Source organism: Salmonella sp. SG203, from assembly GCF_013350575.1.
Classification (GTDB): Bacteria; Pseudomonadota; Gammaproteobacteria; order Enterobacterales; family Enterobacteriaceae; genus Salmonella; species Salmonella enterica.
Window position 1 is genome coordinate 1 of the sequence record NZ_SNMT01000024.1, and the last position, 57,671, is coordinate 57,671.

Annotated in this window: 60 protein-coding genes and 4 pseudogenes (1 of these 64 running past the window's edge); 45 read left to right on the forward strand and 19 right to left on the reverse strand. The window is 50.2% G+C overall.

Features of this window, described 5'->3' with window-relative positions; translation table 11 throughout:
* Positions 1-6: 6 nt before the first annotated feature.
* From HV477_RS22975 to parM, 8 genes and pseudogenes are all read right to left on the reverse strand, one after another.
* Positions 7-708 (reverse strand): DNA methylase, encoded by a 702-nt coding sequence (locus tag HV477_RS22975; RefSeq protein WP_154715035.1) that lies wholly within the window; start codon positions 706-708, stop codon positions 7-9.
* A gap of 66 nt (positions 709-774) precedes the next feature.
* Positions 775-1,042: pseudogene (locus tag HV477_RS28560) on the reverse strand (hypothetical protein).
* Between the two features lie 38 nt (positions 1,043-1,080).
* Complete coding sequence (locus tag HV477_RS22980; protein ID WP_217483087.1) at positions 1,081-1,368, reverse strand: hypothetical protein; 288 nt, start codon at positions 1,366-1,368, stop codon at positions 1,081-1,083.
* A gap of 64 nt (positions 1,369-1,432) precedes the next feature.
* Positions 1,433-1,672: pseudogene (locus HV477_RS22985) on the reverse strand (hypothetical protein); the annotation flags it as partial.
* Between the two features lie 31 nt (positions 1,673-1,703).
* A complete protein-coding gene (locus HV477_RS22990) occupies positions 1,704-2,636 on the reverse strand; it encodes a DUF1281 domain-containing protein (RefSeq protein ID WP_080102280.1) in 933 nt (310 codons plus the stop codon).
* 399 nt (positions 2,637-3,035) lie between these two features.
* Positions 3,036-3,377, reverse strand: a complete 342-nt coding sequence (locus HV477_RS22995; protein ID WP_154715036.1) for a hypothetical protein — start codon at positions 3,375-3,377, stop codon at positions 3,036-3,038.
* An 85-nt stretch (positions 3,378-3,462) separates the two neighbouring features.
* On the reverse strand, positions 3,463-4,107 hold the full coding sequence (locus tag HV477_RS23000) for a plasmid partitioning/stability family protein (RefSeq protein ID WP_154715037.1): 645 nt from the start codon (positions 4,105-4,107) through the stop codon (positions 3,463-3,465).
* 2 nt (positions 4,108-4,109) lie between these two features.
* Positions 4,110-5,078 carry a plasmid segregation protein ParM domain-containing protein gene (parM, locus tag HV477_RS23005; protein ID WP_170914567.1) on the reverse strand — a complete coding sequence of 323 codons (969 nt, stop codon included), beginning with the start codon at positions 5,076-5,078 and terminating at the stop codon, positions 4,110-4,112.
* 302 nt (positions 5,079-5,380) lie between these two features.
* Here parM and umuD point away from each other — a divergent pair, with 302 nt between their 5' ends.
* Both umuD and HV477_RS23015 read left to right on the forward strand, forming a co-directional pair.
* On the forward strand, positions 5,381-5,809 hold the full coding sequence (gene umuD, locus HV477_RS23010; RefSeq protein ID WP_115400668.1) for a translesion error-prone DNA polymerase V autoproteolytic subunit: 429 nt from the start codon (positions 5,381-5,383) through the stop codon (positions 5,807-5,809).
* Entirely contained in the window at positions 5,809-7,080 is a 1,272-nt protein-coding gene (locus HV477_RS23015) for a Y-family DNA polymerase (protein WP_154715038.1), read from the forward strand. The genes umuD and HV477_RS23015 overlap by 1 nt, the downstream gene beginning before the upstream one ends.
* Before the next feature lie 214 nt (positions 7,081-7,294).
* Here the strand turns inward: HV477_RS23015 and HV477_RS23020 are convergent, their stop codons facing one another.
* Both HV477_RS23020 and HV477_RS23025 read right to left on the reverse strand, forming a co-directional pair.
* Positions 7,295-7,633 carry a hypothetical protein gene (locus HV477_RS23020; RefSeq protein WP_024262131.1) on the reverse strand — a complete coding sequence of 113 codons (339 nt, stop codon included), beginning with the start codon at positions 7,631-7,633 and terminating at the stop codon, positions 7,295-7,297.
* 91 nt (positions 7,634-7,724) lie between these two features.
* Complete coding sequence (locus HV477_RS23025; protein WP_000511281.1) at positions 7,725-8,366, reverse strand: ParA family protein; 642 nt, start codon at positions 8,364-8,366, stop codon at positions 7,725-7,727.
* A gap of 516 nt (positions 8,367-8,882) precedes the next feature.
* On the opposite strand from HV477_RS23025, the gene HV477_RS23030 reads away from it, so the two are divergent.
* Positions 8,883-9,767 carry a RepB family plasmid replication initiator protein gene (locus HV477_RS23030; protein WP_154715039.1) on the forward strand — a complete coding sequence of 295 codons (885 nt, stop codon included), beginning with the start codon at positions 8,883-8,885 and terminating at the stop codon, positions 9,765-9,767.
* 227 nt (positions 9,768-9,994) lie between these two features.
* On the opposite strand, the gene HV477_RS23035 is transcribed toward HV477_RS23030, so the two are convergent.
* The 6 genes and pseudogenes from HV477_RS23035 to ccdA all read right to left on the reverse strand — a co-directional run bounded on the left by HV477_RS23035 (position 9,995) and on the right by ccdA (position 12,774).
* The gene (locus HV477_RS23035) at positions 9,995-10,777 is read right to left on the reverse strand and encodes a site-specific integrase (protein WP_000082171.1); all 783 of its coding nucleotides are present in this window, start codon (positions 10,775-10,777) and stop codon (positions 9,995-9,997) included.
* A gap of 34 nt (positions 10,778-10,811) precedes the next feature.
* A complete protein-coding gene (locus tag HV477_RS29080) occupies positions 10,812-11,324 on the reverse strand; it encodes a cytoplasmic protein (protein WP_375372882.1) in 513 nt (170 codons plus the stop codon).
* Between the two features lie 174 nt (positions 11,325-11,498).
* Positions 11,499-11,960: pseudogene (locus HV477_RS29085) on the reverse strand (exonuclease domain-containing protein); the annotation flags it as partial.
* Positions 11,957-12,247 carry a cytoplasmic protein gene (locus tag HV477_RS23045; protein WP_080102270.1) on the reverse strand — a complete coding sequence of 97 codons (291 nt, stop codon included), beginning with the start codon at positions 12,245-12,247 and terminating at the stop codon, positions 11,957-11,959. The gene HV477_RS23045 and the pseudogene HV477_RS29085, both read right to left, overlap by 4 nt.
* Before the next feature lies 1 nt (position 12,248).
* A complete protein-coding gene (gene ccdB / locus HV477_RS23050) occupies positions 12,249-12,554 on the reverse strand; it encodes a type II toxin-antitoxin system toxin CcdB (protein WP_154715041.1) in 306 nt (101 codons plus the stop codon).
* 1 nt (position 12,555) lies between these two features.
* The gene (gene ccdA / locus HV477_RS23055) at positions 12,556-12,774 is read right to left on the reverse strand and encodes a type II toxin-antitoxin system antitoxin CcdA (RefSeq protein WP_080102268.1); all 219 of its coding nucleotides are present in this window, start codon (positions 12,772-12,774) and stop codon (positions 12,556-12,558) included.
* 594 nt (positions 12,775-13,368) lie between these two features.
* On the opposite strand from ccdA, the gene HV477_RS23060 reads away from it, so the two are divergent.
* Genes HV477_RS23060 through HV477_RS23070 form a run of 3 tightly spaced genes read left to right on the forward strand, consistent with a single transcriptional unit; the run spans position 13,369 to position 14,753 of the window.
* A complete protein-coding gene (locus HV477_RS23060) occupies positions 13,369-13,626 on the forward strand; it encodes a hypothetical protein (protein WP_154715042.1) in 258 nt (85 codons plus the stop codon).
* Positions 13,626-14,582: a hypothetical protein gene (locus tag HV477_RS23065; protein ID WP_154715043.1), complete on the forward strand. Its 957-nt coding sequence runs from the start codon at positions 13,626-13,628 to the stop codon at positions 14,580-14,582. The genes HV477_RS23060 and HV477_RS23065 overlap by 1 nt, the downstream gene beginning before the upstream one ends.
* Positions 14,583-14,615: 33 nt before the next feature.
* Positions 14,616-14,753 carry a hypothetical protein gene (locus tag HV477_RS23070; protein WP_154715044.1) on the forward strand — a complete coding sequence of 46 codons (138 nt, stop codon included), beginning with the start codon at positions 14,616-14,618 and terminating at the stop codon, positions 14,751-14,753.
* A 194-nt stretch (positions 14,754-14,947) separates the two neighbouring features.
* Here HV477_RS23070 and HV477_RS23075 read toward each other — a convergent pair whose 3' ends face one another.
* The 3 genes from HV477_RS23075 to repA all read right to left on the reverse strand — a co-directional run bounded on the left by HV477_RS23075 (position 14,948) and on the right by repA (position 18,958).
* Positions 14,948-16,300: a hypothetical protein gene (locus HV477_RS23075; RefSeq protein ID WP_154715045.1), complete on the reverse strand. Its 1,353-nt coding sequence runs from the start codon at positions 16,298-16,300 to the stop codon at positions 14,948-14,950.
* A gap of 325 nt (positions 16,301-16,625) precedes the next feature.
* Positions 16,626-17,162 carry a ProQ/FINO family protein gene (locus tag HV477_RS23080; protein ID WP_080102288.1) on the reverse strand — a complete coding sequence of 179 codons (537 nt, stop codon included), beginning with the start codon at positions 17,160-17,162 and terminating at the stop codon, positions 16,626-16,628.
* A gap of 764 nt (positions 17,163-17,926) precedes the next feature.
* Positions 17,927-18,958: a plasmid replication initiator RepA gene (gene repA, locus HV477_RS23085; RefSeq protein ID WP_114047679.1), complete on the reverse strand. Its 1,032-nt coding sequence runs from the start codon at positions 18,956-18,958 to the stop codon at positions 17,927-17,929.
* A 1,171-nt stretch (positions 18,959-20,129) separates the two neighbouring features.
* Between repA and HV477_RS23090 the strand changes: the two genes are divergently transcribed.
* The 39 genes and pseudogenes from HV477_RS23090 to HV477_RS23270 form a co-directional block, all read left to right on the forward strand.
* Positions 20,130-20,408, forward strand: a complete 279-nt coding sequence (locus HV477_RS23090) for a LuxR C-terminal-related transcriptional regulator (protein ID WP_080102259.1) — start codon at positions 20,130-20,132, stop codon at positions 20,406-20,408.
* Positions 20,409-20,851: 443 nt separating this feature from the next.
* A complete protein-coding gene (locus tag HV477_RS23095; RefSeq protein WP_080102257.1) occupies positions 20,852-21,376 on the forward strand; it encodes a transcription termination/antitermination NusG family protein in 525 nt (174 codons plus the stop codon).
* A 280-nt stretch (positions 21,377-21,656) separates the two neighbouring features.
* The gene (locus HV477_RS23100) at positions 21,657-22,358 is read left to right on the forward strand and encodes a DUF2913 family protein (RefSeq protein WP_114047676.1); all 702 of its coding nucleotides are present in this window, start codon (positions 21,657-21,659) and stop codon (positions 22,356-22,358) included.
* Between the two features lie 36 nt (positions 22,359-22,394).
* Positions 22,395-22,973 (forward strand): hypothetical protein, encoded by a 579-nt coding sequence (locus tag HV477_RS23105; RefSeq protein WP_154715047.1) that lies wholly within the window; start codon positions 22,395-22,397, stop codon positions 22,971-22,973.
* A 70-nt stretch (positions 22,974-23,043) separates the two neighbouring features.
* Positions 23,044-23,316, forward strand: coding sequence for a PilI type IV pilus biogenesis protein (locus HV477_RS23110; RefSeq protein ID WP_114047674.1), 273 nt, complete (start codon positions 23,044-23,046; stop codon positions 23,314-23,316).
* Positions 23,317-23,374: 58 nt separating this feature from the next.
* Positions 23,375-24,442 (forward strand): TcpQ domain-containing protein, encoded by a 1,068-nt coding sequence (locus HV477_RS23115; protein ID WP_154715048.1) that lies wholly within the window; start codon positions 23,375-23,377, stop codon positions 24,440-24,442.
* Positions 24,442-24,879, forward strand: coding sequence for a type IV pilus biogenesis protein PilM (pilM, locus tag HV477_RS23120; RefSeq protein WP_154715049.1), 438 nt, complete (start codon positions 24,442-24,444; stop codon positions 24,877-24,879). Before HV477_RS23115 ends, pilM begins: the two co-directional genes overlap by 1 nt.
* Positions 24,880-24,892: 13 nt before the next feature.
* Complete coding sequence (locus HV477_RS23125) at positions 24,893-26,575, forward strand: PilN family type IVB pilus formation outer membrane protein (RefSeq protein WP_154715050.1); 1,683 nt, start codon at positions 24,893-24,895, stop codon at positions 26,573-26,575.
* Complete coding sequence (pilO2, locus tag HV477_RS23130; RefSeq protein WP_154715051.1) at positions 26,568-27,869, forward strand: type 4b pilus protein PilO2; 1,302 nt, start codon at positions 26,568-26,570, stop codon at positions 27,867-27,869. The genes HV477_RS23125 and pilO2 overlap by 8 nt, the downstream gene beginning before the upstream one ends.
* Positions 27,856-28,308, forward strand: a complete 453-nt coding sequence (pilP, locus tag HV477_RS23135) for a type IV pilus biogenesis protein PilP (RefSeq protein ID WP_154715052.1) — start codon at positions 27,856-27,858, stop codon at positions 28,306-28,308. Before pilO2 ends, pilP begins: the two co-directional genes overlap by 14 nt.
* Positions 28,309-28,318: 10 nt before the next feature.
* Positions 28,319-29,872, forward strand: coding sequence for a GspE/PulE family protein (locus HV477_RS23140; RefSeq protein WP_080102248.1), 1,554 nt, complete (start codon positions 28,319-28,321; stop codon positions 29,870-29,872).
* A 12-nt stretch (positions 29,873-29,884) separates the two neighbouring features.
* Complete coding sequence (locus HV477_RS23145; protein ID WP_114047669.1) at positions 29,885-30,982, forward strand: type II secretion system F family protein; 1,098 nt, start codon at positions 29,885-29,887, stop codon at positions 30,980-30,982.
* Between the two features lie 17 nt (positions 30,983-30,999).
* Entirely contained in the window at positions 31,000-31,617 is a 618-nt protein-coding gene (locus HV477_RS23150; protein WP_080102244.1) for a type 4 pilus major pilin, read from the forward strand.
* 9 nt (positions 31,618-31,626) lie between these two features.
* The gene (locus HV477_RS23155; protein ID WP_154715053.1) at positions 31,627-32,187 is read left to right on the forward strand and encodes a lytic transglycosylase domain-containing protein; all 561 of its coding nucleotides are present in this window, start codon (positions 31,627-31,629) and stop codon (positions 32,185-32,187) included.
* On the forward strand, positions 32,172-32,828 hold the full coding sequence (locus HV477_RS23160) for an A24 family peptidase (protein WP_114047666.1): 657 nt from the start codon (positions 32,172-32,174) through the stop codon (positions 32,826-32,828). The genes HV477_RS23155 and HV477_RS23160 overlap by 16 nt, the downstream gene beginning before the upstream one ends.
* Entirely contained in the window at positions 32,828-34,156 is a 1,329-nt protein-coding gene (gene pilV, locus HV477_RS23165; RefSeq protein WP_080102286.1) for a shufflon system plasmid conjugative transfer pilus tip adhesin PilV, read from the forward strand. Before HV477_RS23160 ends, pilV begins: the two co-directional genes overlap by 1 nt.
* 159 nt (positions 34,157-34,315) lie before the next feature.
* A pseudogene (locus HV477_RS28925) lies at positions 34,316-34,408 on the forward strand (shufflon-specific DNA recombinase); the annotation flags it as partial.
* Positions 34,409-34,558: 150 nt separating this feature from the next.
* Positions 34,559-35,383, forward strand: coding sequence for a conjugal transfer protein TraE (locus HV477_RS23170; protein ID WP_154715054.1), 825 nt, complete (start codon positions 34,559-34,561; stop codon positions 35,381-35,383).
* Between the two features lie 86 nt (positions 35,384-35,469).
* Complete coding sequence (locus HV477_RS23175; RefSeq protein ID WP_154715055.1) at positions 35,470-36,672, forward strand: conjugal transfer protein TraF; 1,203 nt, start codon at positions 35,470-35,472, stop codon at positions 36,670-36,672.
* 520 nt (positions 36,673-37,192) lie between these two features.
* Positions 37,193-37,648 carry a DotD/TraH family lipoprotein gene (locus tag HV477_RS23180; protein WP_114047663.1) on the forward strand — a complete coding sequence of 152 codons (456 nt, stop codon included), beginning with the start codon at positions 37,193-37,195 and terminating at the stop codon, positions 37,646-37,648.
* A complete protein-coding gene (locus tag HV477_RS23185) occupies positions 37,645-38,478 on the forward strand; it encodes a type IV secretory system conjugative DNA transfer family protein (RefSeq protein WP_080102237.1) in 834 nt (277 codons plus the stop codon). The genes HV477_RS23180 and HV477_RS23185 overlap by 4 nt, the downstream gene beginning before the upstream one ends.
* Before the next feature lie 143 nt (positions 38,479-38,621).
* Positions 38,622-39,770: a plasmid transfer ATPase TraJ gene (gene traJ / locus HV477_RS23190; protein WP_114047662.1), complete on the forward strand. Its 1,149-nt coding sequence runs from the start codon at positions 38,622-38,624 to the stop codon at positions 39,768-39,770.
* On the forward strand, positions 39,767-40,057 hold the full coding sequence (locus tag HV477_RS28580) for a hypothetical protein (RefSeq protein ID WP_001838506.1): 291 nt from the start codon (positions 39,767-39,769) through the stop codon (positions 40,055-40,057). Before traJ ends, HV477_RS28580 begins: the two co-directional genes overlap by 4 nt.
* Positions 40,058-40,071: 14 nt before the next feature.
* Positions 40,072-40,629, forward strand: coding sequence for a phospholipase D family protein (locus HV477_RS23195; protein WP_154715056.1), 558 nt, complete (start codon positions 40,072-40,074; stop codon positions 40,627-40,629).
* Between the two features lie 279 nt (positions 40,630-40,908).
* On the forward strand, positions 40,909-44,460 hold the full coding sequence (locus tag HV477_RS23200) for an LPD7 domain-containing protein (RefSeq protein ID WP_154715057.1): 3,552 nt from the start codon (positions 40,909-40,911) through the stop codon (positions 44,458-44,460).
* Between the two features lie 17 nt (positions 44,461-44,477).
* Positions 44,478-44,828: a conjugal transfer protein gene (locus tag HV477_RS23205; protein WP_080102233.1), complete on the forward strand. Its 351-nt coding sequence runs from the start codon at positions 44,478-44,480 to the stop codon at positions 44,826-44,828.
* 74 nt (positions 44,829-44,902) lie between these two features.
* On the forward strand, positions 44,903-45,526 hold the full coding sequence (locus tag HV477_RS23210) for a DotI/IcmL family type IV secretion protein (RefSeq protein ID WP_253743170.1): 624 nt from the start codon (positions 44,903-44,905) through the stop codon (positions 45,524-45,526).
* 15 nt (positions 45,527-45,541) lie between these two features.
* Positions 45,542-46,525 (forward strand): DotH/IcmK family type IV secretion protein, encoded by a 984-nt coding sequence (locus HV477_RS23215; RefSeq protein ID WP_154715058.1) that lies wholly within the window; start codon positions 45,542-45,544, stop codon positions 46,523-46,525.
* A gap of 2 nt (positions 46,526-46,527) precedes the next feature.
* Positions 46,528-47,829 (forward strand): conjugal transfer protein TraO, encoded by a 1,302-nt coding sequence (traO, locus tag HV477_RS23220; protein ID WP_154715059.1) that lies wholly within the window; start codon positions 46,528-46,530, stop codon positions 47,827-47,829.
* Positions 47,826-48,539: a conjugal transfer protein TraP gene (gene traP, locus HV477_RS23225; protein ID WP_080102230.1), complete on the forward strand. Its 714-nt coding sequence runs from the start codon at positions 47,826-47,828 to the stop codon at positions 48,537-48,539. Before traO ends, traP begins: the two co-directional genes overlap by 4 nt.
* Positions 48,539-49,066, forward strand: a complete 528-nt coding sequence (traQ, locus tag HV477_RS23230; protein ID WP_080102229.1) for a conjugal transfer protein TraQ — start codon at positions 48,539-48,541, stop codon at positions 49,064-49,066. The genes traP and traQ overlap by 1 nt, the downstream gene beginning before the upstream one ends.
* Positions 49,067-49,108: 42 nt before the next feature.
* Positions 49,109-49,513 carry a DUF6750 family protein gene (locus tag HV477_RS23235; RefSeq protein WP_080102228.1) on the forward strand — a complete coding sequence of 135 codons (405 nt, stop codon included), beginning with the start codon at positions 49,109-49,111 and terminating at the stop codon, positions 49,511-49,513.
* 68 nt (positions 49,514-49,581) lie between these two features.
* On the forward strand, positions 49,582-49,770 hold the full coding sequence (locus HV477_RS23240; protein WP_000556965.1) for a hypothetical protein: 189 nt from the start codon (positions 49,582-49,584) through the stop codon (positions 49,768-49,770).
* Positions 49,754-50,554: a conjugal transfer protein TraT gene (locus HV477_RS23245; RefSeq protein ID WP_080102227.1), complete on the forward strand. Its 801-nt coding sequence runs from the start codon at positions 49,754-49,756 to the stop codon at positions 50,552-50,554. The genes HV477_RS23240 and HV477_RS23245 overlap by 17 nt, the downstream gene beginning before the upstream one ends.
* 97 nt (positions 50,555-50,651) lie before the next feature.
* On the forward strand, positions 50,652-53,696 hold the full coding sequence (locus HV477_RS23250; RefSeq protein ID WP_154715060.1) for an ATP-binding protein: 3,045 nt from the start codon (positions 50,652-50,654) through the stop codon (positions 53,694-53,696).
* A gap of 146 nt (positions 53,697-53,842) precedes the next feature.
* Positions 53,843-54,325, forward strand: a complete 483-nt coding sequence (locus HV477_RS23255) for a conjugal transfer protein TraV (protein WP_301337428.1) — start codon at positions 53,843-53,845, stop codon at positions 54,323-54,325.
* Positions 54,283-55,485 (forward strand): conjugal transfer protein TraW, encoded by a 1,203-nt coding sequence (traW, locus tag HV477_RS23260; RefSeq protein ID WP_154715062.1) that lies wholly within the window; start codon positions 54,283-54,285, stop codon positions 55,483-55,485. The genes HV477_RS23255 and traW overlap by 43 nt, the downstream gene beginning before the upstream one ends.
* A gap of 240 nt (positions 55,486-55,725) precedes the next feature.
* Positions 55,726-56,310 (forward strand): conjugal transfer protein TraX, encoded by a 585-nt coding sequence (gene traX, locus HV477_RS23265; RefSeq protein ID WP_154715064.1) that lies wholly within the window; start codon positions 55,726-55,728, stop codon positions 56,308-56,310.
* A gap of 98 nt (positions 56,311-56,408) precedes the next feature.
* A protein-coding gene (locus HV477_RS23270; RefSeq protein ID WP_154715065.1) for a DotA/TraY family protein crosses the window boundary here: on the forward strand, positions 56,409-57,671 show its 5' portion. It continues 909 nt past the right edge of the window; the window shows 1,263 of its 2,172 coding nt (coding positions 1-1,263); its start codon is at positions 56,409-56,411; its stop codon lies off the right edge, out of view.

Below are 57,671 nucleotides of genomic sequence, written 5' to 3' on the forward strand. Positions count from 1 at the left end.
AATTCATCAGGCGGCCTCCGGATAAAAGACGTCGTTGGCGGCCGGGCGCTGCATGGCACGCTGAACGGCGGCCAGTCGTTGCTGCCCTGCCCTGTGGTACTGCTCCATCAGCTCGATACCGATATATCTGCGCCCCGCCTGTAACGCGGCAACACAGGTGGAAGCGGAACCGGCAAAGGGGTCCAGGATAATCGCCCCCGGGGCGCTGAATGACTCAATCAGGGGTTGCAGCGCCTCTACAGGTTTCTGTGTGGGATGCAGCGGATTGCCGGTATAAGGAAACGGCAGCACGTCCGGTAACGGTTTTTCCGGCGGCACAGGCCGGCCTTTTGCCAGTACATACGCGCCCTCATGACAGTAGTTCACGAATCCGCGCCGCGCCTTTGCGCTACGGCGGTTTGAGGCGTAGGATTTGGTAAACACAATCTGGCCCACGGCATAAAACCCCGCCGCTTTCCACGCGGCCATGAATCTGTCAACGCGGTTCCAGCCGTAAAAGCTCACCATCAGCGCGTCCTTTTTCAGCACGCGCCACATTTCATGGGTGGCTGGTTGCAGCCATTCGTCGGTCACATCTCCGGCAATCTGGCGGCCCCCCCGGTCCTTAAATCCCACAAGGTACGGCGGGTCGGTGACAATCAGGTCAATGGAACGGTCGGGGAAACCGCGCATCACATCAATACAGTCCCCAAGAATGAATCTGGACATAACAGCACTCCTCAGAAAGCGCAGGAGGTATCACCGCGATACCGTTCCCCGCTGCCTGTGGGCTGTTCACCGCGTCCGGTAACGGGTCAGGCCGACCGTGGAATATCGCAGCCGTTGTCTTTTTAACGGCGAGAATATGCCGCGAAAGCGGCTTGAAGGGCGTTCATCAGAAGGCGAGTGGCGGGTGCATAATCGCGACAGCGCCCGCCGGGAGCAGAAACGCCGCCCGTCCCGTGCCCGGCCGGACGCGGGATACTGACCACAGGCAGCGTTGCTCCCGCGCCGCGCCAGCAGGCGTACATAAAAAAAGGAGCGCAGCGACATCATTATTTATTCAGGAAGTACCGGGCAGACATTCTGCCCGGCAGGTTGTCAGCGGGTGATATCCCGCCAGTCATTCCCCCACTCGTCGCGCAGTACCGGCGCATCCGTTGAGCCGGTCACTGTCCACGCATCGGGGAACTTCAGACCGCGCAGGATGCTGTTTTCCAGGTCATCGAGCAGAATGATGCTGTTGAACCAGACCACGCCACCAGGATACACCCATTGATGCCGGTCATCCTCGCGTTGCAGCGATGGCCACCAGGTACGCCCCATTTCCAGAACGCCTGCTTCGGCATGCGCCAGGTCAGTCGCGGAAACCAGGTAATGCACCAACATTTCAGTGCCATCGATGTCGACACTTAACCCGACAAGCCAGGTATCATTAATGTCAGAGTCTGTATTATTCACCGCGTTTCACCTCATCAATTGCCCATTGCAGGTGGCTCCAGTTGAACCCGTCATTCGCATCATGCGCGTCCTGTGCCAGCTCCATCGCCGCATCGATATCGTCTTCCGGGAGCGAACTGTCCAGCGCCAGAAAGTCACTGGCCAGCCAGAACGTACCGCAGCACAGCGCATCATCAGGAAACCGGGAAAGACGTTCCTTAAAAGCCTTAACAGTCATGCGTTTCATCGTGATATCCGGGCGGCCAGCGCCGCCCGCCTCCTTTTCAGCCGCCAAAGTGCGCCACGTTGTTGATAATCCATTCCGGGCCGGTTACATCCGGGACGCTGTCCTCATCGTCCGGGTCATCGTCGCTCCACTCCAGCTCGTCAGTGATGCACACGTCTGTTTCGCCGTTGACGTACCGGGCATAACCGCAGTAATTACATCCCTGCTCCGCAAACCAGTGTTCCACCTCACAGCCATAGCGCCTGCTGAGTTCAGTCACAACCTCTTCGCTGACAGGGCTCCAGGGAGTATCAAAATCAATCACGATAAAGTCACTGCCCTGAGAACAAATATTCAGTTCATACCCCACCGGCCACTTTGTTCCGTATTGCGACAGGTACCAGTTATACGCAGAAGGAATGCCATCCAGCAGTTTTCCGTTGAAGCCGTTAATTTCCACATCAAGTCGGGACGGCAGAACCAGAAGCAGGTCAAACGGATTCGTTCGCGCAGGTAACGGGTTATCACACAGTTGCGTCCACCATACGGCCACGTCTTTCCTGTTCCACAGTCCGCACCAGTCATGCCATTTGTCTGCATAAAGACGCGAAATCTCATTTCTGGTACTGTCGGACAACGTTTCCCACCGACGACCGCCGATACCGCTTTGCAGCCAGATTTCATGAAGTACCTGACTGTTTTTCTCATCCAGAAGCACCCCATCCTGCAGCAGGGTCAGCCAGCGAGTGAACGCCAGGTTTTCCGGCGATAAAGCACCACATCCTGCTGCAGTCAGTGCAGGATAAGGTATGAACTGAATTTCCTCTGTCACTTGCAGAAGCCCGACACATCCGGCCACGAACAACTGAATCCCCTCGTCAGTCGCCCGTCGATAAAACGGTGTCACAGCACCGTCAGCCAGCGCCTTAATCGCAGCTGTTTGCTCAGGTGCAGCAGAAAAACGCATCCGGTTACAACACCAGTTTGGCATGGTCACTTTCCTCTCAGATGCGGCCTCCATCAGGCCGTGCCGCATCTGTAACCGGGCATTCGGGCATCACGATGCAGGTGCGGTTCCGGAAGCCGCAGCACGTTTCGACGTTCAGGAAGAATGACGAAACGTGACCGGATGAGGAGACCGGCGACAGCTTCACACTTGCATCGGATGCAGCCCGGTTAACGTGCCGGCACGGCCTGGGTACTCAGGCATTCTGCCCACAGTTCCGGGCGAGCAGTAACCTGTCACGACGTATAAGAGAACGGTATCGGGCGAGACCGGGACGGGAGTACACCAGGAAGAGTGGCGGTCAGCATCAGAAAATCACTGCGACCAGGCGGGGATGAAACCGGAATTTTCGGGATAAAGGGAAAGTGCAGGACAGGTCCCCTGTCAGAAATCGTTAAAGTTTTTATCCAGTAACCCAATTTTTTTCATGTATTTAAATACTGACGCAGGCCTGCGCTGGTGATCCTCAGCAAACTGATCCACGTCGAGCATGCCCGCCTCTGCCAGCGCGATGAGATGCTGCTTTTCCTCTTCCTCCCACCGGGTCCCGTGGCGTGGATACGCATCTTTATAGCCTGTCCCCGGAGAAGAACGCCGGGTTAACACTTCCCGGATTTCAGTCAGCGTCTTATTTTCGAAATCCTCAACAATATTCAGTGCCTGTAGCTCCCGGGCCAGTTTGAGGAATTGTCGGATTTGCTTACCATACTCCCTGAGATCGGTCATCAGAATGCCTCCGTTAATCCCTGCATATCGGGAAATTCACTTTTTTCCACATCACCGTCCTGGTGATTTTCACAGACATACGCCATTAAAATAATTTTTTCATATTCGCCCGCGCGACGCTGATTTCAGGAGCGGACTCCGGCCCGGCACTTTTTACCTCTCCGGGCTGGGGCATACTCAGCCCCCTCTCCTTAAACAATCCCGTAGCCAGGTGCTGCAGGGCATCCAGGGTGGCTGGAGGCTCCGGCATGCTGGCGAGCAACCGGGGAAATCGTTGATCGAGCTCATGAAGTACACAACCTGCGATCATCAGACTGCGCAGAAGTGTCATACGTTGCCGGTCAGAAGCATCATCCAGCAGCGGGAGTACCAGACTGGCGCACACATCATCCTCCAGTTGCAGTATCAACCGACGGCGCTGAGACGTGCCGGTATATCTGCCCGGAATCCATGGATACACCTGTCCCCCGCCTGAAACCTCAGTCTCTCCGGTTCCCCGCAGTAATGCCAGGATACCGGCAAACTGCAATGGCGTGATTGTGCCTGCAAACATGGCGCCCAGCATTGGCGGCAGACGGACGTCAATCCGGTAAAGAACAGATCCAGCCACGGACGCGACGCGAATAAACTCTCCACGTAATGGGCGGGACACCGACTCAATGGTGGCCAGGGCACGCATATCCGTATGATCATCATGATTCAGGTAGAGAAAGAAATTTCCGGCAGACACAATCAGTCCTCGTGTTTGAAGAGCGCTATCTCCCGCGCCAGTGCCAGCTGAGGATCTTTGATAACCTCAATCCGGTCGGCGGCAAGCGGCCAGGCGCGACGAACGCTTTCTTCGATGAGCGGAGCTCCACCGCCCGTAAGCAGAACACGGTTCACGTTACGGAAGCGTGTAAGCTCGCTCACCACTCTGGCTCCCAGCGCTCCGATGGCCTCTTCTATTTTGTCAGTGACATATCCAATTCTGGTCGAATCATTAATGATGCTGTGAAGAAATGCACGATCTTTTCGTTCCCGAATGACCCTGTCAGCAATCAGCGGGCTGGTTTCACTTTCCGCAGCACGCAGGGCCCCCTGCGCGGCCTGAGTGACAACAGATACGCCAATAGTCGGGTTCCCATGGATGGCGCTGATATCTTCAAACTGTCCCACGATCACCCCCGCATCCAGCGTTGTTCCTCCGAGGTCAATGATCAACGTTGATTCCCCCGGGCCGGGCTTAATTTCAGCCAGACGGGAGAACGCCGCCGGCAGTGACTCAGGCATAACACTGACGTCTTTGATTGTAAACGTGGCTCCCTTGTTGAGAGAAATATCGCGCATCAGGTTAGCCTTTTTACGACTGATATTTTCCTCATTTTTCTGGCAGTCCTGGTCGTAATACTCACTCAGTGGCAGCGTTACGGTCAGCGATACCTCCTGCGGGCTCAGGCCACAGTTAAGCAACGCGTGATGTACCGCCAGTAAATTGAGATCGCCGTACTGGTATTCCACGTTTGTGGTGGATACCGCTTCCCGGCTGACCGCATCCCAGGTGTATTTCAGGCCGGAGACCATGTAATTGAATACCGGACCGCCGAAATCCACTTTCCAGCCGTGGCGAAACGAGTTAGGTGAGACGGACGTCTTCAGAACATCGTTTTCAAACCAGGCAAGCTTAACGTTAGTGGAACCATCGTCACAGAAAATGTTAATCATTTTGATTTCCTTAAAATCACCACATTGGTCATATAATAAAGTAGCGAACCTCAAAAAGCAACATAAAAACATCATTTTGGGTATTTATAAGAATTCAAAAAAGATATTTAGATGATTATTTACTTTTTAAATCATCAAAATGACACTTTTAGTAGTTCAATTAACTGTGTGCTACAGCCAGTGTGAATTTTTCCTGAGTCAGGACAGAAGGTTATATGCAATCTGAAAGATTCATGTTGAAACCCGGGGAAAACACGCAATAATACTGTATATAAAAACAGTAAAAATAAGGAGTGCATATGCTTCGTCTTTATTCGGCGGCATCAACCGCTGAGCCTTTTTCCGCCCCACTGTTTCTGGAGCGGTGCCAGGCAGGTTTTCCTTCGCCGGCAGCGGACTACACAGAATCTGAACTGGATCTGAACGAGTATTGTATTCAGCGTCGCAGTTCAACTTACTTTGTCAGAGCCATCGGCAACTCTATGCGGGATATGGGTCTGCACAGCGGCGATCTGCTGATTGTGGACAAGGCAGAACGTCCTCAGCACGGCGACATCGTGATCGCGGAAATTGACGGAGAGTTCACGGTCAAAAAGCTGCTGCTGACGCCACGACCGGGATTACAGGCGATGAACCCGGCCTACCCCACCCTTTGGCCAGATCCCGATAACCTGCAGATATTTGGGGTCGTTACGGCATTCGTACATAAGACACGGGGACGGGACTGATGTACGCCCTGGCTGACGTCAACAGCTTCTACGCGAGCTGCGAGAAAGTATTTCGTCCCGATTTGCGAAACAAACCGGTTGTCGTTCTCTCCAATAATGATGGTTGTGTAATCGCCCGCAGCCCCGAAGCAAAACGGTTGGGCATAAAAATGGGGGTACCGTGGTTCCAGCTGAAGATGGCACAATTCCCGGAGCCGGTCATCGCGTTCTCCAGCAATTACGCACTTTACGCGAGTCTCAGCAACAGAGTGATGGTTCATTTAGAGGAAATGGCGCCACGGGTGGAACTGTATTCTATTGATGAAATGTTTCTGGACGTACGTGGCATTGACAGTTGCATTGACTTTGAAGACTTTGGCCGACAGTTGCGTGAACACGTCCGGAACGGGACCGGCCTGACTATTGGCGTGGGCATGGGGCCAACCAAAACGCTGGCAAAAAGCGCGCAGTGGGCATCGAAGGAATGGCCACAATTTGGTGGCGTACTGGCATTAACAACGGGTAACCCCCGACGCACGGGAAAACTGCTCTCGCTCCAGCCGGTGGAGGAAATCTGGGGAGTTGGTCGCAGGATATCCAGGAAACTGAGCACAATGGGTATAACCACTGCACTGCAGCTGGCCCGCGCGAATCCGGCCTTCATCCGGAAAAATTTTAATGTTGTGCTGAAGAGAACGGTCCGCGAACTCAATGGTGAAAGCTGTATATCACTGGAAGAAGCCCCCTCACCAAAACAGCAGATAATCTGCAGCCGGAGTTTTGGTGAACGTGTCACAACTTACGAAGCGCTACGTCAGGCCATCTGCCAGCATGCAGAGCGAGCGGCCGAGAAACTACGTGGTGAACGCCAGTTCTGCCGGCATATTGCTGTTTTCGTTAAAACATCACCTTTTGCCGTCAACGAGGCGTATTACGGCAATGCGGCCAGCGAAAAGCTACTCCTGCCTACCCGAGACACCCGGGACATTATCAGGGCCGCAGTAAAGGCCCTGGACAGTATCTGGCTCGATGGTCATCGATATGCAAAGGCTGGCGTAATGTTGAATGATTTCACGCCCAGCGGCGTGTCTCAGTTGAATCTGTTTGATGAAGATCAGCCCCGTGCCCATAGCGACGAACTGATGAAGGTTCTGGATAGGATCAATCATTCCGGGAAGGGAAAAATCTGGTTTGCAGGGCGGGGAATAGCCCCTGAATGGCAGATGAAGCGAGATATGCTCTCGCCGGCGTACACTACAAGATGGAGTGATATCCCTGTTGCACTATTGTGAGATAGTATCCCAAAGGAACCCATCAGCAATCCTTTGGATATCTGTAAAGCCCCCCTTAGACATCCATCAGATATCTAACAAATATCTAATAGACATTTGTTACACTTGCACTAACTCTTGCTGATTATCCGGGTATACCCAGAATATCCTGAGGGGATATAATGACCCTACCTTTGATATCCTGAGTATACACCACAGATATCCAAAAGATATCTCAACTCCCAATAGCACCATCTCTCTCAAGCTTTTCTCGGATAGCTTCAATAATATATGAGCTAAAATCGAGAGACGTCTTACAGGTGGCTTTTAGCTCGTCATGAGCCTCAAAATATGTAACAGGAATGGCCTTGAGATTTTTAGCCTTAGTTCTCACAGGTTCAGGACGTTCTGTAACCTGGATCGGCTTTTCAGACCCCTTAGCTTCATTGCTAATTTCGTCACTACCGTGAGCTGCATCATTTTTCGCAGCAATTTGTGTGGACGTTTGCAGCCGAGCTGAGCCCACTAAATTTTTGAGTTTCTCAGTCTGTTCGTTAATCTTATTTTTGCTCATGATATACATCTCAGATGTTCTGAAGGCACACAAAGAATGCCTATTAAATATTCAAGTAATATCCGGAGGATACCTTAAGAGTATCCTAATGTTAACGTTTATTTGCCATCAATTGCTTAATCTCATTAACTAAAGCTATGACTTCTTTGCCACCCTGTGTGGTGCGTCCATGCAAGGTTTCAGTTATCCCCATTCCACTTTCAATAACGTCTTCAAACTCAGCACGAGCAGATATCCGGCTGTCCATTAACTTCAGGTGCTTGAAGGTAGGGAGTAATGCCTCAAGTTTCGGGAAGTTTTTCTTGTTTGGGTTAACTTTGCACAGGTAAAGATGTGCTGTGATATTTGTTTCCATGATTGAACTGATTTCAGCGAGAACAGCATCAAAGTGCATAAGCCCAATCCGTTCTGTAAGAGAGTCCTTAGATGGAACGATGACACAATCAGCGAACGCTACTGCGGTACGAGTTAGATCAGAGTCGAACCCCCCACAATCTATAAACAGGTCTTTATCGCTATTTTTATAAGGCGTCATTATTTCAATCAGCTCTTCGACAGTATTCGGTACCTTTACAGAAACCTGTTTACTATCTGGACGTAACCCCAGGATGATTGAAAGCCCAGTGTGTGTGTCAAGATCCACAGCATCTGTTTTCATTTCACCAATCAGGTTAACTGAAGATGTAGTTTTACCTGCACCGCCTTTCGGGTGAGCATTAGCAATTATACCCATAATATATCCCTTCTATCCTCATTTGATACCCATCAAGCACCCCTTAGGCATACATGGGGTATCCAATGGATGTTTAGTAAGTACCTTTTTAAACTAAAAACTTACACATAGTCAATAAATTTAGGTACTCTAAAAACATCCCATATATATCTTATAGATATCCCATGGGGATACGAAATGGTAAGTATCAAAAAATTGCACTCTGTTGGAACAATGAATTTAAACCCTGTTATGCCGTCATCTTTCTGTTCAACTTATCCACATATACACTGATATATCAATTACTTAGATCAGTAATAAGTTCAACAAAGGAAAAGAAAAGATCACAGCGTCTGTATCTGTCTGAAAACAAAGCAATAAAATACCTTTCTGGCGGTCACTTTCATAAGAAAAGCGGTTATATTCATAATTAAAGCGTTTACTTTCATAATAAAGGCGGTTATTTTCATAATCCTTGGGCGGTCACTTTCATAAAAAGAGTACCTTCAAACCAACTCATGTGGATAACCCTAAAAATTGAATAAAATCAATGAGGATATTAGTCCGTTTGCCATTATCAAAAAGGACTCAGGCACAGCTTACGAACTGGTTCCCAACAGTAGTAAAACGGTACAACCAGTAGCTCTACTCAGGCTGAGTGTCTTTACGCCAGTATCACCGCGTGAGAAAGGTAAACGCGATTTTCAGATAGATGCGTCAGAAGAGCTTTCAAGCCTGGAAGTAGCTCGTCAGGAAGGCTATACAAACATCAAAATTCAAGGTGCTAAGCTGGGGATGTCCACTGATTTCAAAACGTGGATCGGCATAATATCTGCTTTCTCAAAATACGGGTACGAGAGCGAGAAGATTACGCTTCCTTTTTCAGAGTTCGCGAGAATGTGTGGATTAAAGCCTACTGATATCAACGGGCGGGCCCGCACACGTCTGAGCGATTCTCTGTTTAATCTTTCAAGCGTTACTCTTTCTTTTCGGAGCAAGGACGGCAAGCGAAGCCTCATTACCCACCTGGTCCAGCGTGCGGTTCTGGATATGGAAGCGGACGTTGTAAAGATTGTTGGTGATAAGAGCCTGTGGGAATTGTATCGATATGACCATAAGGTTCTGCTCGGGTTGAAGGCATTATCTGAACTCTCACGAAAAGAAGCTGCACAATCGCTCTACGTTTACTTTGAAAGCATGCCAGCTGGAACTCTTTACATTTCAATGAAGCGTCTGCGAGAGCGTCTGGCTATGGAGTCACAAATCAAGGATCAGAACGCGATAATAAGACGTGCTATGGGTGATCTGCGTAGAATTGGGTATCTCGATTACAATGAAACAAAAAAAGGTAGGGAAATCATGTTCATCATTCATAACCGCTCGCCTAAATTAGGGCTTGCAGCCCCACGGGACCCAGATTAGCGGTTACTTTCATAATTGGTTCGGTGGTAGTAGGGTGCTTTCATAATGCTTGGGCCAAAAGCGGTCGCTTTCATAATGACAGAGTCGACCAAAAGGATTTTATGGGGAAATTTGCCGTAAAAACAGTCGATTTTTGAGCTGCGTTTATGAAACTAACCTCCTTTTTACAGATTCATTATGAAAGTACGCAACCTATTATGAAAGTAACCGCCTTTAATCCTGGCGGGCTAAGAAATTCCTTTGAGCATGGCCACAGCATCAGTACCCGGCATCTGAAACTGTACCCGGTGCCGTGCGGCAACATCAAGCGCAAACACCTTAGTGTATACTTCCGTCGAGCTCACTGATTTGTGTCCCATCAGGCTCTGCAGCACCTTCAGCGGTATACCGGCGTACAACATGTGCATCGCGTAACTGTGGCGGAACGTATGGGGTGTCACCGGCACCGAGAACGTCACGCCGTCAGCTGCTGCGGCCTCAACCGCCTCCCCAATCCAGGTACGGACCGTCCGGTCGGTGATCTCCCAGAGGCGCGCCTTTTCCGTTCTGCCGGTACGTCTGTTACGACGCTCCAGCGGGATTTTCAGCGTGGCCACCATCATCTGCAGCTCGCTGACATACTGGTTATCAGAAAGCGGTACCAGGCGGTGGGGCTGGCTGCCGGACGGCATTCGTCCTGCCGTTCTGGCCGCCTTTTCCGCCCGCTGTTTCAGGGTGGCCAGCTGCACAAACGGATATGGTGGTGCCAGCGAAAAGTCTCCCCGGGTCAGGGCCAGCGCTTCGTTAATCCGTGCGCCGGTATTCCAGAGAGTGGCCAGCAGCATCCTGCGGTGCAGATCCGGGACGTAGTGGAGCAGGGCACTCACCTCCGGTGCCAGCAGATATTTCGGGTAGTCGTCATGCTGCATTGCCATCTGGCGCAGTGCGAGGGCAGCCGGGTAATCAATGGCCACCGGCAGCAGGACGGACGGTGCCTGCGTACAGACAGCAGGTAACGGTGGCTGACTCATGTCCTCTCTCCGTTAAGTGAAATCTTCCGGGACATCATGTTTTTTCCCCGGAGTCATCTCTGGTTTCAGTTTGAACCCTGTATAAAGGATACCAGTCCCCGCTGTGACGGTTCTGCCGTTCGGCCACCGGTGTCATGACCGCAATCGTGGCACGTGAGTAACCCGCTTTCAGCAGCGCCGTACGGGTCAGCAATTGTTCTCCCGGACCGGTCGCGGGCGTGGCGAGCCGTAGCGGATAGAGTGCGCGCAGCCGTTCCGCTTCTGAAGCGTGATACAGTGGCCAGCCCTGACGACGTCCGACACAGGCCGCGCAGGCGCGAAGTTCGTTACGAAACCAGGTGTCGGCCGGAAACCAGCTTGCCGGATGCAAATCCGCAGGTATATCCCGGGAGCAGGTGTACACCGTCGTGAAACGGTCTTCCAGCGTCAGCAGGGACATGGATTTTCCGAAAAAGACCTGTGCAAACTGTTCTGTCGTCTCTCTGACCGGCAGGGTAGCCGACCAGTGAGCCTGAAGGTCGGGACATCGTAACCACCAGTGGCGGATAAACCGGTCTGTCCGCTGCTGACGTTCCTGGTGTCGCTGTTCCTGTTCACGTTGCTCAGCACTCAGCAGGCGCCCGGCTTCCCGGATCAACTGGCGGTCGTGCCGCACAATATCAACCCGCCAGCGCTCACTTTCATCGTTCATGTACTGCCACACTGCCCGGCAGGCCCGGGCATCTGCCAGAGCACGATGCTTATCACCTGACCAGTCAAAACAGACGGCAGCTGCTGCCTGGTCGAGGCGGTGCAGGCGCCAGTCACCGTGCCACCCGGACCATTCACCGACGTGGCGGGCCCAGGCCAGCATACAGCACTGTACCGATCGCGCGCCGGCCAGCAAGTCGCCAAGGAAACCGGCATCAAAACTGGCGTTATAGATGATGACATCCTGATCCTGTACCGCGGCCCTGATCCGGGACGCCAGTTCATCCAGCGTGGGTTTACCACGTATCATCGCCGGCGTGATGCCGTGGACAGCCTGTGCTGCCGGCCAGGCTTTGAAAGTGTCAGGCGGACAAATCAGGGTATTCAGGAGGGGCACGCCAGTATCACTGATGATGGCAATCTCCAGCAGGGCATCCGATGCCGGACTGAGACCGGTGGATTCAGTATCCGGACAGACGCGTGACCGTGTCATGAGGTGGTGTTCTCCCTGTCAGTACGCAGTCGCCAGACCGCTCCGCCGAACTCTGTTCCCCCGACGGTCTGTGTCCAGGTTTCATCACAGACCAGCCACTTCTGTACCACCGCAAAATCCACATGACAGAGTGGGGTATCCCCGCGTTCACCGGGGGTTTCCAGCACAAGCCCGTCCGGAACGATCGGAAAGGGCGTACCCGCCAGTCTGGCGGAGCGGCGCCAGAAACTCCGCACACAGCCGCCCTGACGTAGACTACTGAGCAGCACCTGTTCGCTGACACGCATATCAAATCCCCCAGAACATCAGGTTAATGGCGTTTTTGATATCGTTCTCCCGGTGGCTGAGATCGGCCACCTCTTGCCCGATGACTGAGGCTGTCACACTGGCCATATCCGTGGTCATCAGACGCCAGCTCTCATCCCCGATATGTACCACAGGATAAAGTTCGCGGGAGACCTTATCCGACAGCAGACGGGCGCTGGCCAGCGGGATCACCATCCGCCGTCCGGGGGTGTCGATAATGTCACTCTGGACATCCACGAACAGGGTGTAGCGACTCTCCCTTTTATAGGTGTAAACCTTAAACTGCATATCACCAGTTCCTGTTTTCGTCAGCAAACGATCCGTTAGCCTCAATAAAGCGGGCGACCTCGGCCATCCCTTCCTGATTTTCCGCCTGCCAGCGTTCCGCACGCAGACGGCGGGCCTCCTTCTGCATGGCAGTATTTACCAGACTGGAGATATTCACGTCTGCAGATTTAAGTAACTGATAGCTGTCACTGTCTATGGTGACAGTAATACGATGCTTCATGATAAGCCCTCACGAACATACTTTTGATATGCATTTCAGTATAGAGGACAGACACACCCACGTGTTAGCAAAAAAAAGCATACCATTAATTCGCCATAAGTTTATTAATGCAATCTTTCCTGCTGTAATTTTTTCATATAGAGATAATTAGCAGCCATATAACCACTACGGTAAATTACCTGACGACTGTTTTCAGGTGATCCGATTTTTTGACTATTCAATGATTTCCGGAAGTGTACCACGGCCAGGGAATAAACGAAGCGCGCTTTTTCGCCCCTGCGAACCGGGTCAGATAAAGAGGGATTAACACAACATAAAGGATAGCAGCCGCTGACAGAGTGGCGCATGTTGTGGTTACAGAGCTCATGGCGGGGTGGTAAGGATCGAAGATCCGGGACCGGGAGTTTCCGGATCTGAGCGGCAGGAAACACGCAAATGATATGATAATTAAGTAATACACATAAAATCACACTTAATATGATATTTCTCATTAATCAAAGAATCATATCTGGTATGATATTTACAGATTTAGTAATAAATCATTTGAGATATGATTTCTTATCAGTAAGAACATTATCAGATGGAGCGTGCAGGATGGATGAAGAAAGGGTGTTTTCACTCAGTTATGAACAACTGACCCGGTTCGCGGAACAACGCATCCGGGAATGCAAACTGGACAGCGAGGGACTGGATTACATCTGCGAATCGACGAAGGCCGGAGCCATTCTGAGCTTCTGGTATGAACTGGCCATAAATGGCTATGCCTCAATGAATGCCCTAAAGAGAAAAGAGCTCATTGACGCCGACAATCAGCGCCTCAGAAACCTCATCTGGCCGGAGGGTGCCAGGTAATGACTCAGAGCCGCCGACCGTCGCCGCTGCAGAGACGGGTGCTGATTGTGCTGGCAGGTCTTGAGCACAATGACATTACCCGGGTCCGTACCCGGGACCTGGAACATCTGCTGGAGCAGGGTGGGGACGTCCCGGTGTACGGACCGAACCTCCGCGCCTCCTGCCGGCGCATGGAAGCATCAGGCTGGCTGCGCACCCTGCGAGCTCCTGACCTGCGGCTGGCCGTGGAGCTGACAGACGCCGGGCGGACAGTGGCACTGCCTTTGCTGCAGGCTGAACAGGAACGCATCCTGGCGGAACGGCGCGCAACGGAGATCAGGGTTCTGCCCCTGGTCCCGGTCAGGCCGGTGGATACCGGTGACTCCCGGGCAGGCGATCGGCCGGTCCGGCTGGACGACATCTGGTACATGGCATGCCGGGGCGATTATGTCATCCGCGCCGACGGAACCACCTGCCTGCAGCTGTGGAATACGGCCGGACAGGTGACGCGCCCCGAAGGCGATGCCGTGCAGGTGGCGGTGTGGCTGCAGGCCTGCCATGATGCAGGCATTGATGTCCGCCTGCAGATCAACGAAAGCCACGCGCCGGAAGAGGGCTGCATCTCCGGCACGGCACAGGTCGATCAGACGGAGGCATGGTTCCGGCAGCTGGACGCTGAACTTCAGAAACTGGGGATCACCGGCCTGACAGAAACAGCCCGGCAGGCTGTTGTGGTTCCCGGGGAGACGCTCCGGTCACTGCCGGCACCGGCACGGCTGCTCCATATACTGCGGGAAAGTGCGGAGGCGTTTCCGCTCACGGCCTCCCGGTATGAGACTGACGCCGGTGATGCGCTGAACGCCCTGCTGGCCCGCGCCGGATTCAGCGCCGGCCAGGCGCAGGAGCTGCGGTGGCACCGCATACGCTGGCCGCTGATGAGCGAAGAAGAATTTGAGCAGCGCTACGGGAAATTTTGATTAAACGCATCCGTGAAAAAAGGAATACTGAAAATGGCCAGAATTCAGTACAACCGTGACCGGGGCAATTATCCGGAAGTGTACGACTGCGATTCGCTGACTGATATGAACGAAAAGCAGTCCCGGCACTGCGCTGATACGATGGGGGCTAATTTTATTCCCGGCATATAAATAATACGCTCATAACCAGGCTCATGACGCAATTCACGCGCAAATCTGTCTGCATGACGGGAAATCATATTTGCTCTGTCGTGTGCCAGTGACAACAAGCTGCGAAATTTTTCGTGACAAATTATTTTAACAGGCAATTTCATCACATGAATATATTTCATTTAGTACAATATATTCATGTGTATTATGTGTTGCTATTTTTTAAAAAACTTATTGAGGTGAAGAAAAACACCAAAGATATGCTTTTCGAAAGGAGTCTCAATTTCCTGTGGCCACCTGGGGGGATCGGTCTGGAGAATACCAATTTGCCTCATTCCCTTATGCTGTTCGGCTTTTCTCTCGCAATAGTCATCGTCAGTGTATCCCATCGTTTCAATAACCACCTTATATTCATTGCCGTCATTCATTCTGGCCGTGATGATAAAATCAGGCAGTACATACCCTTTTTCACCCCCGGTACAAACTTCAATATCAAATAACGGTTTTTCCAGACTCAGTGCCGGTGCTTCAGTCTTATTTTTAAGCCATTTTGAAACAACAGACAGACCAGCCAGCGTACCACGCTCAAGTTCGCTGTCCACGGGTACCGGACATCCCATACGGAAAAGTGCATGAGCATATCCTTCGCTACAGATAATATCTCCGTCAGTTCCCCGGCGAAACGACAGAATAACCCAGTAGGGTGGACGCCCTCCCTCCAGCGCCTCTCCATTGATGCTGATTCCGCGTTCTGGCCGGAACACCACAGCCCCGCCCGGCCAGCGAAACTCAGCTTCATCACGACTGACATGTGCGGACATAAAAATCTGGAAGAATATCCGGGTTCGTCCGGCGGGCCAGTGCATGTCCGGGCGCTCCAGTTCTTTCATCAGTTGTTCGCGTCCCCGGGCGTTCATACAAGGCTGAAAACGAACAATTTCTGACAACTGCCGTCCGCGAATAAACTCCTGATTTTGCGTAACAAGCTGCATGGCATTCAGGGATTCCCTGGCACTCCTGGAAGGAAGAGGAAAGAGAGTGTCCAGCTGGTTAAGGCCGGCATCTTCAATAAGAGAGAGCAGAAGACGGGCAATCCTCGATCTACGTGTTCGTCGGGTTCGCTCATCTCCCCGGGGTTCCGGATGTCCCGGTTTCCTGGTCGTTGCTTCAGTATCATCCGGGGGCAGAAAATTTCGGTAGTTAATCCGGCGGCTACCGGCATGTTTCCGCGTCCCGGAAGAGGTGGCTCCGGCATCACCACTGAACGGGCGGTACATAGGACAGTCAGCAGCATGCTCATGGTTAAATCCGGACAGAAAAAGGGTTCCGGTATCTCTGTACAGATTGGCACTGTTCATTGCCGGTGAATCCCCCGGAATACAGTCGCACTGCAACCAGGCACCAAGCTGACGCATTTCCCGGAGGACTTTATTGTTCAGCGTATATTGTGTCCGATCAGTAAAGTCCCTGAGTCCGGAAATATTTTTTACTGCTAATTCCTCATCATGCGTAAGCCAGCGGAACAGGCCTCCCCGGGGATTTTTTTTACGGACCAGTTTCATCGGCATAAAGAACGAACTCCCTTTCAGCTCAGAAGTTATTCAAAATATACAGCGAATGTTATTCAGAACGAAAGCCCGTACTGGCCTGAGATGTGACATTGCGGCATAAAAACGTACTGGTGTTACGCTGTCGGTAACTGGCAGCGAGGCCCGCCAAAGCCAGAAGCTGCAGGCAGTTCCGTTCCGGAAGAGGTTTATCCACAGAAATGGTGCACAACTCTGTGGGTAAATGAACAGAGCATAATGTACGGCCGGGCCGGAATTAAACGGGAGGCGTTAAAAAGGCAGCCAGCGGGGCATTATGTCATGCCGGACAGAATGCAGAGCTTTTTTATGTTGCTGATTTGTCGTTTGCCCCATTATTTTTGTCTTTACTGGCCAGCTTTGATGCCAGAAAGGCACGGGCATGCCGGGCTTCATGTTCAGAAACGACACCGGCAGGCAATCCATCGATGCCATAACGTAAAGTACCGGGAACAGAAATTCGCTCCAGGTATTTCCACCTGCGGGTGATAATCCGGACAGCACACTGCCATTCCGGGAGGGTTAAACCGGCACCGGGGTTCTGTGCAATAAAGTCGGTAACATCCCTGGTGATACCAATTTTCAGTGGCCGGAAACCGCCTTCTTCAGCACGCAATAGTGGAAATAGCGCTTTAACCTTTTCGAGACTGGTGTTGATGAATTCCGGTGTCCATTTTCTGTTTTTTTTCGCCTGATGTGTCGTGATTTCCTTCTCCACAGTTCCGGGAGGAAGCTCCGGAGGTGGAGGAGTGATTACATGTTCCTCAGTGAGTGGAGGAGAAATAATGTGGCGTTTTTTCTTCATCACAATGACCGGTGTATTTTTTTGTTTACCTGCCGCCATAACCTCCCCCGGAAAAATAAGCATAATGCTATGAAATAATAGCATAATTTCATTACAATAGACATAAAAAAGAAAAATCTTAACCGGTGTATGGGCACACAGGGGAATTGTCAACTGCTGAATCGTGGGGGCCCCTTCGGGGTTCCGATTCAGTGGTTGACAAGTGCACATAAAATACCCTGCTGGCGGGGTGATGGTTCACGGAGTGGGCCATCGCCCTGCAAAGCCAAAGGGGACCAAAAGCCACTCAGAAGTTTAGTTACATCATCCATCATTAAAAGCCACTCTGTTCCGGGCCTTCGGCCCGGGGCGGCGCGGCTTTTCAGTGGTGGGTTTCTGGGAAGTGTTTCGTGGGTGCTTTGTCGGGGCCCGCCGTTTCGGCGGGAGGTACATTTTAATCTGAGCGGCGCGGCGTCAGCCGCTGCAAGCGAAGGCGTTATTGTGATTTGTGCACAGTGGTTTCAAAGACAAAGGATCTCCCTGTGAGGGGGACTTATTACTTAAGGGGTCTGGAATATATTGCGGATTTGCTGATATCCGGTTGCGGGTTCCTGAAGTTATTCGTTTGCGGGTTTTTGTGGATAACTGAGAAGAAGGAAGTGCGGTGGCATCATTCAGGTACGGTTTTATGGCCGGAAACGGGAGGCATACGGAAAAACGGTGATTTTATGTGCATCTGCGGGCAGGCGGAGCCAGCGCCGGAAGCCCCGGAGGGGCTGGCGGTGATGTCTGTTTATGGCGGTTCAGAAAAATGGCGCTAAGCGCTAATGCGGGGGCGGCGTGGCCAGCTCCAGTTCAAGCTGGTACAGTTCCCGGATGGCCAGCTGCTCAAGACGCTCAGGCGTGCACCAGTACGCCTCATCCGGGGGCATGCACTTCAGGATATGCTGTGACATTTCATGTATCTGTCTGTCGCGCGGCAGTTCTGCCAGCCGGTTGGCCCGTTTACGGGCGGCCGCTTTCTTACGACGGTATTTCAGTGCCTCCTGGCTGCGCTGCAGGTACCAGCGTTTTCTCGCAGAATGCACTGAAATATCTTCGTCCTCGCCCAGAACGCCCTCGCTGATGAGCTGCCGGCGAACCTCACTTTCACGCAGCCGCTCCTCCTGCTGCTCCTTCAGTTTCATCATGTCGACACCCAGCATCTGCCAGCCGGCCGTGGTTATCCAGACGTAGCGCGGCAGACGCTGGCGGGTTTCCCGGTCCCACAGGGTCTCTTCTGACAGGCCCAGTGTACCGAAACGCACCTGTTCGGCCAGCAGGCGCGACAGACGGGAGACCGTCACCGCCAGTTCCGGAATGACGTTCCCTTTACTGTCTTTGGGGCTGATTTCTTTTGCCAGGCGCGACACGGACATGCCGACCGTGTGCGTGCCGGCATCACAGAAGGAGACCAGCACCGGCCAGATGGCATCGAGCAGCTGACGCTTCTCCGGCCGGAAGGCATACTGCCGTCCCGCCCGTTTACGCTCTTTCACGTACAGGGGGTGCAGGGACATATGCATGCGCAGGCTGCATTCTCCCGTGACAGGGTCTTTTTTCACCAGACGGTTGTAGGCATAGCCCAGCTGGCCCCCGAGCTTTTTATAGTGCGCAGGGCGGAACCATGACGGGTTTTCGCATTTGGGTTTAGTGGAGTGTTCACCCCGGCAACGCCGGGTACGCTTTCCTTCCGGCTCGACCAGGAAAGACGTCGTCCTCCCCGCTTCATATTCTGCCCAGAATTTCATCTGGTCTTCGGGGGACAACTGGCTCCAGTGTATTACGGTATGATTTGTATTCTTCAGACCCGCCATAAGCTGTCGCTTATGGCGGAGCGATTATACAGTGCGTTTATACACTGCACAGGGTTGATATTCAGGAACGGTCTCATGTATACTTATTCCGTATTCTGTGAGGCCCCCACTATCTTTCGTTGATTCCGCCAAGATTCATGTTGAGAGATTTTGGGGGTTTTCCTTTTTCTGGCTCCCGGAACCTTTCTGTCTTCCGACCCCGGCTTAACACCGTCAGTTCCTGCCATCTATTCTGAATGCCTTATGGCGCATCCTGCCGTCCGGCTTATGCCGCTTCGCTCTCCAGCATTGCCACTGCCAAAAAGCTTTGTAACAGGCAGGAATATACCTGTTTTACATTAATTTGAAAAGCACAACAACGATCGCGCAGGTATCAGACAGAAGTACATTTTCTGTTCATCTTGAAAATTTTTGATACGCATCAAAAAAATAACAATTACCTTGTAAAGCAGATGTTTCTGAAATAGATCGGTCTTTTGGTTGAAAAGATCGACAAACCCCACACTAACGATCGATTATGTTATACCAACGTTTACAAAAATAATAATATTCTGTTTGTGTGATTATTAACGATCGAAAAATCTCATAAAAAATGATTTCATAGATCATTAGATCGAAAATATAATATTTAGTAGTTAATTAAACCTTTTGTTAAGTGATCCGCCATAAACGTAACAACTGGTCAAAAAAGAGCATACTGACTCATATGTCTGTCAGAACTGCAGCCGGTCTGGACGAGGGCCAGACACTGCTTCAGGGATATGGATTAGCATGTTCGCCCCGTGAATAGCAGAGGAACCGGACATGGATCGCCTCGGCGCGGAGCGTTAAATAAAATTCGGGATTTGTTTGATTTTTGAGCGCCCGGTTGACTCAGCTTGCTATAGCCAGTAACCTTCAGTCGTCGCAGTAAAAACTGCGATCGGGCGTAGGAACCCGTATAGTCATCGTCGACATCTGAAGCCATTAATTTGCTTCGTGTCATGTTTACCTTTTAGATCTTAAACAGGTGTATTCATATTCCTGTTGTCTTCAATGGTAGCTCAGGCGGGGCAGGCTTATTGCCTGGCCGGTTTCCGATGACGCCGGTATTCCTACCCCCGTCTGGGCTATCGCCACGAGTGTAGGAACTCAGACGATAGCATTACAGTCTTGTCATCGGAGACCCGCTATGTCACCTCAGTTTTTTCAAAAATTAGCATCAGTCAGTCTGCTCGGCGATATATTTCCCGAACTCTCCGACAATCAGCTGAAGGTATGTATTCTGTACGCAATGGGAGCTTCATATGACTCTATTGCGCAAAACTGCCATATTTCAACTGAAACAGCTCGAACCTACTTAAAAAGAAGCATCAGGAAACTGAATCTTGAAGGTTATGACGCTTTACGTTCCGCCGTTCTGATGCGAACTTTCTTCCTGATGATTAGTAAAACGATAAAAGAAAGTTAATTTATTATTTCAAACTGTCCCCTTAAAAGGGGACAATTTTCAAAAAATGGGATTTTGTTCTTTACAGACAGACACAAACTGGTAAACATAAATGCCATCAACATTAGCTGTATCGCTCTGTTTCAGGTGTATTCCTTCATGACTGTGGGATCATTCCTGCCGTTATTGATCAATACATCTGATTTATTTACCGGGCATTATTTTCATTAACTGCCTCAATGTGCGCCACACATTGATGATATTTGAGACTTTACGTGTAAAAATCAGTGGAACCGCCAGACTGCTGAAATACACATCCGGAGTGGGTTATTCATATGCCTGTCAGAATTGCGGTATGGTCAGACGAGGGCTGATCACCGCTTCAGACATATGATGTAGCCTGTTTACCAGATAAACGCAGAGTCATCCCGGATGGATCGATTCTGCGCGGAGCGTTGAAATTCATGAATATTGAAAGCCTGATAAACCGGCACTGGTATCTTGCACAATACATTACTACCGGTAAAAACAGGGAGTCTTTATTTTCATGGCTAAGCAGTCAACATGTTGTGCCATGGACTCCATTAATTAAAAGAAAAGTCAGACGGGCTGACTCACCCTCATGTTACCGCCAACGTGTACATGCTATATTCCCGGGATATTTCTTTATGCGCGCTGATTTCAATATACAGTCCGCATCCAGATTACGGCAGCACAGTGCATTTATAGATTTCGTAAAATTTGACGGCACAATTAAGCCTGTCAACAATGATATTGTTGATGGGTTAATGAAGATATATCCGGACCCTGTTTTAAATCCAGGAGCCAGGGAAGAGCTGGACGCTGCGTCCAGTATCTGGCTGACAAAAGCACAGTACCAGTATCTCCTCAGAATGGAAAATAATCCCCTGCCTGAGTCGAGGATATCCCTGCTTCTTGAACTGGTATCAAATGCGGCAAATCATGGTTTTATTGAGCGCCTCCCATAGCCAGTTTTCCCGGCCTGAGGGCCGGGCTTTTTTTCGACAACAGATGATATTCCGGAGTGAAGCCTGTGCTGGCAACCATCCCCACCATAGACCTCCTTTCTGTCTGATGATGGATATCAGTAACTTTTCTTAATGGCGAAAGAAATGAAGGCTTCACTCCGGAGTATTGATCTTATTTGCATGGAAGCGATAACCAGACCAACATAAAACCAGGACCGGTCCGTGCCACAAGGTGGCGGAGAGAACGGCACCGGTCTTTTTTACTGACAGGTACATCCACATGAGTACTCATGAACATCCGGTGCGCCAGTTACTCTGGTGTGCACTGACAGCCCTGCGTACGGCACAGGAAGAACATCACATTCACGCTGAAGCACGACTGCGTCGATATCTCCGGGAATGGTTACAGGGGGCCGCGAGACTCCATCAGTTCCGGAGTATCCCGGAAGAAATCATGACACTGAAAAGGCTCCTTGATGAAGACAGACACGTTCCCATAATCAGCACGATCAATGCCCTGTTTATGAGTTCGGTTTCTGCTGATAACTGTGATCTGTTTAGATTCCGTGCGGCCCTGAGCGCAATTTCCCGCAAAGGCTGGCGCTGTAGCGTTTGTCCATGGCCGGAACAGGTTTTTAGCGAGACGATTACCCAGGCCTGTACCGGACGGGAAAGCCTGCTGCAGTTGACACGTACCGAAGAGTGCTTCTCATCGGCCGGTAAAATGACCGCGCCTGTTACCCTGCAACTTATCTTCCCACTGGATAACGATAACACGACTGCTGAAGATCTGTTTTCTGACGAGAGGTTTCAGGTAGTACATGGACGCGAAAACCAGTATGGTATTGCCGGAACAGAAATATTAGTCAGAACACTGTTTCTTGGACTACCGTCCCTGCCTGAAGAATTATGGGCTCTCCACCAAAGTCCATTGAAGAGTGATCTCAGGATGTCAGAGGAGAAGGCTTCCGTTATTCACTAATAATGTTTGTAGCCTGACGGAAGAGGACTAATACTAATGCAAAAAAAACACATTCCCTTTTGCATTTGGATTACCTGGAGCCTTATTTGGTTATGCTTTTACTACCCTGTGCTACGTTACAGCTACTTTTATAGCGAGCACGCAGGATCTGTTTGTCTTTCTTCAGTAATATTTATCGTTGCAGGAACCTGTCTGGCCCCTCTTACATTTAGAGCTGGTCTGAAGATTATGCGTCAAATATCTGATAATCCTTTCAGTTTCTTTATAAAAAAAGCAGGTAAAAAGGGCCGGTGTATTATCCATCTCAGTCCGTATGCTGACACACGTACACATGAGGAGATAAGCAAGCACTGGAGTATATTGATCGAGCTAATCAGCAATGCCATGACTCATCATGAAACCGTCATAATGCAGTCACATTTATTGACTCCAGCCAGAATTAAAAAATTAAAGAGCAAACTGGAATCGCAAGGGGTTTTTACATCCTTTAAAGTTTATCGGAGAAAAACCACTATAAATGAAAAATTGTCAGTTCCGTTAATATATTTATTGCTTCACTGGTCATTGCCTTTACTTCCTTCAGAAGGTTCTACAGTAATTATATCAGCAAAGTGAAACCATTGTTCATTTTTATCAGGACGGGCATCTCCGCGTAAGTATACCGACAATTAAACAGGTAGGCGATATGATGAGTATTTCTGCTCCATCTTATTCAGCATTAAGAATTATTGTCATCACAAATAATTGTGAACAACGAGTTCATAAATACAAATCAGATGAGTATTTAATGGATCATCTGCAGAGTTTTTGCATGCCAGAAAACTGCATGGTGTGTGTATTTGAACGACAACGACCATTATTCAGACTTGAGCGCGTACCAGGCAGCACAAATCAGTGGAGCCAGGTAGAAATTCATAAACCTCGTCGGCTGCGTTCATATCGTCTTCATCAGCATTAAATTGTACATGCCAGATCAGGCCTGACTCTTTTTAAACCGCACTTCCGGAATCATATCCATGAAAAAAAGCTATCTTTCATTCATTCTGCCGTCGTTATTATCCGGCTGCACAGGTATTTCAGGCAGTAATAATATAACTGATGCAGACACACCGGCGCTGGTTTTTGTCGATGGACAAATAAGTGACAGTGCAGCCGTACTGGCACACACTCAGCAAAGACTGTCAACGCCCGCAGAGGCTACGACACCACAAACGGTGTCTTCACCGGGCACAATTAAAACAATGGAATCATTCAGTGAATCACGTCCGCTACCATCTCCATCGATCAGCCAGAATTTCTCCAGACTTATTATGACAGGGACGGCAGGTGCTGTACCGGTCACTTTTTTGCCGACAGTTCGTAATCGTACTGTCAGTCAGTGGATCAAAACGTTATTGCCTCCTGACTGGCAGTTCAAACAGGAAAATGCCGCAACACCAAAACTTAATACCCGGTTGGCCTCATGGTCCGCCAATGACCAGTGGACACGTTCTCTGAATCGCTTACTGGAGGAACAACATCTGTGGGGACATCTGAACTGGACAGACAAAACACTGATTGTAACCACATCATCTTCTGTACCTGCGGTCGACAGTTCTGGCGTACAAATATCGCCACCATCCGTAACTGTTATAACACCGGAGATTAACCAGTCCTCCCGGACTCACTCTGACAACCAGATAAAACCACGGAATCCTTTCCGCGTCAGTACCAGAACAAACACAGACGACACCACAGGTCTCCCCGGAAATAAGCCTGCTCAGTTAATTACGGGTACACCGGTAACCCCTGTCGCTGAGGGCAAGGAATGGCGTGCTGCAGCAGGGACCACCCTGAAAGAGAACATCACCAGATGGGCCGAGGAGACAAAATGTGAAAGCATTCCATCTTCCCACTGGATGGTGTTATGGCCATCATCCGTTAAGGATTATCGCCTGGATGCACCTCTTTTTTTCAGAGGCTCTTTTGAATCTGTCATTGGAGAGGTGTTTGAACTCTATCGCACGGCTCAGATCCCCCTGTATGCCCAGGGCTCCCGCATACAATGTATCGTGACCGTTTCGGACACCAGGGACGGGCAATAATGGGCTGGCTGGTTATGGTCGCCAGCCTGACCATTCTGATTATCATCGGGGACTTTCAGAATCAACAACTGGCGGCAACAACAAATGCCCAACAACAGGCAAGCGGTTCTGTATGGGCAAGCCAGATGTTAATGATTGCCAACAGAATTAATGATATCAGATATGTATCAGGCCAGCAGAACGGCACAATTTCCCCGGATCAACTGGCACTCCCTTTCACACCTGATTCCCGCATCAGGCATCAGTTACATCAGGGTCGATTATGGATCTGGATGCCGGAATTGCCCGGACTTATTGATGCACTTCGTTCCAGAAGCCGGGGATCTGCGCTTATCGGTATTTTTCAACACGGACAACTCACCTGGTTATCAGGAACTGTTCCAGGCCTGACACCTCCGGCAGGCATTACAGAAGACTCTGTCGTCTACGTTAACTAATCTGGATATATTCATGAAAAAATTGCACCAGCGCTCTATGAAACTGGCGGCGTTACCCTGCATGATCGCCCTCGTACTGACAATGTCTGGATGTACCTTCAGCGAAATAAACAAAATGCAGAAAAAGGCACAGACAGACTCAGCCAGTGCCAGAGAAAAGATGGCTGCGCTTTCAGAACACAAATCACAGGCAATGACCTGGCTCGATCGCCAGTGGATTAATCCGGTTCCGCTCTCCCGTATAACCCGGGAGAAAAAAGCGATCGCACCTGACTGTTACATTACCCAGGCCAGAAAAGGTGAAATCACACTTCAGGAACTGGGACAGCGTATTACTGCCGTCTGCGGGCTACCTGTCATCATTACTCCTGATGCCACATCTGCAACCCTGGAAGGTGGGGTAACCCGTCAGATGACAGGGACTCTTCCGGCACCGGACGAAAATGGACGTCTCCCGCTGAACAGCCCTGGCTATACTTCCCTGTCAGCTTCCAGCCAGCCACTTACGCTAAACAATCTGATGTGGCAGGGGGATATCAACGGACTTCTGGATCTGATGGCCAGCCGGAGCGGTCTGTACTGGCGTATGGATAATGGCCGCATTGTCTTCTACCTGACCGAAACCAGAACATACCCGCTTTATATGCTGAATACCAAAACCAGCAGCAGCTCCAGTGTCAGCTCTGGTTCAACCAGCACAATGGGTGCTACCGGCGGCCAGGATAACTCGGCATCCGGAGATGCGACCTCATCCCAGAGTACCACCGTTGGACAGGAATATGACCTGTACGAGGACATCAGGAAGACAATCGAAGCGATGTTAACGCCTGAAAAGGGACGTTACTGGTTATCAGCATCCAGCTCAACACTGACCGTAACAGATACTCCGGCTGTTCAGGAAGCCGTGGCAAGATATGTTGATGAACAAAACAGCATTATGAACCGGCAGGTTTCGCTGAATGTACAGGTTCTGAGTGTGAGCCATACCAGAAACGAGCAGTTCGGTCTTGACTGGAATCTGGTTTATAAATCCCTGCACTCTGCAGGCGCAACACTCAACAATGCCAGTGGTGATATTACGGGTGCCACTTCTGCAGGCGTATCAATTCTCGATACCGCAACAGGGAATGCAGCCAGGTTCAGTGGTTCCAGCCTCCTGATCAAGGCATTAAGTGAACAGGGGGATGTTAGTGTCGTTACGTCTCAGGAAAGTACCGTCACCAATCTGACACCGGTTCCCATCCAGATGGCTGATCAGACTGTCTACGTTGCACAATCGGCCACAACAACGACAACAGATGTCGGCGCCACGACGACATTAACACCCGGGATGATCACCACCGGGTTCAATATGACCCTTCTGCCGTTAATTCAGAAAACAGGCAATCTCCAGCTGCAGATGAATTTTAACCTGTCAGATCCTCCGACAATCAGAAGTTTTACATCAAAAGACGGCAACAGCTATATCGAAATGCCCTATACCAAGCTGCGATCGCTAAGCCAGAAGGTCAACCTGAAAGAAGGCCAGTCTCTCGTTGTTACGGGCTTTGACCAGAACAATACGACCACACGAAAAGCCGGTACATTCACCCCGTCTAATCCACTGTTTGGTGGTTCGCAGAACGGGAAAAATGAACGCAGCACTCTGATCATTATTATCACCCCAACATTCCCGTCAGGAGGCCATAATGGCTGATGAAGATATAAATCCGGTTGTGATCCTTGCTGACCCACAGGTAAGTAACCGAATGTGGGTGGGAGGGATGAGATGGGCACCGGAGAGAACAGGCCGCCGCAAACGCCCCTCGTTAAAAAGTTCAGAACGTCACCGAACGGCTAAAGGACGGTTAACCTGTCTGAAGGTAACCATCGGCTGCAGGAACGCAAAAGGGAAAACCAGCAGGCTAACCGGAACGGGAATACTGACCATGCCGGAACGTCACCGCTATTTTTCTCTTGCACTGGGTTTTAGTTCGTTGGTCCATAATGGTTATGGTATTTTCAGATATGACAATGAAAAACTTTTATTTCTGGCCTCAGTAGATGGTCAGCCTGCCGTTATGGCTGACCAGTCAGGAAGTCCGGAGGACATCGCTAAGAAGATAAACCTTTTCCTTGTGATGAATGAGGAGCCCACTGAAAAATGGCAGGTTATTTCTTCTTTGGATAATCCGCATAACTGGCAGACCATTATTGAGAAATTGTCACCTGCGGACATACGTCACTGTAAATTAACAGTTGATACCCGTCAGCGATTTATACTACCCGTTGCTCTGTTGTCTGCTGTGGCCTGTGCCGGTGTGATTTTCTGGCTGACACAGCCAGAACCTGATACTGGCCCTACCGCAGAAGAGATTGCAGCACGGGCCAGACTGCAGTTCAGTAAACCGGCCATACCACCTGAGCTACCACACCCATGGGCCACACAACCCCTAATTAGCGATTTACTGAAGGCCTGTGCCGACCTGAGAAAACCGTCGCCGGTTGCACTGGGCGGATGGAAGCTGGCAGAAGGCTTCTGCACGCCGGAGTCATTCACTCTGGTTTACGAACGGCAGCCCGGAGGAACAGTCCAGGGCTTTCTGACCAGAAGCAAAGAGGTTTTTGGCATTATTCCTGAATTCAACCTCAAAGATGGTGCCCGGCTGGCTTCTGTTCCCCGTCCACTACCTGCTTTACCTCACAGAGATGAAGCTGTACCGACACCTTCTGAACAGCTGATGCGTGTGCTCACATGGTTTCAGGAAAGGCAGATAACGCCGTCCGTTAACGAAACAGCAATACCTGAACCGCTGCCAGGTAATGACGGCGAACCCGCACCTGTTCAGAAATGGAGAGAATATCAGTTCAGCGTATCGACGCCGTTAAATCCTGATGAACTATTCCGTGTTTTCCAGGATACAGGGGTTCGGATCAGCAGCATTCATTTTAAATTGAATGGCGGTACTTTCAGCTATACCACAGAAGGTCACGTTTATGCATCTAAGTAAATTACTTATAATACCCTCAATTCTTCTGCTTCCTGAATTATCCTCCGCAACCACTCAACAACTGGTTACTATTGGAGAACTGGAAGCCCAGCAAAACCAGAATATATTGTTACAGGCAAGAGTACAGGGCGCACAATTACAGAAACAACTGGATGGCTCTGATGTTGATTCGTCCATGACAGCACCTCCGGATGCTGGTCAGTTCACATCCCCCCATCCGTCTGTCTCCGGACCGGCTCAGGGCAGGGCCCCAACAGAATTACCTGTTATCCTGGAAATTAATGGCAAAGACAAGCGACTTCATGCCGTTCTCCGACTGGCCGACGGGCGGCAGACCCGTGTTACAACCGGAAGCCAGCTCCCCGGTACAAAAGTAACGGTTAAATCAATCTCTCTGTCGGGCGTTACGCTGAGCGACGGTACAACGCTGACCTTCTGAGAAAGCAGATATGCATGAATATAATATAAAGGATGCACTCCTTTTTATAACTAAAGAGGATTCTTATGAAATTCTTATTGAAAATAACCAGCGAACACGACCAGATATACAAAGTAATGTACAGGCATTAATGCATAAATATCCGGGTGCTACAACCAGACTGGTCAGCTTATCGGAAATGCAGGAAGCCGATCAGAATGAAAAAAACAGAATACCCAGAGAACGAGTTATTCATCTGCGTGATTTGGGAGACGTCAGTGAAAGTGAAAAAAAGATTCTCAATTACTTTGAAGTGGCCAGAGAACTCGGTGCATCAGATATTCACTTTTTAATCTCCGAATCACTTTTCAAGGTAAGAATGCGTATGTTCGGTGAACTCCAGACAGTAGATGAGGATCAGCCATCCCTGGGGTATTCACTTTGTGCGACAGCCATTCTTTCAATAGCAGATGTCACCGAGACCAGCTTCTTCCCACAGCGAGAGCAGGACGCACGCCTGTCACCTCAACTGATGCGAAAAATTGGAATATTTGGCGCGCGATACAGCCACAGGCCAACAGGGGACGGGTTGCTTGCTGTTATGCGCCTGATACCTGATGACGGCGACAAGGTTCCCACTTTCACTCAACTTGGTTTTCTCCCTGAGCAAATCAGGTTGCTGAACATCATGCTGTGCCGTCCGGAGGGAAAAATAATCCTGTCAGGGCCGACTGGTTCGGGTAAATCAACAACGTTACGCAGTGCCTGCCGCGTGTATCTGGATGAGAACCCGGGGCGACATCTGCTGACTATCGAAGACCCCCTGGAAGGGCAAATTCTGGGGGCGACACAAACCCCTATTATCTGTGACAAATCCGACGAGGATGCCGTTAAGCTTGCATGGAGCCGGGCAATCTCATCTGCAATGCGACTTGACCCGGATGCCATCATGGAAGGGGAAATGCGCGATCTCGTCTCAATGATGTCAACAACCTATGCCGCACAAACCGGCCATCTGGTTCTGAGCACGTTGCATACAAACTCTGCGCTGGGTATTCCCGAACGCATGATTACGATGGGTATGAATGCTGACCTGATTTGTGATGCACAACTACTGATTGGAATGATAAGCCAGCGCCTTGTGCCAACCCTGTGCCCTTCCTGCCGTATTCCATGGGCAAAGCGTGTTCCTGAACTTAGCGATGATACCCGAACTTATCTTGAGCGCTATTGCAACAAAGAATCGGTCTGCAGTACAGAAAATATCTGGTTCCGTAATCATGAAGGCTGTCCTGAGTGTAATCGCGACGTCATTATTAACGGAAGAAAACGCGGTGTAGTTGGTAAAGGCCTGACTGGCAGAACGGTAATCGCTGAGGTGATAGAACCTGATAACCGTTTATTTCATATCCTCAAAACGCACGGCAAGGTTGCTGCCCGTAAATACTGGCTGGAACGTATGAACGGGATCAGTCGTGTGGAGCACCTGCTGCGTAGTATTAATGCCGGTCTTGTGGACCCCCTGGAAGCGAACAGGATTATTCCTCTCGACGAGGATGAACGTCTCAATATTGACGATGTTTAACAGGAGAACGTCATGCGTGAAATGAATTTCGGTCAACGGCTGAGACGTTTCATCGTCAGAAAAACATTCACTGCGCCCTACCGGGTACAATTCTATGAAGCCCTGCGTTTTCTGCTTGAAAATAAACAGCCATTAAAATCAGCACTGGAACAGATGCGGGATGCCTGGACCGATTTCGGTCGTCACTGGCATCCTTTTGCTGAACTCGCCACAGACTGTATTGAATCCCTGCGGGAAAATACAGAACAGAATTCACTGGAATATACTCTCAGCTTGTGGGTACCACAGGAAGAAGCCGCCGTAATAAGTGCAGGGATCAGGAGTGGTTCCATTGTTGATGCGCTCAAATTTGCCACTACACTGACAGATGCAAGGAAACAAATCCACAAGGCTATATGGCAAATGGCCATTTATCCGGCAGCATTGTTAATTATGATGGGTGGCACATTATATGTTCTGAATACAGAGTTAATTCCCGTGCTCAGCAAAATAAGCCCTCCGGATTCATGGAGTGGAGCACTTGGGTTTCTTTATGGTTTATCGGGTTTTATCGATAACTATGGCGTGTTCTGTGCAATTCTTTTTGTATTGTTCGTCGTTCTTATATCATGGTCACTGGCTAACTGGAGTCGACCGGATAGTATCCGTTCTTTTGCAGATAACCTGATGCCATGGAGTATTTATCAGGATATTCAGGGCGCAACGTTCCTGCTTAATATGGCAGCACTCCTGCAAGCCAAAATGACCACTCTTAATTCATTGACCACCTTGCAGGAATTTGCTTCACCCTGGTTAAGTGTTCGTCTTGACAGTATCATTTACCGTGTACGCCTGGGTGAACACCTGGGACTGGCTTTGCGTCAGTGCGGTTACCAGTTCCCGTCAAGGGAAGCGGCCAACTTCCTGTCGTTGCTACAGGGTGACGGCGCAACAGACCTTATCAGTAATTATGGGCAACGCTGGCTTGTACAGACACTGGAACGTGTAAAAAAACGAGCAGTTATTGTCCGTTTAATTATGCTGGTATTTCTTGTCATGTCTCTCCTGTTACTGGTTCTGGCCATAATGGATATTCAGTCCATTGGTGACAGCAGCATGGGTAATCTCTGAAATTAACGAGGAAATTTATGTTTATTCAAAATGTGAATGGTAATTCAATGAAAAAAAACGGAAATAATAACGCACCTCATGCAAAAGGATGGGGGATTATGGAACAGGGCGCAATTGCACTTGTAGTCATTGTTGTAATTGCGCTTGTTCTTGGTGGTTTATATATGCTTCGTTCAAGAACCAGCGTTGCAAATGAAAGCGCAAATATACAAACCATCATTACAAGTACCCAGGGACTGTTAAAAGGCAGCGATGGATATACCTTTACCAGCGCTGCAAAAATGACAGGAGCTCTTATTCAAATGGGAGGGGTTCCCAAAAGTATGACCGTTCGGGGGACGCCATCATCCGGAACAGCAACCCTTTATAATTCCTGGGGTGGTGATGTAACTGTCGCTCCGGCATCAACTTCCGGATTCAATAATGGTTTTTCGGTTACGTATGAAAAAGTACCGCAGGATGCCTGCATCCAGATAGCCACTCAGATAAGTCGTTCCGGGCTGGCTAACGGCATCACGCTGAACAGTACCGCCCATAATGACGGTAAAGTCACTACTGAACAAGCCAGTGCGCAGTGTACGGCTGACAACGGCAGCACCGGTACCAACAAACTGATTTTCACTATTAATGGTTAAGGAGTTTTAATGTCCGGGGGTAAAAAGCCCCTCAGACTTATTTCATCCATCCTGTTTATTACTCTTCTGTCCCCCGCGCGGGCTTCATACGTTGTTCCTGCACAAATCTGGACTAACAAGTGGGACAATTGTTTTGCAGCTGCTGGCGCACGCTATCAGATTGAACCGTTATTGTTAAAAGCTATTTCTGCCGGAGAGTCATTACTGCAGCCTGGCGCAATTAACATAAACAAAGACAGAAAAACAGGAAAAGCAAGCAGTACAGATTATGGGTTGATGCAGATCAATTCAACCCATATTCCAAAACTTGTAAAAATGGGTGTAATTAAAAAGTCTGAGGAATTAATTACCAGACCATGCCTGAATATTCAGATAGGTAGCTGGATATTAGCAAGGCATTTCCAGATATGCGGTATCAGCTGGAATTGCCTGGGTTCATATAATGCCGGATTCCGCAAGGACAGGCACGAAACGAGGGAGCAATATGCGAATAAAATATGGCGCATCTATCGTGATATGAAGGGGATATGTCTGCCCGGACAGGGAGGCAGACAATGCACACAATCATAAGCATTAGTTTTTCCCCGTTTTACCTGTTTCCGTTAATACTCATATTTTCAATAGTTGGGCGAACCCTGTTATTCAGGGTCCGTCATTTTTTTTCATACACAAACTATGTGTGGCAGGGAACTCACCCTGCCGTCCTTTCAGGGATCTGGCTGTATGGTATCACTGGGGGGGTAATTGTTTTATCGTCATCGACACTGATCTGCCGCATTCATGCCATTATTATTCTGTCATTCATGCTGCAAATGGCAGTAACCGATGCAGTAAGTGGCTTATTACCGGCTACATTCACCAGAAGGTTTTTGATTGCCGGCGTCCTTATTAATATTACAACCAACACATGGTGGGCGCGTACAACCGAAACTCTTATCGCTGCAATTATTCTGTTTTGTTTTCACATAATTCTCAATCGTCGGCGTCCTTACATTGGTACAGGCGATTTGTGGCTTATAGCAGGTATTACGGCATGGTCAGGGTTGTATAACGCAATCTGGAGCGTTCTGCTGGGCCTGGGGGGATTCGTGTTATGGCATTCAACCTGGCGCATTAAAGGACACATAGAAGGCCCTCTTGGACCATGGATCTGTATCGGTCATGTTCTCCTGCTACTGGATAATCTCTACCAACCACTATGGGTAATCTGATGAAAAAACACGATCGGGGCTGGGCTTCCCTGGAAACCGGCGCGGCTTTACTAATTGTCATGTCAATAATCGCCTGGGGCGCAGGCATGTGGAAAGATTACATTGAAATGAAGAGCTGGCAAACGGAGGCTCGTCTGGCCAGCAACTGGGCCAGTGCAGCCCGTTCCTACATTGGAAAAAACTATGCCAGCCTCCAGGCCACCAGTTCCACGACCACACCGGCTGTCATTACAACAACCATGCTGAAAAACACAGGTTTTCTGGCCAGCGGTTTTACCGAAACCAACAGTGAAGGACAGCGGCTACAGGCATTCGTCGTTCGAAACACCCAGAATCCTGAGCTGCTGCAGGCGCTTGTTGTGTCCGCAGGTGGAAATGCTCTGCCAGCAAAAGCCATTATTCAGATAGCAAAAGATATTACAACCGGGCTTGGTGGATATATCGAGGACGGGAATACAGCGACTGGCGCATTGCGCTCCTGGAAAATTGCTTTAAGCAATTATGGCGCAAAAAGCGGTAATGGTCATATTGCAATTTTGTTGACAACAGATGAACTAAGCGGCGCTGAAGAAGACACAGATCGCCTTTATCGATTTCAGGTAAATGGTCGCCCTGACTTAAATAAAATGCACACCTCAATTGATATGGGTTCAAATAATCTGAATAATGCAGGCTCTTTAAATGCCCAGACAGGTAATTTCAGCGGCACCGTTAATGGTGCAGATGGTAATTTTAGTGGTGTTGTTAAAGGGAGTAGCGGAAATTTTGATGTCAATGTAACAGCCGGTGGCGATATAAGGAGTAATAGTGGATGGTTGATAACACGTAGTGGTAAAGGCTGGTTAAATGAAAGCCACGGTGGGGGTTTTTATATGTCAGACGACTCATGGGTACGCAGTATTAATAACAAAGGTATTTACACCGGCGGACAGTTAAAGGGCGGTTCAGTCCGGTCTGACAGCGACCTTTCTGCCGGGGGGATCTTAAAGCTCGACCAGGTGAACGTTGCAGGCGCCTGGTGTCCACAGAACGGGGCGATAAGCCACGACAGCACTGGTGGGATACTTTCGTGCCAATCCGGTGCGTGGCAACTTTCAGGTAAAACATACTGGCGTGTCGGTGGAACATTTCAGGTATGGCCCGGGCAAACAAGAGATTTGGGGCGTTTTAAGTTGTGCATCAACACTTACCGGATTGATGGACGTGAAATGGCATTAACACAGCTGGTTCCTACTGACAATCCGGATGCCAATGGCAACATGAACTGGCGTGCATATAACGGTACGCAATACGCATCTTATTATATGGGTATCCATTGTTTCATTTAGCGACATGCAGCCCATACTTTGAAGCATGCCTGCGGAGCGCCTCCGACACTGAGCGTACAACCGGTGCCATTTGCAAGAGGAGAAAAAGAATCTGGTGCATTTGTACCTCCCCAGATACTTTGTAAGGCGTAACCACAACCAGTGACCTGAGTTCCAACAGGACAACGAGTTCCTTCTCCGGGAGACCTTCCCGTAAATGACCCGGACCACATTATGATTTGCCCTCTCAATCCGCACGGTACGCCATCCTGAACCAAAATTTCTGAAAATACCTCATGGCGAGTGGTCATCACTCGCCAAACACACTCGATCAGAATGATCGAAATTATTCATTTCACCACACAAAAACTAACAGTTAGAATAACCATATGAACTGAAAGATATTTTTCAGTCGGAGGAGTTATGAAATTAAACAAAACCGGCATCGGTGCCCGGCTGATAAATTCTCTGGACCGGAAGGCGATTGGTGAACAGCTTATCAACGCACGCCAGATACAGTCTACCCCGCTACAGGTACGGTATCCACAAGGAGTCAGGGAAGTGCTGGGAATAATGAGCGAACAGCTTTCCATATCAACCTCAGATTTAACCCGAATACTGGTAGAAGATGCGCTGCGCGAAATGTTCCTGCCTGCCAGTAATGCCACCGGCAACATTATTGACAGGGTAGAACATATTATGCAGCTACATGATATCACTGCTCCGGTTCTGGCAACTTTGCTTGCGCCATGGAATATCAGACCAGGCGTCATTCAGGACCCGGCAAGGCTGGTCGACTACTTGTCGGCGGACGCACTGCAGAATCTGGCCGACTGGTTTCACGTCAATCCGGACTGGCTCGACGGCAGAGAGAATTTCCCGGTTTCATGCGCGGGAGAATGGCCTGCAACATTTGAAGAATTTAAAATGCTAATCAATACAGAAAATAATACCGACATTATCTTCTGGCATGGTTTTCCATTTTCAGGAAATAATAAACGTGAATTCTGTGGAGTTATTTTACGCCAGAAACGGGTAATAAATGGTGCAACAATATATCCGGTTCTGTCTTTGTTACCTGTATTACTGTCAGATGAAAAGAAATGCTGGTTCTCAACCATTTACAACGAGTGCAAATTAAGCGTTTCTCCTCGCCGCACTCTTCTGAAACCAGCGCTTGCGGAATCACTGATCGCAGGAAGAGTCTTACCTGCCGTTTGTTTTAATACACTTTTATTACCCTGGTAGTTTTCAAGCCTCACAGTAAATAAGTTTTGGTGGCACTTATGTGCCATGGAGTTGTTTTATCTAAATTCTGGAAAACAGGAAATTAAATGATGAAGAAAAAACAAATTACCCGCACACTGGTTGCATCAGCTGTATTATTTGCCTTTAATGCATCTGCTGCTACTTCATATTTTGAAGCCCGAAACGATGCAATGGGAGGAACGGGTGTTGCATCATCCCATTATGGTGTGGCTCCTTTGGCAAACCCGGCACTTCTGACGAAGCATGACAGCAGAGATGATTTCAGCCTGCTTTTGCCGTCCGTCGGTGTACAATTTTCCGATCCTGATGATATTTCAAACAAAGCGGACGATATTAAAGCTGACTGGGACGCTTTTGATCGTGCTGTAGACAGCAATTACGGTGTGAAGCAGGCTGCCGGGAATCTCAAGCGTCGCCTGCAGGAATTTAGGAATATCCACGCTGATGCCCAGGCAGGTGTTTCAGCTGTCGCCGCCATGCCTAATGACACGTTGCCGTTCGCACTCATGATCAAATCATATGGCACTGCAAATGTGGATGGAAAGGTCAGCGACGCCGATCTGGACTATCTGGAAAAAGTCGCCAACGGCACAATCACGAATGTTGATAAAAACGCCCTGACTTCCCGCGCATATGGTCGTGCTGCCGTCATCACTGATATCGGCATCTCCTTCGCTAAGGAGCTGGAAACCGCAGGACAGAAATGGTCCCTTGGCCTCACACCCAAATACCAACGCGTGGATCTATTTAACTACAATGTCACGGTTCAGGACTACGATAAACATGACTTTGACAGTGACCAGTACCACAGTACCAAAAACGGATTTAACGCAGATATCGGCGCATACACCGACCTTAATGCAAACTGGACACTTGGTCTGGTTGTCCAGAACATCGTGCCACGCAGCATTGATTCCAAAGAAGTGAATGGTGTAACTGAAACCTTTAAAATCCGTCCGCAGGCCACTACCGGTGTATCCTGGCACAATAGTCTTTTCACTACCGCACTGGACGTAGATCTGACCCCGGCCAGCGGATTTACCTCCGACAATAAACGTCAGTTTGCCAGCGTGGGCGCCGAGTTTAATGCCTGGAAATGGGCTCAACTACGTGCCGGTTATCGTCAGAATATGGCATCAGACAGTGGCAGCGCATTTACTGCAGGTGTCGGAATTTCTCCGTTTGATGTTGTTCATTTAGATGTCTCTGGCCTGATTGGTACCGATCATGACTACGGGGCCATCGCTCAGCTACAGTTTACATTCTGATTTAAACGGTATTCCCCCGAAAATTCGGGGGAATATAAAATCGATTATAATTTAACATAAGTCACTTTTTCCCCTGAGAGTATATTCAGTATCCTGACGGATATAACCTGAAAAGGTCGCAGAGGTTATTTGAATTTCAAAAAAATCTGATATAATCCCTGCGAAACAAGAGTGTACTTGTACACGCGTCTGTCAGAATTACTGTTGGTTTGAACGAGGGTCAACCACTGTTTCAGGCGCAGGTACCAGTGTATTCGACTCCTGAATATTCGAATCATCTGTCATGGATCGATTCGGCGCGGAGCGTCAGAATTCCACTTATTTTGTGCTCGCTATCTGAATATCGACTCCGACATACGGCCAGTTCCGGCAAATATCTCTCTCAGGTTCGGCATGCTTCCTGACTGAAGATCTGGCACTCAATTTCATATTCTCCAGGGAATATGAAACTCTTCCTGTATATACAAAACCATCCGGTATCAACCACCTCGTTTTTTCTGCCTCTAATCAGGAATAATTTATGAACCGTATTATACCTGCGGGGTGTCTTGTCGCCCTTCTGCTGGCTGGCTGCAATACCTTCCCCGAAGCCACATCCCATAGCCGTAATTATGGCGCTGCCTCTGAAGTTGCTGTTACGCGTCATAAACAATACAGACTACAGGATCAGGGAGTATTCTCCGGTCAGTTAACTTCAGCACCGACAACACTACTCATGGCCAACAGTGACCGTTTATCATTCGACTGGGAGGGCGATGCCATTGAACTGCTGAATGAGCTGGCCAGAATTCGTGGCATGCAGTTTAACTATAGCGGCGTTCGCCTGCCGTTGCCGGTAAACCTTCATGTCAGGGATATGACATTCTCAAATGCCCTGCGGCTGATAAAAGCCCAGACAGCCTGGAGAGCAAACATTCATCAGTATCCGGGGCTTTTGCAGGTCAGTTTTATGCCGCCGGAGACACGAAAAAAATGAAAGTGCTCATTCCGCTCATGCTGCCGGTAATGTTACTGACCGGATGCGTCGCAAACACTGTGGTATCCCCGCAGAACGTCAATGCTCCACCGCCAGATATAAATGCCTGGCTGAATCCGATGAATGAAAAACCCGAAGGTATATCGGAAACCCGCTGGAAAATGTTGACTGATGCAGGAAGAACACTGGGATTCAGGGGAGGTAAAGCCCGACGCTCATGGGAATTGATTCAGGCTCTGAACTCCCGTGAAAGCACTCTCAATGCCTTATACGATTTCCGACCCCTTATAAGCCCTGAAGGATGGCTTCCTCCCGTCATCGACGAAGCACAGGATGTCGCACATATCACACCAGATCAAATTCGAACATCGTCTCATGTCTGGACAATTATCAGACCTGAACGCTTTGTCAGTAACCCGCCGGGATGGCGTGACTGGCTACTTAAAGGGTTGTCCACAACAGCCACACCCGGAACAGAAGGCAGCGTTGTCCCGGAAGACAGAACCCAGCGTAAAGTCTGGGAAATGGCATTACGGCAGGGCTGGCAGGAAGGACGACAGAATGCTGACCTGACACTGGAGGCGAACCAGAAACGCCTTACACGCGACTTCAGGGGAATGATGCTGTACTCACTGCTCTGGCGACAGGGCATGATCACCCGACCAGATGTGACCGATCAGCTGCAGACAATCACCGGTAACGGACAAAAACTGGTGACGGGTGATCGCGTCCGCCGTCTGAAAAATCACGCCGAATTTAACCTGCAGAAATCGCACTGGCGTCCCCTCATCACAACCGAAAGGACAAATAAAAATGCGCAGACACCATAGCATTTCCCTCCTGCATATGGTCCCCGGGCTCACCGAATCCGGAAAGACCATCCGAACAAACCAGGTTCCGATACGACACGCTGAACGTTCCATCAACACAGATATCCCCGTGCAACATCTGTTCACGGGCAGGGGATGTGCCAGTGAACATGCCTGATGAATTCGGAACTTTCCCGTTCTCGCGGTTCTCCGCCGATGAGTTCCGCCATTTCTATGCCTGGTGCGCCTTCCACCGTGTCAGTGACATCGATTTGACCGGCGGTTCCCCTGTCTCTGTCAGTCGGTTTGGACGCAGGGTTCGCTGTTCGTTACATACATTGCCATCATCGCTGATGATGCCACTCATTGATGAGCTGTTTGGTCGTGAAGTTCTCCCCCGGGTATTATCAGGTAATCCTGCCGACCGGACTATCCAGATAAACGGAGATGCTTCCGGTCGCTATGGCCTAAAACGTGGTGAGCGCGTCCGGTTACGCTCCCATCTCATCCAGGGAACATCCGGTGCGGAAGAAAAGGCCATATCGATAACAATGCGGGTAATACCGACAGCAATACCAGATATCCGGGCCATGAATATTGAACCGGATCTCCTTACAGCGATGGTCAGTAAGAACGGTCTGGGGTTTGTCTGTGGCGAAACCGGTTCCGGGAAATCCACGCTGTGCGCAGCACTTTACCGTTACATCATGGATAACTTCCCCGACCGTAAAATCGTGACATACGAAGATCCAGTTGAATACATCCTTGGCCGCGAAGGCGATCTGCTTCCACCACACCAGGCTGAAATAGGTCGTGACGTTGTCAGCTTTGCTGCAGGACTTCGTTCTGCCGTGAGACGTAATCCTGAAATTATCGGTGTTGGTGAGATCAGGGACAACGAAACCGCAGATGCTGCGGTACAGGCCGGGAATACAGGACATTTATGCCTCAGTACCATGCATACTAAATCGCCGGGGGAAACTTTATCCCGCCTCCTCGGCCTGTTCCCTTCCATCATTCGTGACGCAATGGCCTGGTCTGTTCTGTCGCTGCTGCAATTCATTCTGGTTCAGGTACTGGTCAGAACGAATGACGGTGGTCGTCGCGCTGTCCGGGAATACATTGTCATCGACGATGAGCTGCGCAATAAGCTCACCAGAATGCCGCATTCTGAGTGGGGTTATCACATAGATGAGATCATCCGGACCGAGAAACGACGTATCCGTGATTATGTACTGGAAATGTATATCAAAGGTGAAATTGACCGCAGCGAGGCGGTTATTTTCATTCCTCCGGGAGAAATGCGCCAGTGAAAAGAGAAGGCTTCTGGCGGTATGCAACGCCACCAATAAACATACAGGGGGTTCCCCTGCCGTTTACCATGATTTATCTATTGATCTTCCCATTCCCTGCCAAAACAACCTTCTGGATTTGTACCGGCATTATTTTGTTTTTCATCATTCTTGATCGTTCTGGCTGGTCCGTTCGTACTCTCTGCACCCGTCTGTTCTGCATCCTGAGGGGGGCTGTAGCTTCCGGTCGTCCATGGTGGTACCGGCATTTTACAGAATCACCGAGAGACTGGACCGGATTCAAATAATCGTTGGAGTCGTTATGTCAGGAAAAAAAAAGCTTATAACCCTGCTTCAGGTATCGTTGCTGGCGTGCCCGCTATTGTTCACGTCTCCTTTGTTCGCAATGACCGACACACCATCTGTACAGGTCGGTTTCTCCCCCGAAGGAAGTGCTTCCGCACTGGTTCTGGACACCATTAACAGTGCGGAAAACTCCATCAGAATGATGGCTTATTCGTTCACTGACCCGGATGTAATGTATGCGCTTGCCCGGGCAAAAAAGCGCGGAGTGGATGTCAGAATTGTTGTTGATTACAGGGGGAATACCAACCGGGCAAGTCGGGAAGCGATGAAATATATCAACCTGCTTAAGATCCCCCTCCGGACAGTGGATGTTTTCCCCATACACCATGACAAAGTCATTATCGTCGACGGCAATACGGTTGAAACCGGTTCATATAATTTTAGTCGGGCAGCGGCCCGCAAAAACTCTGAAAACGTCGTTGTTATTAAAAACATGCCTGACGTTGCCGCACAGTATCTTGAGCACTGGCAGGATCGCTGGGACAGGGGAACTAACTGGCAGCCTGTGAACTGAGCATTTGTTGCTTTACGCTGACGTTAAGAACGTCTTACTCCCCGGAGAAGAACGCTGCGGAACATCACCATGTTTCTGGCAGATACAACCGGATATGGATGTTCACTATATTCAGCGGACGTGATTTCCTGATTTTTGACCGTATTTCAGAAGCAAAACTCCATCTCTTTTTAGCGGATGGAACCACACTGTAAGTCCCTCTCATTTACCTCCTGATCGTGTACAGCCTGCCGTTCCTTCGGCCTGCCAGCTCTCGATCATTTTTCATGGAGTACTGACATGAAAGCCCGTTACAGAACCTGGCTTGCCGTGCCTCCTGATGAGCGCGAGCTCGCCCGCAATGCCCACCCGCCGGTCAATGGACAGAAAGCGGTTGCCTGGGACAACGAACATAAGCTGTGGTATGCCCAACCCGGCGTGGAACTCTCCCTGCTGGATGAATGGCTCCCTCGTCCACAGAATTTTTCCACGAATGACAGTGATCCTGTCACCGAGTTTGCCCAGGAACTCGAGAAAGCCGGTCTGATTATCAAAGGGCTTCCCGTCATGGACGGTGCCCTGCACCGGGTACCTACAAAGGCCGATAAAAAGGGCGTGAAAAGCGGCGTCTATAAAGCATTTCTTGATGGCCAGCCCGCCGGCTGGTACCGGGATTACCGTAGCGGCGATACGGAGGTGACCCGCTGGGTATTTTCCGGCGGTGACAAAATAGATCCGCTGGCCCGCCTCCATCTGAAGGCGCAGGCGCAACAGAACCGGGAGGACAGCGCGAGAGCACAGGCACAGCAGTATAACCGTCAGGCCGGATATGCTGCCCGCTACGTCTCCCGTCTGCCACAGGCTACCACCAGTCCCTATCTGACACGCAAGGGCGTCACGGCAGCGCCGGGCGTACGTATCAATCCCGGAGGTGAACTGGTTATCCCGTTCAGCAATGTACAGGGGAGAATCCGTACCTACCAGCGCATTCCGGAAACGGGCGGGAAAGATGCCCGGCTGCTGAAAGACGCAGAAAAAACCGGTAACTGGTTCACCCTGGGTTCTCCCGTAAACGGTCAGCCACTGCTGTTTGCCGAAGGCTATGCCACCGCAGCGTCACTGCATGAGTCCACAGGCCTGCCGGTACTGATGTGTATCGATGCCGGCAACCTGATTGCCGTTGGCCAGAATGCCCGAACCGTCTGGCCTGACAGTCCGTTTATTTTCTGCGCCGATAACGACCATCACCTGCAAAACCCACAGACCGGAGAGCCGGAGAACAAAGGCGTTCTCAGCGCAATAAAGGCTGCTGAACTGAATGGGGGAGAGGTCATCATCCCGGCATTTACTGAGGATGAGAAGGCACAGAAACTCACTGATTTCAACGATCTAGACACAGCCCGGGGCCGTGACACATTCCGCCGGATAATCAACGTACAGTTGCGCGAACTGGGCGTCAGAACAAATTTCCAGGACACGCACGACGTACGTGAGGCATTCACTGTCGGCCCACTGACGTTCACCCCCGTCCAGTCTGAGGAGCAAACCATGGATAACCCGACGATAACAGAATCTGAAACGCCGGCACCGGCATTAACGGAACCGACGGCAGAACCACAGCCACCTGAACCGCAGCCGGAAATACAGCCCGCTCCCGTGGCTGACAGTACAAAACCAGACAATGCCGCCGGGGAGACACCGGCTGACCCTGCCATGGCTACCGCAACCGCCGAAAACGACCAGACGTTTGAACATATTCAGAAACTACCAGAATCGGGCATTACTGAACCAGTCCGCTCATCAGAAACCTCCCCACTCCCTGACGCTGGAACTTCACCTGCAGGACAGAGTGAGAAAGAGGGTTCGCCATCAACGACGGCCACCGCCTCACAGGAAGAGATTGTGGCACATTCTCCTGAAGACGTCCCGCTTCAGCCTGAGTCGTACCTTCCTGTGTCTGAAGCCCCCGATAACCATGAAGATTACCGCGCATATCAGGAAATGATGATGACCAGCGAATCTCCTGAGCAACTGCAGGAAGCCGGAGATTTCGCCACTCAACCTGATATTCCTGATACAGCTGGAGTACAGACAGAAAAACCTTCAGACCGGAATGGCCCGGCCCCCGAACAAACCAGCACTCCAACGAATTTAACGGAAACACAGGAACCCGGAAGTGCTCCTTCATTCATGGAAAAAGCACGCGGTTTTTTCTCACGCAGGACGGTGAAAGCTGAGGCGAATGAAAACAACACGTCAGACATATCATCTGAATCTGATGTCGAGTCATCAACACAGGAAGCGGACAGTATCGTCTGTGGTCCCCGTCGTCCTGATGCCCCTGTATCTCCCGACATGGCCGAAATCCTTAAAGAGCTGAAGTGGGAAACGCAACCGGACAAAACAGTTCTGTACCGTCTGGATGATACCCCTGCATTTATTGACCGGGGTAACAGGCTGGAAATGGTCAATGGTGCCAGCGAGGACAACCGATGTGTACTGGCCGCACTCGCAGTAGCCACAAAGTTTTATGGTGGTGTTATTGAACTGACCGGCAGTGACGCCTTTAAGAAAAAAGCGATGCAGTTGATCATCGATAACAATATCGATGTACGGATGAAATTACCGGATCAGCGCGCTGAACTTGAAAAATTACGTCAGGAGGTAGCCAGCAGCCATGATACGATCGTCACTCACCAACCTACTCCTGATCTTAACCTGAACACCCCCGCACAGCCGGCCATGCCAGAACCGACTCAGGAGAATGTTCAGAAAACTGCGACAGGGCCACAACCGACTGCTTCTGCAGTAAAACCTGCTCCTGCATCGGGATCTCTGACGACCTCTCCTGCAGAACCGGACCAGCCGGATACTCAGGTGCCAGCCGAAGAGCCGCCAGGGAAACTTAACCCTGGCGAAAGTGTCACCGCCGTTCTGAATAATTTTGGTCGTGCCGAATACGCCCCGGGCAAAGGTGAAAGTTTCTTTGTTGAACTGAAAAATCGCAGTGGTAGCAAAATCTACTGGGGACAACAACTGGAAGACCTGGTTAAACAACATCAGAAAGGTTCTGTGGTCACCCTGACACTTCAGAACCGCGAGCAGTTCACGCTCCCTGGCGAAACCAGGGTACGCCTTCGTAATAACTGGCGCATGGAGTCAGTCAATAACGGTATTTCAGTCTCCCATGATAATCCTGAGAGCGGTCAGCAAATTCAGGCGTTTCCGGTAGAAACCTTCAGGAGTGTTATTGAGCAGATGCGCCAGGGATGGCCGGAAGAAATGAAAGAACTACGGATGCCTGAAAATACAGAATCACATTTTTTCCTTGGTCCGGACAGACACCCTGTATCTGCCTCACTCGATTCAAACAGGGTAACAGAGGCAAATGGTGATGCACCTGAAAAACTGATCCCGGTACTGGGATCTGTGGATAAGGAAACCCGTCAGCTCAATCTGCTACTGGTACAGAGCGCAGAAGATAACCTGCAGGGAGTGGTCCGCCTTAACGGTACGCTGTATCCCGCACTGGCCACACCTTCTGCTGATAACAGTCAGTTGGTTATCAACGCGCTGACAGACAAAGGCTTGCGGTTTGCCGGCTATGGTGAAGCCGTAAACCATGATGCCGACAGCACATCCAGGCCAGCACCGGAACTCATGCAGTTTCATCTGAAAACCCGGGAAGAACCACTTTTTGCGGCTGTATATAACCCGGATCAGCAACCCAACGAACTGTACCGTAACCTGGGTTTTGAGCAGTCATGGCAACAATGGTCAGACAGCCAAAAGCCGGAGGGCAGACAGGAAAAAACTCTGCATCAGGATCTCTCCCACAGCCCCGGTCGATGAACCGGTAAGGAAGCTATATGAACATGCATAAATCTATGGTTGCCGTGGTATCCGGCCTTATTCTGATTTCCTCCTCAGCCGGTGCTGCTACCTGTCGTGCGGGAAACGCGGCACAGGCCGGAAGTGATACAGGATATGAGCGAGCACGAGCAGCTGCGGATGCATGGTCACAACGTGAAAACGATGTTTCCTCATCCCTGCAGTCCTGTCTGTCCAGAATCAAAAAAATCAGTGTGAATATTCCTCAGTTTCCCAGCCTGGACGACATCCTTTCTCAACTGGAAAACCAGGTCTGTGATGCTGTCGTGGACAAAGTTAACGAGAAACTACCAGGAAATATTGATCCCTGGAAAGATCACAACATTTAACTGAGAACCCCATGAGCGCAGAAAATCAATCTCCTCCGGTCCTGCAACCTCAAGAGCCTGATCAGGCCACACTGATGAGAACCATCAGAGTCATGAAGCAGGCAGAGCAACGTGCCAACCTGGTACCCGGGCTGCTGAAAGCGCTGTTATGTACAGGTACAGCGCTGCTTATCAGCCTTGCCGGCAATGGTGTGCAGTACTTGCGTTCCACGAACGTTGAACGTGAATACTTTGCAACAGATAACGGACGTCTGGTGCGTCTGGCACCGACAAGCCAGCCAGGATGGAGCCAGAATGACGTAATGTCTTTTGGCAGCGAAACCCTGAGCATGGCTTTTAATCTGGACTTTGTTCATTACCGCTCACAGATATCTGCGTTGGCCCCTCGTTTTTTAGATAAAGGATTTGCCGGATACGTGAATGCGTTACAGGCATCTAATATTCTTGACACGATCAAGAAAGAGAAAATGAACCTGACAGCAACTATCGGCGCCGGTGTACTGGTCCGCCAGGGACAACTGAACAACGGCGTCTGGTTCTGGACTTTTCAGTATCCTGTAAAAATGCGCCTGGTTGGCCAGACTGTCAGTAAACCGGAACAGTCCTTCATTTTTGAAATGACTATCCAGCGAGTTGACCCCCGCCTGAAACCTTCCGGTATGGAAATCAGACAGATGATCTCCCGTAACGCCGGTTAGAACTGAGAAAACAATATGCGATCACGCCATATTCTTAGCGCACTGCTCCTTGTGTGCGGCACTGCCGCATCTGCAGATAATGCCGGGTGGCAAAACGCCCGAACTCCCCCCCCGAATAAGACCACCGCCAGCGAAAATGCGCCACCGGTGGCGAATACAGGCGGTGTTCCTGCCACGCTGGTCAGGGGAGAGCTCCCTGCTCCCGAACAAACCAGCCCGCTGGTTAAGGAAACTGCCCGACTGGACTCTGAACTGTCAGCGAATGAGATCCGCGAGTTACGCAGCCTGATGGCTGACAATGAAAGAGCCATCAGCGCCCCGGTGACAAGTATCGTCCCCCGCATCAGTTCGCTGACGGTCAACCTGTCACCGGGAGCCAGTCTTCCGCTGGTTCGTACAGCCATGAATAACCTGAGCGTGGTGACGTTTACCGACATTAACGGCTCTCCATGGCCGCAATCAGACCCACCCTATAATGCGGCACCAAAACTCTTTGATGTGCAGTACAACGGGAATATGGTCACAGTCACGCCACTGCGTCCGTGGGCATCAGGAAACATATCAATCTATCTGAAAGGCCTGTCGGTCCCGGTCATTCTGAACGTAACCAGTGGCGAGACAGATACACAGGTCGCCAGCCAGGAAATGGACAGCCGTCTTGATCTGCGTATTCCACGACAGGGACCGACCAGACCGGTGGTAAACGTTCCGGCAGACAAAATAGCTCTGCATGATGCCACACTACAGGCATTTCTGGATGGTGTACCTCCCCGCGATCCGTCAGTAAGAAGGCTTAAATTTACCGGTAACGTCCCGGATACAACAATCTGGCAACAAGGTGATGATCTTCTGGTTCGCTCCCGTGCGATGCTACGGGACGAATTTGAGCAGACATTGTCCTCTGCGGACGGTACACATCTCTGGAAACTTCCCGTCACCCCACTACTGACTTTCTCTGTGAATGGCCAGTCTGTTCACGTGACACCAGAACTGGAGTAATCATGAGTGCTGAACAGGATGCCGGTAAATCCGGCAAGAAACTCTTTGCTCTGTCGGGACTGGGTGCCATCGTTTTGTTTGGCGGTGGCTATTTTGCCCTGTCCTGGTTAACGCAGAGTGACAGCGACGTGCAGTCTGCCGTGAACATTAACAGCACAATGAACGGCGGTGGACGTCATGTGACAGAAACACCACATTATCGTGAATTATTACAGGCTGATAATGAACGTGGCGCTGCAGCTGCAATCCGTAATAATCAGACTTTCATTGCCAGCCTTCCGCAGGGGCTTGATGTACCGGACACATCAGAAAAACAGCAGTCACCTGTGCACGAACCGGAAAAAAACAGACCACAACCGCCAGAAAGGCCTGTACCGGAAGATCGCACCGCCGGAGAAAAACGTGTTGAGCGACTACAGAAACTGATTGCCAGAATAAATGCGCAGCAAACCGCCGGTAATGCTCCTACCACAGCAGCGGCAATGTGGAACAGACCACCTGCAGAAACAGCGGAACAAAGTGGCAGACAACGATTCGGATTACAGAATGCCAGCCTTTCAAGGTCTGCTGCTGACCAGGGCATACAACTGATACCGGCATTAACCCGCGTACCTGCCTATATCATCACAGCCGTGGATTCTGATAATCCATCATCCAGGGTTATTGCCTCCATTCCTGCCGGCCAGTGGGCTGGTGCCGTACTGTACAGTCCGGGCGTAAAACTGGCTGGAGATGGTGTTGAGATCCATTTCGACCGGATGAGCTGGAATGGCATGAGTCTGAAGATCAATGCGTATGCTCAGCGGGAGGATAACCTGATGTCATCTGTTGCCACCAGTGTAAACAATCGCTGGTTTAAACATATTGTTCTGCCATCAATTCTGGGGGGACTGGGGGGAGTAGGCACCCTTTATAAGGATGCCAACACACAGGTTATTCAGGGAAATTATGGCAGTGTCACTGGCCGTGTTGGGATGCCGGACGGTAAAGCGGTTACCGGCGTCATTGCCGGTGGTATGGCCGAGAAAGGAAGTCAAATCCTGACCCGTCAGGCAGAAAGTGAACCTTATAAACAGGTGACGGTGTCACAACACGAAGTGGTTTCAGTTTTGTTTGTTGATCCGGTCATGAGTAACAGCATCCAGGCTGATGCAACGGGTACTCCTTCCTTTCAGCCAGACAATCGTCCTGCCACACTGGCGGAAGCAGAGCAACAAACCCGGCACAGGCTGGAAGCAGCAATAGAACGCAGAAGAGCAGAAATGCAGCGCCGTTATGATGAACCACAGGAGATTCCGCAATGAGATCTGAAACAGAGCATGATGAAACAGGCAGCTTCGGCGAAACAGATGAGGTACGGCTTCCCGTCTGGAAACGCCCGATATGGGGAATAAGCCCGACAATGTGGGGATTCTGTGCAGTTCTTCTTCTGGCCGCTATCTGGTATCTGTTTCTGAATACGCCCACAGCCGGTCAGCAGTCAGCCCCGCCGTTTAATGATATGAATAACAACATGCAGACGTGGCAGTCCCCTGCGTCTTCCGCTTCCCCTGTCATGGCAACGGACCTCCCGCAGCCACAGGCTTCTGCCAGTGATATGAATCAGCTTGCCCGGGATCTGAAAACGGAACTGGATAATCGTGACGAAAAAATCCAGGGAACACTGAATATGCTCCGGGACAGTATAAACAAACTCAGTGAGGCCATAAAAAAAGACGAAGACTATGCGCAGGAAACGCGGCGTCAGCTGGATGAGATCCGTACCCGGCTGAACGGCGTAATAAACCAGAAAACCACGGCAGAAACGACCAGCGTTTCACATTCCCCTGTAAAAAAAGTCCCTTCTCCGGTTGCAGGAATGAAAATTATGTCCATGGAAAACGGCATGGCATGGATTCGCTGGCAGGGAAGTACATGGGCTGTACGCGAAGGAGACAAACTTGGGAAAGTGACCATCACACGAATTGACCCTGGCTCCCGAACCATTATCACCTCCGGCGGGACATTACGCTGATGAATACAGATGCCCTGACCGCGATAGAACACTTTGCCAATGGCATCTTCAGTGCCGGAATGGATTTTTTGTTCACATGGGGTGAATTTCTGGGGGTTATTGGTTTAATTGCACATCTGGCCAGATCCCGGGTTGACGGTCCCGCCCGCATGACTCCTGGCAAATTTATTGGAGGGCTTTTTACCTGCGCCATGCTGGTCTCACTCCCGTCCATTATTAATGCTGGCGGGGTTCAGATGGGGTTTCGTGCCGATTCTTTCGGCCCCATCGCTTACGTTCAACCTCAGTCATTTGGTGCCGCTGCAGGTGCTGCTAACGCTGTATTGTCACTGGCAAAGCTGGCTGGCGTGGGATTCGTAATGAGTGGCATTTCAATCTGGCGTAAAGCCGGGCTTGACGGGCATACATCACTGAGCGCCAGCGAAACCATCAGCAAAGGAAACGTTAAGTTTATCGCCGGTGTTCTGCTGGTTTTTATTGATCGTGTACTTGATGCCATCCTGGCCAGTATTGGCCTTGCCTTCTGAGTTTTATTAATTCCTTTTAATCAATCTATCTAGGAGATACCTATGTCACGTCTTCGTGTCATGATGGCGCGTGTCTGCACCGCTTTTATTTACGTACAAATCTTTCTGATGAACTGCCGCGACAAAATTATCAGTCTGTTACTACTTCTTCCTGCAATGCTGTTACCCCGTACTGTTATGGCTGATGGTGATCTTGTTGACATGATCAGAAACGTGGGGGATGGAGCAAAAGGTGCCACAGGCTCCACCCTGAACATTGCTCAGCTTATCGGTGTTGTGATGTTCATTGGTGGCCTGCTTGGATTCAAAAAAGTGGGTAAGCAGAATGGACTTGGTCTCGCCGGCTGCATAGTGTCCGTCATCATTGGAGCGATACTTGCTGTCGTCCCTGAAGTGATGAACCGTTCACAGCGTCAGTTGGGCATATCTCCGGCCACGATAAATTAATCTTCCAAAGGCACCGGTAAACCACTGGTGCCTTTTCATCCGAATCCCAGTCCCCCCCGGAGCAACGTATGCATACCAAGAATCTGGATAATTTCACATTATTGCGAACTGAAAACGGTAACGTTATTGCCCGAGACAATCGGGACAATCAGGAGTTTGTCTTTGCGGAGTGTTACTCCCGTGAAATCGCTTCAGTCATTATGGAGGCTGTTAAGCGTTACTGCAGCGCGGAGATCCCCCATGCCACAAAACATTAAGGACTTATGGTTATTCCCGTTTCCGGTCCCCGACGTGGTACATACCCAGGAACCACTGTTACAGGCCCCGGAGTTAACAACACCAGGACGCTGTACCTGCTGCCGTCAGACCGTCAGACACCGCTTCCGGCTGGATGAATCCTGGCCTCTAAGACAGCTTTCCGACAACATCCTCGATGTGACTGCCCGGTTGCACAAAACAACAGAAAATCTGGAGCGTTTACTGAAACGCGGAGAACCCGCCCCAAAAGATGAAAAAGAGAAATACCTGACAGCACTGATAGCAGCAGAACAGTCGCTTAAGCAGACACAACTATCTGCCAGAAGGCTTGCTCTTCGTCACGTCCCCAAAGCCGAAATCACCCGTACCGATAAACTGTCGGAAGATGAACTGAACCTGTTGCATGAAACCAGCGCCCCCTATGAACTGTGTGCATTCTGTCATGCCTGGCATGCTCTGAATGGTTATGCCGCTGCACAGGGAGTAATAGTCTGGTTCCCTGATCTCCATCCTTCAACTGTCGTTGCCCTGAACCGCCGGGCATTACAGGAAATTTTCAGTGATGATAAAACTCGTGTGCGGCAGGGTCGTGAAATACTGACCGCACTTATGCAAAACAGGCTGGCTGTTGAAGATAAATTTTGTAGCTTCCGGCCAGCAGACTTTGCAGATGCTCTTCGCCGTTATCCTCCTTCCCGGCGTTCCTCACTCAGGGAAAAAATGAACGGAATTGCGCTGATTCTGACACCGGATTCATTTCCGGAAAAAGCCTTTGTTGATTGATTTTTCTTCATGCCACATCGTCATGATGTGGCATTAAAAAAAATCGGACTTCCTCCCTCTTTTTTCTCCGCCCGTAATTCTGGAGCACCCCACTCACATGAACATTAACCGTATCATCTTCGCGATAGAAGACTGTATAAACACGTTATCCCGTTTTTCCGTCGCGACCAGTTTTGTGGACTATTGTGATTTACGCACCGTAATCGGTCTGGATAAACAGGATCATGAACGACGCCCATGGCTTGAGGCCCCCTATATTGCTGTTACAAAGCGTGGTGAATATCTCTCCGTCTTTGAAGTCAGCGGTGCCTTCAGGGAAATGGATGAAGATCCTGGCCAGACAGAAAGTGGCACACTGGAATGGCTGATTGCCAACCTGAGTGACAGCCTCAATACGGCATATAAAAACAGTGGTCATAAAATCAGTTTTGTTTTTGAGCGTGATCCTGAACGTGGAAAGGACGAGATTGTTGATATGATCGCCCTCCAGAAGCGTTCACTTGCCAACACCGGTATTCAGTTACAGGATGTACTGGATGAGAAAATAACAACGCTTTCCCCCTGGCTTGTCAGGGAACGTTGCTGGCTGGCTATCTGGAGCGCACCAGACCTTGTCAGTAACGGCGATCGCTCCGCCCATGATGAACATATCAGGAAGCTGGCAAAACGTGTTCCGAAATCCAGATTTGCCCAGTCACCATGGCAATGGACATTATCGGCCCTGAAAATCCGCCATGATGCCTTTCTGGATAACGTGGAGCAGGCCCTGAGACATTCATCTGATGGCCTGCTTCTCAGGCTGATGGATATACACGAAGTCGGACAGGAAATACGCAGGGAAACAGAGCGGGACAGCACACCACGTAACTGGCAACCACATCTGCCCGAAGACGCACAACCAGCAGGATATCACTGGGGAGATGATGACTCCATACTCCACGCCCCTTCATTACATCTGCAGTTATTCAGCACCCAGGCTGAAACAATGGGCAACCTGGTACGCGCAGGCGGACTCTGGCACGGAATGGTCGCCATCACGCTTGCACCGCAAAATCTGCAAACTTTTAACAAACTGGTCCATGCTGTCCCCCGCGCCGTCCCCTGGCGTATCCGGATGGATTTGATGCCCGGAGGGATGAAAGCCCTTGGACTGAAGAAAACTATTCTGACTTACAGTAGTTTTATCAGTGCCGTTCGCCCGATGTACGACTCCGTGATGTCCCTGTCCGCAACGGACGAAAAAGACCCCGTCTGTATTATGACCATCGTTGCTTCCACATGGGGAAAAACACGTGAACTCTGCGTACGAAACCAGGCTATCCTCAAATCAGCCATAGAGGGCTGGGGCGTATGCGGTACCACAACTACGTTTGGCGATCCCCGGCGTGCCTGGGTAAATACCATTCTTGGTGCATCCGCAGGTTCTGGTTCCGTTCCACTGTATCCTCCTTTATCACATGCGCTCTCACTTTTCCCCCTGAACCGGGCAGGTACGGTCTGGCGTGGAAAAGGAAACCTGATGCTGCATACAGAAGATGGTGCCGCGTTTGAAGTGGGTCTGGCATCATCCCAACAAAACAAACATACAGAGCTGGCGCCGGGTGATCCCGGTCTGGGTAAATCTGTTCTCATCAATACGTTGTCAGAAATACAGGTTTCGTCCGCGCAGAAAAACCTGCCCTTCATTGCGTATATCGATAAAGGATACAGCGCTCAGGGGCTCGTTCAGCTTATTCGCGACAGCCTGCCCGAGGAAAGAAAGGACGAAGCCGTTGGTATCATCCTGAGTAACGATCCGGAATACACCAGAAACCTGTTTGATGTAATGTACGGGGCTAAAAAGCCCATTACACCAGAAAAGAACTTCATGTCTTCCGTTCTGTGCGCCCTCTGCATCGATACCAGCACAGGACAACCCTGTAACCCCGGAGATACCCGGCAGATCATAAATCAGTTAATTGATCTGGCCTTTAAAGAATATGGTGAAAATAATCCCAGATTATATCGCGCCGCAACCGAGGAACTGGTGGATACGGCACTTCAGGAATCTGGTCTGTCTGAAAAATATGACACTGAATGGTGGGCAACAGCCACCTGGTTTGAAGTCCGCGATATGCTGCACAATGCCGGTTTTATTGCAGCCGCCCAGAGGGCACATTATCAGGCTATGCCCCAGTTGTCAGAAATGTCCGCCTTGCTGGGCAATCCAGGCATAAGAGATATTTTTGCGGCTGTTCAGCGTAATGGCTCCTCTGAACCTCTTCTGGATTATATCCGACGTTCTCTTGATCAAGGGCATAACGACTACCCCATGATGTCCGGGCATACCCGATTTATGCTGAATCCGGAAACAAGGATTGTCGCTGTCGATCTGAACAATGTTGCAGGTGACAAGACACCGGCAGGCAGACTGAAAACCGGCATTATGTATCTGCTTGCAGGACAGATTGCCGGTGGTGATTTTACCCTGCCGCAATATAAAGATGAGGTGCTGAAAAATCTCCCACGAACATACCATGACATCGCACTTAAACGTATTAACCAGCTTGATCAGGAAGTTAAAACTAAAGTTTATGATGAACTGCATAATGCGAGAGGTGTTGACTTCATCTGGGATGGTCTGGATACCCAGGAACGTGAACAACGTAAATTTGGTATCCGCACTGTATTAAGTACGCAATATCTTAAAGATTACCCGGAAAGTATTCTCAAATCAGCGAACACACTCTGGCTGTTGCGTTACCGGCCAGAGGACATTCCGTTTCTGAAGGATAACTTCAACGTGCCTGAATTCATGCTCAGGCGCTTCCTGAAAATGCCGGAGGGGCCTGCGCCAGATGGCAGCGGTGTTCCTGTACTGGGGGTATTCAGGGTTAAAGGCGGCACGCTCGCGCGCATACTGAAATTTACCGTCGGTCCTCATGAATTATGGGCGCTGAATTCCTCACTCAAAGACAGTGCATTACGCAAAATACTGACCAGAACGTTAGGCTCTGTTCGCGCACGCAAAATACTGGCTGAGAACTTCCGACAAGGCTCGGCAACATCGTACATTGAGCACAGGGCAGAACAACATAACAGTGACAACGTCATTGAAGAACTGGCCACTGAGCTCATCAGACAACAGGGATACAACCTCTGATGTGTACAATCCATATCACGCCCCGCTGCCGTCGACCAGCAAGAGGACAGATATTCCTGAAAAAGCTTAAAGTGGATGGGGACAGCTTTTCATTCTCCCTGCCATCCCGGCACTTCAGGTTAAATCCAGCCCCCAGTCCCAGGGTGATGTATGCCACTGATGCAAGAGCGCAGGCGCAGGAAAAGGCTTCCGGAATCCGCCTTGTTCTGCCCGGGAAAACAGAACGTCTGATTACAACGGCCATCTGGCAGGTCACTATCCCGGATATTCCGGAGTTTGACGCTCTGCATGTCATTCAGTGGATACTACCGTCTCCACTGGCCCCACTGATGTCTGATAACACCTGGCTATGGCCAGCCATACCTGGCGCCCCGGCTCTGAGCGCCGGAGACTGGCCCGTAATGGATACCGATTCGTCAACCCTGAGACGGGTCAGACGTCGCTCATTCAGCGTTATCGATACCAGAAACAGGAGGGGCTACATCACCCGACGGTTCCAGTGTTTCCCTCTCGCTCCCCTTCCTCCGGAAGGGAACTACGACAGTATTCCTGACTTTGTTATCGATCCAGGACAGGAGAAAACAAGATGCACAGAAAACATTTACTTGCCGCGCTTATCGCAGCCATAAGCGGCGCCACAATTCAGGCACAGGCCTACACGGTCACAGTGGTGGAAAGTCGCCCGGTAACCACACAAATTTTGCCAGAAATGGCTGCTATTCAGGGAGTTCTGGGGGAAATACTGACCATGCAGACGGCCACAGGAACCGCCATAAATCAGAATTCTGAAAAACTCGCAACGGTTATCGCGCAGGATGGACAGGCAACCCGCCAACAGATGATATTTGGTAATGAAACACAGCGTCTTGAAGACGCCAGACAGAGCTACTCCGTACCTGACTCTATCTGCAGTGAATCTGCATCCGGGATAGCAACAGAGAGTAAAAACACCTCCATGTCCACAGCGTCAAAGCTAAGTAAGGGAGGCGGTATCAGTAATCGTAACATTCGGGAGCGTCTGGCTGCTGCTGCCACCTCCCCTGCGCGCGAAGCTTATGACGGTGCATCCATACACGCTGGCTACTGTACCGAAGCAGAATATGCCCGTTTTGGCGGTACTGCGGTTTGTCCTTCTGTTGGCGAACTCCCCGGTGGTGACAGCCAGGTTCGATCAGTCTATTACGGGGCAGGAACAGCAGACACGCCGGCAGCCCTTACATGGGCTCAGAAGCAGATCGACGCTGCCACTGCTTACATGAAAAATACCGCCCGACCGTCAGCTGGCCGGGCATTGGGGAAAGGAGAAGTAAATACCCAAAGCGGCCGCACTTACGTTGGTCTCCAGAATGAATATAACGGCATCATAGATGCTGCATCGAACCCCCAGCTGTCGCTGATTGCTGACAGCGCACCGAATGAGTCAACCCGGAAGGCACTGGCGGAAACCCTTCAGTCCGATTCCGCGGCAGCTTATTTCGACCAGGTAGCATCAAAGGAAGCAAAATCGCGTGGATATATGAGCACCAGGGAGTTTGAATCCTTTGAGGCTGGCCGCCGCTACGCGAATACGGCATACCTCACTGACCTGCAGGAAATGCAGGGGGATAACCTGTTACGCGAACTGGTACGAACCACATCTCAAATCAACTGGCAGCTGAACGATCTGAAAGAGCAGATTCGCCAGGGGAATGTGATCGCCGGTCAGCAACTGGCACTCACGGCGCGCCAGTATTATGAACAACGGCTGAGTAGCCTGGAAATGTCCGTTAACCAGGGAAATGCCAGATGACAGCAAAAATTAAAAACAACATAACGACCCTGCAGAACGCAAGGTACATCATGCATGAGTTATGGATCATCGGTATCAGGATGCCAGCTACAATCGCCGGTCTCTTCCTGTTTGTATTGATACTCACCCTACACGATAGGGCAGGATTACGGAACTGGATGGTGCTTTCCCTGCTTTGCCTGATTCTGCGATTCGGACAGTTTATTTTCTTTCACTTCAAAACCCGGAAAGGCATCAGAAATGAGTAAATTACCCGGCGATACAGAGCAAGAAGCAACTGTAAAAAAATCACCGTCTATAGCACGCCTGGCGACGCGTGGCGTGGTTAATATTTTCGTTCCGGTAATTGAAACCCGCTGGATTGCTCGCTCATGTCGCCACATATTGAGTCAGCAAATACGGCGGATTAAAGAATTAATCCGGAAAACACACGAAGTGACTTTCAGTAGCCTGAACTGGGAAGAAGCTGTACAGACAAGCGGTCAGCCAGTTACTGAACTGAATCGCTGTTTCCGTCGACGCAGGTTGTTCTGGCGGGCGCTTTTCTGGCTATTACTGCTTCCTGCCGTTTTCCTGTGTGGTATGGCTTTTGCAGCTTCAACGCTCCCCTTAATTACACTACTACGGTTAATCACAACGATCGTACTGATGATTACAGGCGCAGCGCTCTGCGTTTCAAAAGCACTGATCACCTCATACCGTCTGTGGCAGTTGCATGAGCGTAAAGTCAGTGAGGCAGAAAAAGGGACTTTCCTGGACTTTCTGAATGAGCGAAATGGATGGTGCAACGCCTCATGGCTGGCAATAACCAGTAAGAAATACTGACAAGCAGACTGGTTCTGGCTGGTCACCGTATCCCTTCGAATTAAATCCCATGCAGGGCGTCGAGCTGCCCATGCTTCTTATCCTATTCCGGAGTTACTGTGAAAATTATACTTCGCGCACTCAGTGCAGGCCTCGCCGTATCTGCAGTCCCGGCAATGGCTTCAGTGACCTATCAGGATATTGTGTCCGCAGCCACCAACCCTGACGATCTGTCACGTCAGGCGCTGGTCACAATATTTGGTGATGTGGTCACGAACCCCCTGTCGACCAGCAGTCCTACCCTGATCGGCAATATGTTTGGTGTATTTAACGGCATTATTGCCGTACTTGCCGTAGTCTGGTTTGCTTTCATCGGCATACGGCATGTTGTTAGATCCGGACATCAGGGCCAGGTCTTTGATACCGGACGTGACATCGTTGGTACTCTCAGTGTCGTCAGTGGATTTCTGATGATCGTACCTACAGGAAATGGCTGGAGCCTCGCCCAGCTTATCATGCTGTGGGGTGCATCGATTATGGGGGTTGGTTCCGCCAATATCATGGTGCAGCTGGCCGCTGATAATATTGCAAACGGTTACTCTATGACCGTGCAACCAGTTCAGGTCTCAACACGCACCGCCGCACGCGGCATCTTTGAAATGGAATTGTGTAAGTATGCCATCAATTCCGGACTGAATGACTTTAACCAAACGGCCAGGTCCTCCACTTCACTTATGACCGAATCAAGTAAAACTGCCGGTGGAAATTACACCGTTACGGTATCCAATGGCAGCGGCATTTGTGGTACTGCCAGCCTGTCTGTTGAAGGCAACGGTACAACCAATCAGTCATCCATCAGTAAGTTTTTTAACCCCTTCAGCAGTACCGAATATAACAGCGTTATCGCTGCTCAACGTACAGCCATGGATAACATGATTCGTGACATGGACAGTACCGCTAACGAGTTTGTGACGACTTTTCTGGAAAAACGCAACACAGGAAACGGTACTTTGCCTGATATCGAAACCCGCATACAGCGGGCAGCTGACGATTACGAGCGGGCAGTACAAAAAGCCCTGCCTGCAGATAACAACGAACAATCCAGGAAGGAGGCGCTGAAATCATATCTGACCACTTACGGGTGGGTGGCTTTAGGTGCCTGGTACCAGACGTTTGCGACAGCCAATCAGCGTCTTGCCGAACTGGCCGACAGGGCGCCAGCAGTAACCTCGTTGTCATCACTGGGTGAAGTAGGTGATACAGATTTATTTGTTGCAGTGACGGGGGCATACAAAACTCAATTGCAAAACACATCGTACACACCATCCCTTGGTACAGTCACATCAGCCGATGAGCAATTACTCTCGAATACCAATACACCG

Bases quoted from the DNA above. Each gene is read 5' to 3' on its own strand.
- HV477_RS22975 (WP_154715035.1), bottom strand. From the start codon at position 708: ATGTCCAGATTCATTCTTGGGGACTGTATTGATGTGATGCGCGGTTTC.
- HV477_RS22980 (WP_217483087.1), bottom strand. From the start codon at position 1,368: ATGTTGGTGCATTACCTGGTTTCCGCGACTGACCTGGCGCATGCCGAA.
- HV477_RS22990 (WP_080102280.1), bottom strand. From the start codon at position 2,636: ATGCCAAACTGGTGTTGTAACCGGATGCGTTTTTCTGCTGCACCTGAG.
- HV477_RS22995 (WP_154715036.1), bottom strand. From the start codon at position 3,377: ATGACCGATCTCAGGGAGTATGGTAAGCAAATCCGACAATTCCTCAAA.
- umuD (WP_115400668.1), top strand. From the start codon at position 5,381: ATGCTTCGTCTTTATTCGGCGGCATCAACCGCTGAGCCTTTTTCCGCC.
- HV477_RS23015 (WP_154715038.1), top strand. From the start codon at position 5,809: ATGTACGCCCTGGCTGACGTCAACAGCTTCTACGCGAGCTGCGAGAAA.
- HV477_RS23020 (WP_024262131.1), bottom strand. From the start codon at position 7,633: ATGAGCAAAAATAAGATTAACGAACAGACTGAGAAACTCAAAAATTTA.
- HV477_RS23025 (WP_000511281.1), bottom strand. From the start codon at position 8,366: ATGGGTATAATTGCTAATGCTCACCCGAAAGGCGGTGCAGGTAAAACT.
- HV477_RS23035 (WP_000082171.1), bottom strand. From the start codon at position 10,777: ATGAGTCAGCCACCGTTACCTGCTGTCTGTACGCAGGCACCGTCCGTC.
- HV477_RS23045 (WP_080102270.1), bottom strand. From the start codon at position 12,247: ATGCGTGTCAGCGAACAGGTGCTGCTCAGTAGTCTACGTCAGGGCGGC.
- ccdB (WP_154715041.1), bottom strand. From the start codon at position 12,554: ATGCAGTTTAAGGTTTACACCTATAAAAGGGAGAGTCGCTACACCCTG.
- ccdA (WP_080102268.1), bottom strand. From the start codon at position 12,774: ATGAAGCATCGTATTACTGTCACCATAGACAGTGACAGCTATCAGTTA.
- HV477_RS23060 (WP_154715042.1), top strand. From the start codon at position 13,369: ATGGATGAAGAAAGGGTGTTTTCACTCAGTTATGAACAACTGACCCGG.
- HV477_RS23065 (WP_154715043.1), top strand. From the start codon at position 13,626: ATGACTCAGAGCCGCCGACCGTCGCCGCTGCAGAGACGGGTGCTGATT.
- HV477_RS23070 (WP_154715044.1), top strand. From the start codon at position 14,616: ATGGCCAGAATTCAGTACAACCGTGACCGGGGCAATTATCCGGAAGTG.
- HV477_RS23075 (WP_154715045.1), bottom strand. From the start codon at position 16,300: ATGCCGATGAAACTGGTCCGTAAAAAAAATCCCCGGGGAGGCCTGTTC.
- HV477_RS23080 (WP_080102288.1), bottom strand. From the start codon at position 17,162: ATGGCGGCAGGTAAACAAAAAAATACACCGGTCATTGTGATGAAGAAA.
- repA (WP_114047679.1), bottom strand. From the start codon at position 18,958: ATGGCGGGTCTGAAGAATACAAATCATACCGTAATACACTGGAGCCAG.
- HV477_RS23090 (WP_080102259.1), top strand. From the start codon at position 20,130: ATGTCACCTCAGTTTTTTCAAAAATTAGCATCAGTCAGTCTGCTCGGC.
- HV477_RS23095 (WP_080102257.1), top strand. From the start codon at position 20,852: ATGAATATTGAAAGCCTGATAAACCGGCACTGGTATCTTGCACAATAC.
- HV477_RS23100 (WP_114047676.1), top strand. From the start codon at position 21,657: ATGAGTACTCATGAACATCCGGTGCGCCAGTTACTCTGGTGTGCACTG.
- HV477_RS23105 (WP_154715047.1), top strand. From the start codon at position 22,395: ATGCAAAAAAAACACATTCCCTTTTGCATTTGGATTACCTGGAGCCTT.
- HV477_RS23110 (WP_114047674.1), top strand. From the start codon at position 23,044: ATGATGAGTATTTCTGCTCCATCTTATTCAGCATTAAGAATTATTGTC.
- HV477_RS23115 (WP_154715048.1), top strand. From the start codon at position 23,375: ATGAAAAAAAGCTATCTTTCATTCATTCTGCCGTCGTTATTATCCGGC.
- pilM (WP_154715049.1), top strand. From the start codon at position 24,442: ATGGGCTGGCTGGTTATGGTCGCCAGCCTGACCATTCTGATTATCATC.
- HV477_RS23125 (WP_154715050.1), top strand. From the start codon at position 24,893: ATGAAAAAATTGCACCAGCGCTCTATGAAACTGGCGGCGTTACCCTGC.
- pilO2 (WP_154715051.1), top strand. From the start codon at position 26,568: ATGGCTGATGAAGATATAAATCCGGTTGTGATCCTTGCTGACCCACAG.
- pilP (WP_154715052.1), top strand. From the start codon at position 27,856: ATGCATCTAAGTAAATTACTTATAATACCCTCAATTCTTCTGCTTCCT.
- HV477_RS23140 (WP_080102248.1), top strand. From the start codon at position 28,319: ATGCATGAATATAATATAAAGGATGCACTCCTTTTTATAACTAAAGAG.
- HV477_RS23145 (WP_114047669.1), top strand. From the start codon at position 29,885: ATGCGTGAAATGAATTTCGGTCAACGGCTGAGACGTTTCATCGTCAGA.
- HV477_RS23150 (WP_080102244.1), top strand. From the start codon at position 31,000: ATGTTTATTCAAAATGTGAATGGTAATTCAATGAAAAAAAACGGAAAT.
- HV477_RS23155 (WP_154715053.1), top strand. From the start codon at position 31,627: ATGTCCGGGGGTAAAAAGCCCCTCAGACTTATTTCATCCATCCTGTTT.
- HV477_RS23160 (WP_114047666.1), top strand. From the start codon at position 32,172: ATGCACACAATCATAAGCATTAGTTTTTCCCCGTTTTACCTGTTTCCG.
- pilV (WP_080102286.1), top strand. From the start codon at position 32,828: ATGAAAAAACACGATCGGGGCTGGGCTTCCCTGGAAACCGGCGCGGCT.
- HV477_RS23170 (WP_154715054.1), top strand. From the start codon at position 34,559: ATGAAATTAAACAAAACCGGCATCGGTGCCCGGCTGATAAATTCTCTG.
- HV477_RS23175 (WP_154715055.1), top strand. From the start codon at position 35,470: ATGATGAAGAAAAAACAAATTACCCGCACACTGGTTGCATCAGCTGTA.
- HV477_RS23180 (WP_114047663.1), top strand. From the start codon at position 37,193: ATGAACCGTATTATACCTGCGGGGTGTCTTGTCGCCCTTCTGCTGGCT.
- HV477_RS23185 (WP_080102237.1), top strand. From the start codon at position 37,645: ATGAAAGTGCTCATTCCGCTCATGCTGCCGGTAATGTTACTGACCGGA.
- HV477_RS23195 (WP_154715056.1), top strand. From the start codon at position 40,072: ATGTCAGGAAAAAAAAAGCTTATAACCCTGCTTCAGGTATCGTTGCTG.
- HV477_RS23200 (WP_154715057.1), top strand. From the start codon at position 40,909: ATGAAAGCCCGTTACAGAACCTGGCTTGCCGTGCCTCCTGATGAGCGC.
- HV477_RS23205 (WP_080102233.1), top strand. From the start codon at position 44,478: ATGAACATGCATAAATCTATGGTTGCCGTGGTATCCGGCCTTATTCTG.
- HV477_RS23210 (WP_253743170.1), top strand. From the start codon at position 44,903: ATGAGAACCATCAGAGTCATGAAGCAGGCAGAGCAACGTGCCAACCTG.
- HV477_RS23215 (WP_154715058.1), top strand. From the start codon at position 45,542: ATGCGATCACGCCATATTCTTAGCGCACTGCTCCTTGTGTGCGGCACT.
- traO (WP_154715059.1), top strand. From the start codon at position 46,528: ATGAGTGCTGAACAGGATGCCGGTAAATCCGGCAAGAAACTCTTTGCT.
- traP (WP_080102230.1), top strand. From the start codon at position 47,826: ATGAGATCTGAAACAGAGCATGATGAAACAGGCAGCTTCGGCGAAACA.
- traQ (WP_080102229.1), top strand. From the start codon at position 48,539: ATGAATACAGATGCCCTGACCGCGATAGAACACTTTGCCAATGGCATC.
- HV477_RS23235 (WP_080102228.1), top strand. From the start codon at position 49,109: ATGTCACGTCTTCGTGTCATGATGGCGCGTGTCTGCACCGCTTTTATT.
- HV477_RS23240 (WP_000556965.1), top strand. From the start codon at position 49,582: ATGCATACCAAGAATCTGGATAATTTCACATTATTGCGAACTGAAAAC.
- HV477_RS23245 (WP_080102227.1), top strand. From the start codon at position 49,754: ATGCCACAAAACATTAAGGACTTATGGTTATTCCCGTTTCCGGTCCCC.
- HV477_RS23250 (WP_154715060.1), top strand. From the start codon at position 50,652: ATGAACATTAACCGTATCATCTTCGCGATAGAAGACTGTATAAACACG.
- HV477_RS23255 (WP_301337428.1), top strand. From the start codon at position 53,843: ATGTATGCCACTGATGCAAGAGCGCAGGCGCAGGAAAAGGCTTCCGGA.
- traW (WP_154715062.1), top strand. From the start codon at position 54,283: ATGCACAGAAAACATTTACTTGCCGCGCTTATCGCAGCCATAAGCGGC.
- traX (WP_154715064.1), top strand. From the start codon at position 55,726: ATGAGTAAATTACCCGGCGATACAGAGCAAGAAGCAACTGTAAAAAAA.